This is a genomic window from Flavobacterium sp. N1736 (genome assembly GCF_025947065.1).
Taxonomy (GTDB): domain Bacteria; phylum Bacteroidota; class Bacteroidia; order Flavobacteriales; family Flavobacteriaceae; genus Flavobacterium.
The window spans coordinates 922,741-980,411 of record NZ_CP109994.1; the positions used below are offsets into that span (position 1 = coordinate 922,741).

A 57,671-nucleotide genomic window follows, 5' to 3' on the forward strand; every position below is an offset into this window, starting at 1 on the left:
TCAAAACCTTGTAGGTTTAAATTCTTAAACGAGTAAAATCATAACTCTTAAACGGGTAAAATATACCTACAAGGTTTTGAAAACCTTGCAGGAACATCAATAGGAAATAAAACTGACGAATTATGAGGGCAATATGGACAGGTTCAATAAGTTTTGGGTTAATCAATATTCCCATAAAAATGTTTTCTGCCGTGCAGGAAAGTAGTCTTGACATGGATATGCTGGACGAAAAAGATCATTCGAATATAAAATTCAAACGTGTAAACGAAAAAACAGGCAAAGAAGTAACATTTGCCGATATTGTAAAAGGCTACAAAATCGATGATAAATATGTAATTGTCGAAGATGAAGATTTTGAAGCAGCCGATGCCGTTAAAACCAAAACGATAGACATTCAGAGTTTTGCCTACGAAAAAGAAATCGAAAGTATATATTACGAACAGCCGTATTTTCTTGAACCTGATAAAGGTGCCATGAATGCGTATGGTTTGCTTCGTGATGCACTCGAATTTACGGGTAAAGTAGGAGTGACGAGTTTTGTTTTGAGAAACAAAGAAAGTCTTGCGATTTTAAAACCATATAAAAACCTAATTCTTTTAAACAGAATTCGCTTCGAACAGGAAATCAGAGATACGACTGAACTTAAACTTCCTGCTATTTCTAAAAAGACTTCTAAAGAAATGGATATGGCAAATAAACTGATCGAACAACTAACAGAAAAGTTTGATATTAGCGCCTATAAAGACGAATACACCGATAAGCTTTTAAAAATAATCAAACAAAAAGCCAAAGGCAAAAAACAAACCAAAGCACCAAAATTAGAAGTTGTCCATAAACAAAGCGACGATTTATTAAGCATGTTAAAAGCGAGCCTTGATAAGAAGAAATCTTCATAGTCGCAGTTTACAGTCTCAGTTTACAGTAATCGGTTTACAGTAATCAGTTTATGGACTATAGTTTACAGTTTACAGCGACTGCAAACTGATAACTGAGACTAATAATAACTGAGACTGTAAACTGATAACTGAGACTGTAAACTGTAAACTGTAAACTGAAAACCGTCACTTACTCTCCAGTTTATGCATAATCTTTTTAATATTAGCGCCTTTGCCTAAAATTGGGCTCCATAAATCGCCTTTTTTCTCAAATCGCTGTAATACGTTTTTGATGGTAAATTGCGACGGATGCAGTTTTGCATGTACTTCGCTCCATTCCAGCGGTGTCGAAACCTGCGCACCGGGAACGGGACGAACAGAGTAGGGCGCGGCCAGAGTTTGTCCGCGTCGGTTTTGGAGATAATCGACGTAAATTTTATTATTTCTTTTTTTGATGCTTCTTTCAAGAGAAGTTATTTCAGGCAAACGTTTTTGAATTTCTGTTGCGATTAATTCCGCTAAAATTTTTATCGAATCATAATCGTATTTAGCGCCAAGCGGAATATAAACATGTAATCCGGAAGCGCCGGATGTTTTACAATAACATTCCGTTTCAAGTTCGTCCATTACTTCTTTTACCGTTAAAGCAGTTTGCACGACTTCTTCAAAATTTTTATTTGACGGATCAATATCGATAACCAGCCAATCCGGATTTTCGATATGTTTTATAGTCGAATTCCACGGATTAATATCGATACAGCCCAAATTTGCCATATAAAGTAAAGTCGCTTTATCGTTGCAAATCAGGTAATTTAAATGTTCATCGTTTGATTCTGAATAGATTTTTTTTGTTTTTATCCATTTCGGAATTTTATCTTCATCTACATCTTTTTGGTAAAAACTTGGTCCGTCAATTCCATTAGGAAATCGGTTCATAGATTGCGGACGATCTTTTAAATACGGAAGAATCAAATCAGCAACTTCATTGTAATATTGCACAATTTCGCCTTTAGTAATATCGTCTGCAGGAAAATAAATCTTGTTTTGATTGGTAAGATGCAATGTTTTTGTCCCTACTTTTAAATCATAATCTTTTTGAGATTTTTCAGAATCTTCTTTTGTATCCATTTTTGTATCCATGACTTTTTCATTTAAAGTATTGTTACTTTTTGAAGTCAAAAAAACTTCTGTTGCTTTTTTATCCACTCTCAAACCCAGATAAACCGGATGTCTCAGTCGCATATCTTCCGTCCATTCCGTAAATTTTACCTGGCACACAAACTTTGGTTTTAACCATTGTATAGTGTCCCTGAGTTTTACTTTTGGCGTTACAGGCGATTCTTTTATAAAATACGGTTTAAATTTCGTGTACAAATCCTTCAATACATCTTCAGTAAAACCGGTGCCGCATTTGCCAATATATTCCAGTCTTTTTCCATAATACTGACCTAATAATATGGCGCCAAAATAGTTACGGGAATTTTTGGGTTCAGTAATTCCAATAATAACTGCTTCTTCCTGTTGTACTATTTTTATTTTAAGCCAGTTGGTACTTCTTTTTCCAACCAAATAAGTGCTGTCAGCTTTTTTGGCGATAATACCTTCGCTTTTATCTTTTGCGGCAATTTCAAGGCTTTTAATGCCATCGCCAACTGTATGTTCAGAATAATGAATGTTTGAAAAAGAGTATTTGTCCAACAGTATTTTTAAAAGTTCCTTACGTTCCAGTAAAGTCAAATTTGCAGTAGAAAAACCATCGAGGTTTAAAATATCAAAAACATAATATTTTAAAGTTCCTTCACCGGTTTTAAGATAATTTTGAAGCAATTGAAAATTAGCTTTTCCGGAGCTGTTTTCTACCACAACTTCGCCATCTAAAATTACTTCGTGATTTATTTTTTTAAGTTCATCGAGAACAGGCTTAAAATTGGTATCAAACGAAATCCTGTTTCGGCTATATAAATGAGCTTCATCTGCATTAATAGTGGCAACTGCACGGTAACCATCGTATTTATTTTCAAAAACCCAATCAGGATCATCAAATGGTTTATCGACAATAGTAGCAAGCATTGGCGCAATAAAATCTATATTTTCTTTTTTTTGAGAAGTAGTTGCAGTATTTTTTTGCTCACTATTTTCTTTGGAAACAGTGTTGGTTTTACTTTCCGATTTTTTCGCTGCTTCCGTTTTTTTTTCTAACGATTCTAAGGTTTTATTAGAAAGCACTGATTTGTCTTTTTTCAAAATATCATCGTCCGTAGCAAATTTGTCTTTTTTCTTAATCAGTAACCAGGCGTTTTCCTGTTTGCCGTGCAATTTTACCAACGAAAATTCACCTTTAAGTTTTTCTCCGTTCAGGATAAAACTCAAATGACCTTTATTTAAATCTGCTTTTAGAGTTTTTTTAGCCGATGTTGAAGTTTCATCGGCGGTTGTATACGTTCCGTTATCCCAAACAATAACATTTCCGGCGCCATAATTTCCTTCGGGAATTGAGCCTTCAAAATCTTTATAATCATAAGGATGATCCTCAACCATCATGGCGAGGCGTTTCACCTCAGGATCCATCGACGGACCTTTAGGAACCGCCCAGCTTTTAAGAACACCATCAAGTTCCAGCCTAAAATCGTAATGCAAATGCGAAGCCGCATGTTTTTGAACCACAAATATCAGATCTTTTTCAGATTTGCCAATCGTGCCTTTTGGTTCTTCGGTTTGCTTAAAATTACGTTTTTGGTTGTATTTGGAAAGTGACATATAAGAAAGTATTTATAGATTCATATAGGGAATTTTAGGATTTAAATTGTAAAAAAATAATGTACTTCCCAGTTGTCAATCTGCTATTTAGTTTAAATAACTAAAAACAGAAGTGATATCAGGAAGTACACCATTTTATATTATGCATGTTCTGTAACAGATTCATGTTCTGTATCAGAATTCGCTTTTTTATCTTTTGCTTTTTGTGAAACTTTTTTGTAAACCGCAGTCGCAAGAATAGGCAACGCCAAACCTGCAATCATAGCTCCGGTTTTTTGATGTCCGGCTTTTTTAAGTAAAGCTCCGGCAATTAATGTACCAACGCCTGCGCAAACCAATTGCTTAGAGGAGAAGTTTAATACTTTGTTTTCTATTTCTTCAGGAACAATCCCGTGTAATAATGGATTAATGAAATTTAAATTTTCCATGATTTTAATTTTTAATTTTAATTTGACATTTGTAAAGGTTCTGATGCTTTTCATCAGATTGTTATTATAATCTTCTAAATCTATTTGTCTTTTTTATCTTTTGAATTTTCAGTATCCTTCAAATCGTTTTTGTCTTTTGCAATGCGATTTGAACTATCGTTTATAAACTCTTCTACTGTTTGAGTATTTTTATTCTTGTCAGTATTCAGTTTGGATTTATGAAGATTTTCTACTGTTTCTTTTTCCGGGCAATTATCATTATCCGGATCATAATTCTTTTCAACCATGACCTATTGATTTAATATTTTAGTATTTCCAAAATTAAAACCAAGAGCCCGTTTTTTCTTTATAGAATTAAATTTTGTACTTATATAATTATCAGTGTATCAGCTTGAATTTAGTGGTATTTTCAAGCTTAAATCGTAACTGTTTTATTCAGAATTTATTCGTAATGTTAATAGTCAAAAATCTTTCGATGTAAATTATATAAGTTTTTGGAAGGATTTTATAAACGAATATTTCAAAAAAACCGAAATATTTGTTTTAGAATTTCTGTAGACGTGGTTTACAAACTTACAGAAAATTTATGATGTTTTCGATCTTGTTTATAACTAAAAAAGGAACTATTATGAATAAAAAGGGACCTATTGTACTTATAGAAAATAATCAGGGTGATCGTAAATTATTTACACAAATTTTCTCTGAATTAGGAATTTCTAATAGAATTTTATGCTTTAATTCCGGGAACGATGCTTATAATTATTTAACATCAAATGACGTTTCGGCATTTTTAATTTTTGCCGATATCGTATTGCTGCATATGGATGATAAAGAATTCGCCCATATTACCTATAAAAATTTGAGTGTAGAATTAAATTGTCCGTGTTTGTTTTTTACAACCGTTTTTAATCAGTGTTTTGTAATTGATTTATATTCAATTCCCACACAAAGTTATGTTGTAAGGCCGTATACGTACGAAAAATTTAAAGGCGTAATTCAAAACATAATCGAATACTGGAGTAAAATTCATTCGATAACGCAATACGGAAAAAGTAAGATTAGTAACGACGAGCTTAAAAACTAATAAAAAAGCGGTAAACAATTGTTTACCGCTTTTTTATGCTTAGACTTAGTTTAACGGAAGGTATATTGTCATCGTTGTACCTTCACCAATTTTGCTGCATGCTTTTATAATTCCATTATGATTCTCTACAATTTTCCTAACCAGCGTTAGGCCAAGTCCGGTGCCGGCATATTCATCTACACTATGCAATCTGTAGAAAGGTTCAAAAATTTTGTCTTCGTACCTGCTATCAAAACCAATACCGTTATCACTCACGCAAATTTTGATATAATTGATTTCAGGATTTCCGCCAATCTTAGTTATTTCTTCAGATGAAGGCAGTTGTGTTTCTATCTTTATTTCAGGAGCAACATCTTGCCTGGAATATTTTATAGCATTTGAAATTAAATTAGTAAACAATTGTTGTATTTGATACGATATAACCTCCATTTGCATAAAAGAATCGACTTTAATAATCGCTTTTTTCTCGGCAATAACATCCTTCATATCGCCAATAGTTTTCTTTAAAAGTAAATTTAAGTCGGTTTTTTTAAATTCTTTTTCAATAAAATTGATTCTCGAATAATTGATAAGATCTGTAACCAACTGACTCATATTGTTAACCAAAAACAAGACACGCTCCAGATCATGCTTACTGTTTTCTGACAAGCTTTTTTCGCCGCTAAAAACCTTTTTGCAAAACATATTAATTTTGCGCAATGGTTCTTGTAAATCGTGGCTTGCCGCCGATGTAAAAGTTTCCAGCTGGTCGTTGTATTTCTCTAATTCGGTATTTTTTATTTTTAATAAATCATTCGTAGTCACCAAATCTGTAATGTCTTCAAGTGCCAGCAGAATCATTCCTTCGGGTTTGGCATTCAGGATTTTGCGGGCATTTACCATCATGGTTTTTTTGCCAATACTGGTACATACAGTATCAACTTTATAATCTTCGATGGCTGTTTTTTCTCCCAGCATTTTAAAAATCAGATCTTTAAATTCAGGAATATCCCATTGACAGTCTCCAATTTCAAAAAATGAATGTCCTTCTGTTTCAGCTTCGGTAGTTTGAAAATATTTATAAAAAGCAGGATTGGCACTTTTTACACTAAAATCCTTATCAATAATAAGCAAAGGCTCTCGAATTGTTTTTACAATTGATTCTGAGTAATTACGTGTCGAAATAAGCTGTTCCTGACGGTCTAAAAGTTCATCATTTACACACACTAATTCTTCATTATTCGATTGCAGTTCCTCTGTCGACGTTTCTAATTCCTCATTCATTGCCTGAAGTTCTTCGCTGCTGCTCAACAATTCTTCGTTCGTAGTCTGCAGTTCTTCAAAAGCGGTTTGCTGTTCTTCGGTTACACGTTTAATATCTTCGCGCAACTGGCTCAGTTCTTTCTCTAATTCTTTTATTCGCTTTTGATCAGCACTTTTAGAACTTGATTTCGTTTCATTATCCGGCGCAGGCAAAAGGTGTTGATGAAAAAGAACCATCAAAAGATCTTCGTCATTAGGAAGCATAAGAATCTCAAATGAAGCCAGATAATTTTGATTCTTCACGGTAATATTCTCTTTGCTAACATTCTCTTTTTCATTCTTTATTGTCAAAAGAGCGTTGCGAAGTTCAAAGCTAATGCCTTCGCGTGCCATTTTTAAAATATTAAAATTTGGTTTTCCCGGAGAAGGCAATAAAAACGGCGTTGTATCGCCGTGAAAATGAACAATTTCTAAATGTTCATCTATGATCACACTTGCCGGCGTATATTTTGAGAATAAAATATCAGATGCTACTTTTCTAAAATCAGTTTCCGGAATTGTTTTTAAATTATAAGTACCAATTTTATCACGCGCTTTAATATTTGCCGGTTTAAAAGCTTCGGGTACATAACGGACCGGAGCAAATTTGCGCACATATATTTTTTCGTGTTTGCCAACAGTATCAAATAAATTTGCAGCATTGGTTATACTTTCTGATTTTCCAAGAAGCAAAAAGCCTTTCTCTTTTAATGAATAATGAAAAGAACTTAATACCTTCTTTTGTAAAAACGGATCAAAATAAATTAAAACATTTCGGCATGAAACCAAATCGATTCTCGCAAAAGGCGGATCTTTTATAAAATTGTGAACTGCAAAAATGCACATATCACGAATCACTTTATTGATATGATAATGTCCGTTTCTTTTTGTAAAATAATTATGAAGTCTCGTATCCGAAATTTGCTGCACATCCTGAGGAGAATATAAAGCGGCTCTTGCTTTTGTGATCGATTTCTCGGATATATCCGAAGCAAAAATCTGGACTCTTACTTCTTTAAGGTTTTTTTCAGATAAATATTCATGAAGACTTATCGCCAATGAATACGCTTCTTCACCGGAAGCACAGCCGGCAATCCAGATTCTTAAATTATTATTGACAATATTGTTTATTAATTGAGGAAAAACCAAAGTGGGCAAACTCTCAAAAAAATTCTCATCTCTAAAAAAATAAGTAACAGGAATCAGGAAATCATTAAAAAGTAAATCCTGCTCATTTTTATCATTTCGAAGTGTATTATAATAATCCTGCATGGTTTCTTTTTTCAGGATAACCATTCTTCGGGCAATACGTCTTCTTATTGTAGGTTGTTTATAATGACTAAAATCGTTGCTGGTTCTTAAATAAACAAGATTTATAATCTGATTCAGCACTTCTTCTTCATCTTGAGGAATATGTTCTTCTTCGCTGTAACCGTGATTGTTAATATAACTCTTTCGAATTTGAACTAATTTTGAAGCAATATCTTCGGGAGCCAGAATATAATCAATAACATCAGCATCGATTGCACTTTGCGGCATTCCTTTAAAAGCTGCCGTTTCAGGATCTTGTGCGATAGTGGCACCGCCAAATTCTTTTATTTTTTTTAATCCGATAGTACCATCAAAAGCAGTTCCGGAAAGTATAACGCCAATAGCAAAACTTTTATGCACCTCTGCAAGCGATTCAAAAAAAATATCGATGCTTTTGTTTTGCTTATCGCTTCGGGTTCTTTGGTGTAGTTTTAAAACGCCGTCTTCGGCTATTAAATTAGTACTTTCAGGAATGATATAAATATGATTTGGCGCAAGATTAATATCGTTCACAATTTCATGAACAGGAGTTGTGGTTTCCTGCGATAATATTTCGGTTAAATTGCTTGGATAATCCGGCGACAAATGCTGCACGATAACATACGCCATTCCTGAATTTTCAGGTATTGCTTTAAGTATTTTTTTGAAGGCATCTAATCCTCCTGCCGATGCCCCAATACCAACTACGGGAAAGTCCTGAAATGTTTTTGGGGGCTGTTTTGTATCAGGAATGCTCATGATTTCATATATATTACTTAATCAAAGATACAATAAAAACGATAGTTTGTTTTGCATATGGTAATCATATAAGATGTGACTAAACATCATATAAGCAGGAGTTATTTTTCTTTTTAAAATTTGTATATGCAGCTGAATGTTTTATGATGTATGTTGCTATAAATCAAATTATTAATTATTTTAAAACTTTATATTATGAAAAATTTATTTTTAACATGTGTATTGATGCTGTTTTTTGGAAGTGCAATGGCGCAGGATACTCCAAAAAAAGCAAAACAATCAAAAAGCACGACAGATACAATCGTGCATAAGAAAACACAAAAGACAACAACGACTTATAAAGACCCAACGCCTAAAAATAAGTCAAAATCAACAAGTACAACGACCAAAACTACCACAACTCGCAGAGATACCATAAAACCCGGATCTGGTGCCGGATCTGGCAGTGACGGAGGTGTAGGAACGGGTACAAATACAAATAAAAAACCGTAAGTAAACAAAAATAAAAAAGCCTGTAATTTACAGGCTTTTTTTAGTTTAATCATTGATAACCTGCAACGTATCGGTTTGTTGTACAACCAATGTTTGTTTTTGATCTCTTCTTAGATCTTCATCATCACAATGATCGCTGCATTTAATACTGATAAAAGTAATCAAGAGGATGAATGCTAAAGTTTTTAAGTTTAAATGTTTCATACTGTTTGATTTATGGGTTTTTATTTACTTCGATTAAAGCAAAAATAAAAGTGAGAATAATTCATTATTTATATAATTTTATCGATTTGTTATATAATTCCCATATTTTGTTTTTTAAAACAAGATTTTATGTTCCTCTTCTTCCGTTTCAATCTTTTTAATTTCTACCTTTTCTTTTTTAATGGCCTGTCTCAATAAACCAAAAAGACTCATATAAACATTGGCAACAAAAACCAAAGCAAATCCGGCGATAAGATAACCGCGCCAGTCGTTTATTAAAAGTTTATAATCGCAAAGTATAAGGAAAAAAATAGTGACGTAATGACTAAAACAATATTCGCAGGTAAAAAGATAAAATGCTTTTCTAATTAATAGTGTCCGTCCGTTTTGAGAGTTTTTAACGCACCATTCACGTGGTTCTTTAAAAATTTCTTCGTGAGTTACTGTCCAACTGATACAGGAAACAGGAATAGCTAAAATAAATAGCCAGACAATTTGAGTTGAAATATCCATATTGTTGTATTTGTATAAATTATTTTAAATCAATCTTTTAAAATTACAATAACACCATTTTTTACGCTTATATAGTTTTCTTATTTTATTATAGAATTTCAAACAACAAAAAGCCGTTACGTATTAAACATAACGGCTTTCGATTTACAATTTTTTTTTGAATTCTAATTATTCTCGCGAATGCTTTTCATGAAAATGTTCGTCGTTTTCTTCTAGTTTTTCATCATCATTATTGTCAAGATCTCCATCTTTTTCAACTTCTTCATCCAGCTTTTCTTCATGAAATTCATCATCGTCATTTGTCGATAATGCATCTTCATCAATGACACGTTCCTCGTTCGGGATATTTTCATTTCGGTTAAAATCGTTTGTTTCATGATTTACATCATGCAGCTCTTCATCTTTATATTGAAGATCGTCTTCTTTATATTCGTATTTATCATTATCAAATAAATCTTTTATCGAAGCATCATTATGTGAATCTGTAATGGTATCCTCGTCATGGTGAAAATTACGTTCAACCTGACCGTAATTTTTCGTTTTTTCATTTTTCATAGTAAGTAAAATTTGAAATTGTTTTAATTGATAAAGATCTTTCATATCAGTTTGCAGGAATATTTATTCATTATCTCTAAATGTTATAAACAAAGCTACTATAGAAATTGCAATTACTTTTTATATAAAAATAGATTCTACTTTCATAATTAACAGTTGAATTAAAAATTAACCCGCTAAATTACTATGATAGCATAATAATAAGTGTTGATAATCAAATATTTAAATGATGTAAGCTTTGCCTGCAATTTTGTAAGCCGTTGCTTTTATTGTAATCTAAATTTGTGTGACTTAAAAGCTATCATTAGCAATTCTCTACTTTTTTGACCAAAAATGGTTAGAACCTATTTACAAATTATAAAACTATCAAAATGGAAAATTCAAAGCCAAACCACGATCAGTTCAATGAGAAACAGAACGATCTGGAACTGAACAAATCAAACGCCGAAAACGAGTTTCTTACTACCAATCAAGGAGTTAAAATCAACGATAATAACAATTCATTAAAAGCCGGAGAAAGAGGACCATCATTATTGGAAGATTTTATACTAAGAGAAAAAATCACCAGTTTTGATCACGAACGAATTCCGGAACGAATTGTACATGCAAGAGGTTCTGCAGCACACGGTTATTTTGAACTTTATAATCCACAACAAAAATATACGAAGGCAGGTTTTTTAAACGATATGAGTATTAAAACACCTGTTTTTGTTCGTTTTTCGACCGTTGCGGGTTCAAGAGGTTCTACAGATTTAGCACGTGATGTTCGCGGATTTGCCGTAAAATTTTATACACAGGAAGGTATTTTTGATTTAGTGGGAAACAATATGCCGGTATTTTTTATACAAGATGCCATGAAGTTTCCTGATTTAATACACGCTGTAAAACCGGAACCGCACAACGAAATTCCTCAGGCCGCATCTGCGCATGATACTTTTTGGGATTTTATTTCGCTAATGCCGGAGTCTATGCATATGATTATGTGGGTTATGAGCGATCGCGCCATACCAAGAAGCCTGCGAATGATGGAAGGATTTGGAGTTCATACTTTTCGTTTTGTAAATGAACAGAATGAATCGCATTTTGTAAAATTTCACTGGAAACCTAAATTAGGCGTTCACAGTGTTTTATGGGATGAAGCGCAAAAAATCTCCGGTAAAAACTCTGATTTTCACAAACAGGATTTATGGGAAGCCATAGAATCAGGAAATTTCCCTGAATGGGAATTAGGCGTGCAGATTATTCCCGAAAGCGATGAACATAAGTATGATTTTGATTTGCTCGATCCAACCAAATTAGTGCCCGAAGAACTTGTTCCCGTAACCATAATTGGTAAAATGACATTGAACAAAAATCCGGATAATTTCTTTGCAGAAACAGAGCAGGTTGCTTTTCATCCCGGACATGTTGTTCCCGGCATCGATTTTACGAATGATCCTTTATTACAAGGCCGCTTATTTTCGTATACCGATACTCAATTATCAAGATTAGGAAGTCCGAATTTTCATGAAATTCCAATAAACAGAACTATTTCGCCTATTCATAATAACCAGCGCGACGGACACATGCGTCAGGAAATTGCGCAAGGCAGAGTAAGTTATCATCCAAACTCATTGGGAGGCGGCTGTCCGTTTCAGGCAAAAATTGACGAAGGCGGATTTGCCAGTTTTAATGAACGAATCGATGCGCATAAAGTACGCGATCGAAGCGCCAGTTTTTCGGACCATTTTAGTCAGGCAACACTTTTTTATCAAAGCCAGACCGATACAGAACAGGAACATATTATTAAAGCGCTGACTTTTGAATTAGGAAAAGTTGAAACGGTTGCCATTCGAGAAAGAATGCTTGGATTGTTATTGCGTGTAGATCCAATTTTGGTGAGTAAAGTAGCAAAAGGTTTAGGTTTGAAAACGCCTAAAGATTTTGAAAAACCAATAAATCACGGAGTAGGCGCAGATTCTGACCCAAACAAATACGAATCGACTTTTGTAAAAAGCCAAATCGATACATCGGATGCTTTAAGTATTTTAAAAAGCGAAACAGGAAAAGATACTATTATAACACGTCAGATCGCTTTTTTATGTGCAGAAGGCGTTAATGCGGCATCTGTAGAAAACATGAAACAAGCGCTAAAAGATGCAGGCGCTGTAGTAAAAATTGTTGCACCGCATTTGGGCGTAATACTTTCAGAAGAAGGTCTTGAAATTCCTGTCGATCAAAGTTATCTTACCGCAGCTTCGGTTCTTTTTGATGCCGTATTTGTGCCGGCGGGAAAAGGAATTTTAGACTTAAAAAACAACAGTGACGTAAAAGAATTTCTTACTGATTCATACAAACACTGCAAATTTATTGCTGCCGAACTTCAGGGAATCGAAATACTTCCGTTTGTAAATAATAACGATACAGAGCGAACAAATAATAGAGATGTTGGCGTTTTGGTAAGCGATCAAATTGGTGATAAAAACCTCGCAGCTTCGTTTATTGACGCTATAGCAAAACACCGTTTTTGGGAAAGAGAAGCAAACCTTTAATAGAACTAATACACAACAGCAATGAAAAAGTTTATATATCAAAACAGTCTTTCCATCGTTTTCTTTCTGCTTTTTGTGGGAGCCATGATAGGACAAATTGTTTTTGGTTTTCACGAATACAATAATGAACTTATTGATAAAGGGGCTCAGGCTGTGCAGTTATCGGAATATTTTGAATCAGGACATTTTCTGGAAGCGACTTTTGAAAACTGGGAAAGTGAATTTTTGCAAATGGGATTATTTGTCTGGCTCACCATTTTCCTGAAACAAAAAGGTTCGTCAGAATCGAAAGGTTTTGGTACAGATGAAGAAGTAGACAGAGAACCATCTGCAACCAGAAAAGCAGCTCCGTGGCCTGTTAAAAAAGGCGGATTTTGGCTGCTTTTATACCAAAACTCGCTTACTATTTCATTAATGCTGTTGTTTGTAGTATCTTTTTTTCTGCATTTATACGGAAGTTTCAAAGACGAGAATCTTTTTAATACCCTTTCGGGGAAACCAAAAGTGGACATTCTTGAATATTTAGGAGCATCAAAATTTTGGTTTGAATCTTTTCAGAATTGGCAAAGTGAATTCGTTTCGGTTTTTGCCATCGTAGTATTATCTATTTATTTACGTCAAAAAGGATCATCACAATCAAAACCCGTTGATGCGCCGCATGATGAAACAGGAGAATAATTTAAACTTATAATTCAATATATATATATGCCAAGCAAAAATGTTATAAAGTGCTGCCAGGCGCTAATAAAAAAGAACTGGACGATAAGTTTTGTCGAAAGTGCATCGGCAGGAAAATTATGCAATGAGTTTGCTGCAGTAATTAATTCAGGTCAGATATTAATTGGCGGTTTGGTTTGTTATCATGCCTCGATGAAAGAAGATTTGCTTTTAATACCAAAAGGAACGATCGAACAATACACGCCGGAATCTGCGATTGTAACCAAATTAATGGCGCAGAATTTCCATCGTTTTGTTAATTCGGATATTTGCGTTGCCTTAACAGGATTAGCAAGTCCGGGCGGAAGTGAAAGCCCTTCAAAACCTGTGGGAACTATTTTTTTACATATTATTTTTCCCGATAAGGAAATTGCAAAAAGAGTAAAGTTTGACGGAAATCCCGAAGAAATTATTCTGCAGGCAGTTGATGCAGTCGCTGATTTGGTTTATAAAGAAACAAACAAAAAAACAAAATAACGATAGTTTAAGATTTTAGGCAAGTTTGAAAACCTGAAACTTGAAACTTGAAACAAAAAAAACCGTTAGTATAAACTAACGGTTTTTTTATTCTTTTAATAATTTCAGTCGAAGTCGACTCTAAATTTACCGTTTCCTGATAAATCTGCATCGCGAAACAAGTCTTTTTCTTCATCTTCTTCATAGAGATCATTTTCTTCCTCATCATAATAATCAGTCAGTTTTTCATCTGCATTTTCCTGATCTTCATCATTCGTTACAGCGTCGTCCTGATTGATAATTTGTTCTTCATCTGGATTTTTTGCAAATCGTGGATGATGACTGTCCGTTTGACGGTATATATTTTTGCTGGTTTTGTGACTTAAAGTATTCATAATATTAAGGTTTAAATAATTAATATATACAAATGTAACAGCAAAGCCCGGCAAATATTTACAGAAAAATAGTTCTTAATTTCATAATTTACAGATTGTTATAAAAATAAAAGATATTTAGAATTGATAAGGGATAAAATTTAAAATCGGCTTTTGAGTTCGTCAAGCTGGCTTTTTAAGTTGATTCCTTTTACAGTAAATTTAGATTTACTGTCAATTGTTACTAGCGATGTTGGAATTTCGATATTAATCAAAGTTCCCGTTTTTAGTTTAGAATCAATAATTAACGAACCTCGCAATTTGTTAATTCGGGATTCCAGATTAAGCAGACTGATTCCCTGAATATAGTTTGCTGCATTAAAATTTAAACCATTATCCTTAAATAAAAACGTCAGGTCATTTTCGACAAGGTTAAGCTGAATTTCTATTTGAGAAGCTTTTGCGTGTTTGATCGTATTGTTTAAAAGATCATGAACTATTTTGAAAACTTCAACCTGAATCGATTCATCTATAGTATCAATTTCTTTTTTGGGATAAGCAAGAAACGAAATATTCAATTGACTGGCAGCGCTTAAATTAATAAGGTAAGAATCTAAAACTTCGGAAAACTTCGTTGGACTAAATTTCTTCGGAACCAAAGTATTGGATAAGTTTCGAACCTGTTTGTATGTTTCTTCTAATTGTTGGTTTATTTTGGTAATGTTTTTCAAATTGCTGTTGTTCAAATGATTAAGCTGTAATTTTATAGCAGCTAAATTTCGACCAATCGTATTGTATATTTCCTGCGAAATAAGTTCGCGTTCTTTTTCCTGACCATCAATCCAGGCTTTAATTAGATTTAATTCCTGCTCTTTTAAAATACTGTCTATTTTTTGCGAATTAACTTCTTCTTGTTTACTGTTCAATAAACGCTGCGCAGTTAAACTTTTATAGGTTTGAAATAAAAGTCCCGTAATCAAAAGTAAAAGTGATAAACATACGATCACAATATAAAATTGCATATCCTGTTTTTGATTAATAGCGATTATAGTGTTTTTTACAAAAGTGCTTACAACAGTATTAAATATTAATGAAGAATGTGAGTTGTAAACAGAAGCAGTAATTAAAGCTTTGTTATTTTCTGTTTGTGCCTGCAAACCAAATGACACTAATAAAAACAACAATAAATAAAACCTTTTAAGAAAAATTACCATAAGCGTAGTTTTTAGAATCAATAAATAAAATTATTAAAGTTAAAGTCTTGTAAATTTGGGATTTATAAGAATAATGCATTTTTTTTTGCGGCTTAAAAATAATACAAAACAATTAAAAAGAGCTTTTTAAAATTAATTTTTTGAATCGGGTTTGTGATTTTATTGCCATTAAAAATGCAGTATTTATTTCATTTTGAGTAAAGTAGAGATTCAAATCAATATTTTCGTAATGAAAAAGCTATTTTTTGCATTTTTAAGAATTTTTAAGGCATTTTTAAGTTTATGGTTATTTGGTTGAAAAACAATGAGTTTCATGAAATTGTGAGCATTTTATTATAAGATTGAAAAAATATAATTCTGCATAGCCAATATGTATTCGTAAATTAGTCGCCAAATAACATACCACATGACAGTACTTACATTTACCGTGATTATGCTTCTGGGGGCTTTTTTAGCCGGATTTATAGGTTCATTATCAGGATTAGGCGGCGGAATCATTATCATACCGCTTTTAACAGTCGTTCTTGGAGTCGATATTCATTATGCCATTGGAGCGGCTTTGGTTTCGGTAATTGCAACATCTTCAGGATCGGCGGCGGCTTATGTAAAAGAAGGAATTACGAATATGCGTTTGGGAATTTTTCTCGAAATTGCCACAACAATAGGAGCAGTAGGCGGCGCGTTACTTTCTGTCATTGCACCAACTTCTTTCATCGCTGTTTTATTTGGATTAACCTTAATTTTCTCGGCAATTAATTCCCTGCGAAAAAAAGAAGAACATATTGTTTTAGAATCAAGTCCTTTGGCAAAAAAACTGCATTTGCAGGGAACATATCCCACACACGACGGACAAATAGTACATTACGGAACCAAAAACGTAATTGGCGGTTTTAGTATGATGGGACTTGCCGGAATGATGTCTGGTTTATTAGGGATTGGTTCAGGAGCTTTTAAAGTAATCGCAATGGATAATATTATGCGAATTCCGTTTAAAGTTTCAACCACAACCAGTAATTTTATGATGGGCGTTACCGCAATGGCGAGTTCTGTTATTTACATTCAAAAAGGGTATATCGAACCCGGAATTTGTATGCCTGTTGTAATAGGTGTATTATTTGGGGCAATGGCGGGAGCCAAAATATTAGTAAAAACAAATCCTAAAAAACTTCGCGTCTTTTTTGCCTGCCTGATTTTTGTATTGGCATTAAACATGATTTATAACGGACTTAATGGAAAAATCTAAAAGTATGTCACAGGAAAAATTTGGAGAAAAAGATTTTCAAACCATTATAGGTAATTTATTGCGTTACGGAGTTTGGATTTCGTTATCAGTAGCGTTTATTGGTGGAATTGTTTATTTAATGCATCACGGTTACGACATCGAAGATTATTCGGTATTTAAAGAAAACGACAGAAATATTTTTGAAGTAATTGCGGCTGTATATAACGGCGTTATCAGCGGAAGCGGGGAGTCGATTATATTTTTTGGTGTAATACTTTTATTTCTTACGCCTGTATTTCGTGTTTTACTCTCGTTGTTTTCTTTCCTGCTGGAAAAAGATTATTTGTATGTTGCCATCACCGCGATTGTCATCGGAATAATAATCCTGAGTATTTCATTCGGATTTTCACATTAAGAGATTAATTTAAACACACAGAGATAAAAGGTTTTTTTTCACGCAGATTTTAAAAAGATTTCAGCCGATATACGCAGATGATTATTCAAATTTAAATCTGCTTAATCTGCGAGAAAAAAATTGACACAGATTAATCGATTTAAAAGGTTTATTTCACGCAGATTTTAAAAAGATTTTAGCAGATATACGCAGATGATTATTCAAATTTAAATCTGCTCAAATCTGCATTATCTGCGTGAAAAAAATGCCACAGATTAAATGATTAAAAAGATTTTTTGCGTTCCGGAGGAACAAACTATATTGTAGGGATGGATTTTAATCCATTCTACACAATCAATCTACACAATCAAAATTACCTGAAATAATTATTTCCCAATAATCTCTTTGCGATGTAATTCACCCCAGTCTTTCAATGCCATAATAACATCCGAAAGCGATTTACTATGTTCTGTTCGGGCATATTCAACCGTTGGCGGAAACGTGTCGTAAACCGTTCTTGTTACAAGTTTATTTACTTCCATATCTTTAAGTTCCTTAGAAAGCATTTTATCCGTAATTCCGTTAATATCTTTCGAAATCTCCTTAAATCGTTTTGGTCTGTTTGATAAAGCGATCAAAATAGGCAATTTCCATCTTCCGCTTAAAACTTCCAACGCATCTCTAACTGGTAATAATGCTGCCATGCACTCTTGTGGGCGATGCGCAAAATCTTTTGTTTCCTCGTTTTTTATCATATTTATGGTGTTACTATCCCCAAGGATAGCGCTATCCTTGGGGATAGTACTATAAAAGGGATAGTAAATGTATATAAGTTTGTATTGTAAAACAAATTAATATTTTAATCATGAGCAAAAAAGTTCTGAAGATAGTTGCCAGTATCAAAGGCGATACTTCATTTAGTAATAAATTATCAAATGCTGTTGTCGAAAAATTAGAGAAAGTATATGGTGCGGTTCAACTGCAGACACTTGATCTTTCAAAAGCACCATCACCATATTTAGATGAAGTAAATTTTGGTGCCTTTTATGCACCCGAAGATACCCATACAGCAGAGCAAAAAGAAGCTGTTAAATATTCTGATGATGCGATTAATGATTTATTAGCAGCAGAGATTATTGTAATTGGTGTTCCGGTTTACAATTTCGGAATCCCGGCAGTTTTAAAAGGCTGGATCGATCAGGTTGCCAGAGGAGGCAAAACGTTTAGTTATGCTGATGGTTCTCCAAAAGGATTACTAACCGATAAAAAAGTATATTTAGCGATCGCATCAGGCGCTATATTTTCTGATGGTCCGTACAAAGCTTATGATTTCTCAGAGCCTTATTTACGCGCTGTACTTGGTTTTTTAGGCATAACAGATATTACTGTTTTCCGTGTAGAAGGAACCGCAATTCCTGATTTTGCCGAAGCTGCTTTACCAAAAGCCTTAGCAAGCGTTGAAGAATATGCGTTTTAATTGTAAATTATAAATTGTTAATGGTTAATTATGAAAATCAATTTAATTAACCATTAACAATTACGCATTATCATGAAGCATTAAGCATTAAGTATTTACAATTTACTATTAACAAATAACAATTAACAATTACTTCTCAATAATCATTGTAATTCCCTGACCGCCTGCCGCGCAAATAGAGATAAAACCTTTTCCTGAACCTTTTTCGTTAAGCAGTTTTGCCATAACACCAATAATTCTTCCGCCTGTAGCCGCAAATGGATGCGCTGCCGCCAAACTGCTTCCTTTTACATTTAGCTTACTTCTGTCAATGGCGCCAAGATTTTTCTTTAAACCCAAACCCAAACTCAATTCCGGGCTTTCCCAAATTTTTAAAGTTGCCAAAACCTGAGCTGCAAAAGCCTCGTGAATTTCATAAAAATCAAAATCCTGCAAAGTCATGTTTGCTTTTTCCAACATTCTTGTAGCGGCAAATATCGGTGCAAGCAATAAATTCTGTTGATTTTTTACATATTCAATTGCTGCAACTTCCGCATGCGTGATATAAGCCAAAATTGGTAAGTTGTGTTCTTTTGCCCATTCTTCACTCGCTAAAAGTATACTCGAAGCGCCATCTGTAAGTGGAGTAGAGTTTCCTGCTGTAAGCGTTCCGTTTGTTTTATCAAAAGCCGGAGAAAGTTTTGCCAGTTTTTCTAACGTGCTGTCTTTTCTAAGATTATTATCTCTTTCAAGACCGTTAAAAGGCGTGATCATATCATCAAAAAAACCTTCGTCGTATGCTTTTGCCATATTCAAATGACTTTGAAGCGCAAGTTTATCCTGATCTTCTCTCGGAATCTGATAATATTTTGCCGTAATCTCAGTATGTCCGCCCATCGAAAGTCCGGTTTGTGCTTCTTCATTTCTGGGAACAAGCGGACTCAAATCTTTAGGTCTTAGTTTTAAAAACAGTTTTATTTTTTCGCCAAGCGATTTAGCTTTTCTCGCTCCAAGCAATATCTTTCTCAAATTTTCGCTCACTGCAATTGGCATATCACTAATAGAATCGACACCGCACGCAATTCCGGATTCAATTTGACCCAAAGCAATTTTATTCGCAATATAAATGGCACTTTCAATACCGGTATCGCACGCTTGTTGTAAATCGCAGGCAGGAGTAGCAGGATCAAGAGCTGTTTTCATCACAGATTCTCTAATCAAATTATTATCCATTGTATGTTTAATAACCGCGCCACCGGCAACTTCGCCAAGCAATTCGCCTTTCAGGTTGTATTTAGCCACAAGACCGTCGAGTGTTGCGGTCATCATTTGTAAATTACTAACGTCTGAATAAAAAGTATTTGCCCTTGCAAAAGGAATTCGGTTATAACCCACAATGGCTACTTTTCTAATTTTACCCTGATTTTCCATAATATTGATGTAGTTAAATTTATATTGGATCGTTAATTTGCTTTATTTCTTTTTAAAAACGCCGTCTTTTTCCTGAAATGCCCAAGTCGCCATGGCGTGAATAACGGGCAATAAACCGTTTCCGGCATTACTTAATCTATACGTTACAAATGGCGGAACAACCGGTTTTGCTTCTCTGATCACAAGACCATCAGCTTCTAATTGTTTTAAATGCTGAATCAGCATTTTTTCGGACACAGCCGGAATCGTTCTTTTTAATTCGCTGTAGCGCATAATACCAGTTGATAAATGATATAGAATAATAGGTTTCCAGTATCCGCCAATTTTTTCCATTACATAAGTAACAGGACAATTATCCAAGGCATATTGCTTGTTTTCCTGTATAGTCGATGATTCTTTAATTGCTGTCATGATACATACTTTAGGGTAAGTACTTGTGTAAAAGTAAGTACAAATATACCTTTGTTCTTGTAAATATAAAAACAATTAAGATGAAAATTATAATTTCAGGTTCTTTAGGAAACATAGGTAAACCATTGGCAAAAGAACTTATTGCCGCAGGACACGCCGTTACAATCATTAGCAGTAATGCCGACAGAAAAACAGCAATTGAGAATTTGGGTGCAAAAGCCGCAATTGGTTCTGTTAGTGATGCCGATTTTTTGGCAGAAACTTTCGCCGGCGCTGATTCCCTTTTTGCGATGACGCCACCAAATTTAGGAGGTTCGAATGTAATTTCGAATACTGTAAATGCAGGTAAAGCTTTTGCAGCAGCAATAAACAAAGCAGGAGTAAAGCGCGTTGTGATGTTAAGCAGTATTGGTGCCGATAAGCAAAATGGAACGGGACCAATCGCCGGACTTCACCAAATTGAAAAAATATACGATGGATTGGAAAATACAAATGTTACCTTTTTGCGTGCCGGTTTTTTCTTTACCAATTTGTATAATGATGTTGCAATGATAAAAGGGGCAGGTATTATGGGAGCCAATTATCCCGCAACTACAAAAATGCCTTTTGTACATCCGGAAGATATTGCAGCGGCAGCCGCGCAGGAATTACAAAAAGAAACAACAGGAAAAAACATTCGTTATATTGTTAGTGATGTTCGCACACCAAATGATGTAGCAAAAAATTTAGGAGCCGCAATCGCGAAAAAAGATTTACCGTGGATTGAATTTACAGACGAACAATCGCTGCAAGGAATGACGCAAGCAGGTTTACCCGAAGAAATTGCCGGTTTGTACACAGAAATGGGTTCTGGTTTAAGAAGTGGAAAAATTACAGAACATTTTTTAAGCAGTAATTTTGCGGTTGATGGGAAAATTAAATTGGAAGATTTTGCAAAAGAATTTGCTGAAAAATTTTAATGATAAAGGTGTAGTCCCTACGGGACAAATAATAATATGGGATAATTGTTTTTTACCAACATGTAATCTCTCCGAGATTTTTATTTATGATAATCATTGTGACATATTTTTAATTTACCAACTTATAATCTCCTAGATATTTTTATTACTCCGTTAGGAGTTACATGTTGGTAGAATCAATGAAAGACACAGTAAAAATATCCCGTAGGGATTACATCTAATTAAAGCTATTGTTTAACATGTGTTTGAAAACCAGTTTATTAATACGATATAAGCGATTTAACGCAACTATATTGCATATTATTTCTTATTGATTTTATCAAAAATAAAAAAGCCGTCAATAATTAATTTGACGGCTTTTTTGATAAAATGATAAATCGTTGTGTAAAAATTTTTCTCGCAGATTTGCTTCGCCTGTTCGCTATGGCTCGGGTTGCAGATTAAGCAGATTTTGTAAATCGGTTAGATCAGGCAGATTTTTTTAATCTTTTAATCTTTTAATCTTTTAATCTTTTAATCTTTTAATCTGTGGCATAAACTATTTTTAAGTTGAAAAAGTCAATCCTTTAGCTTTAAAATTGCTGTATAAAGTCTGACGCGCCCCACTCACTGTTTCTTCGGTTCGGTAAATACTGCACCAGAATTTGATCAGGATTTTATATTTTCCATCAGAAATCGAAGTATAATAAATTTGCGAAGGTTTTTCATTATTCACCAACGGAAGACTTTCCAGAGATTTGTTGATAATTTCATTGATCGCTTCTGGAGTAGTTTCTCCGGTAATCTCGATCGAAATATCTACCAATTTAAAATTATCGGTATAAGTCCAGTTGGTAATATTTTGAGATAATAAATTACCATTCGGAATAATAATTTCGGCACCATTTGGCGCATTTATTTTTGTAGTACGCAATCCCATCGATTTTACACGACCGGATTCAGAACTGATATCGATAACATCTCCAATTTGAATTGGTTTATCAAAAATCAAAATAATCCCCGAAACGAAGTTGTTTACTACATTTTGAAGTCCAAGTCCCACACCAACACCTAAAGCGCCTAAAAGAATGCTTAATTTATCCAGAGGCATTCCGGAAGCGGCAACAGCCAAAAGATATCCGATGATTAAAACAACAAGTCGCGTGATCAGTAATTTAGAATGTTGTCTTTTGTTGATGTTTTCTTCGTTTTCATCATCAATTTCACCAAAAAAGTAAGCCACGTATTTTTGCAGTAAATGCGCTACCCAGATAATTATAAAAAACAAAATAATATTTCCGAGGGTAAAAGTGATGCTTCCAATCGTGTTTGGATGGCTCAGTAAAGATCCCAAAGAAGTACGCAGCGACTCCCAAATATTTAAATTTGAAGCAATGACCACAAGCCACATGTAGCTAATTACAATGATAAACGGTTTTTTCAGTGTTTCAGATAAATGTTCGTGATCAAAAATCTTTTCGATTCCGCGTTTAATTCTTGTGGTGTAAATCTGCAAAATGATAATTTCCAGAATTATTTTCAAAAGAACGCTCAACGCTACAATCTGCGTAAGCGAAATAAAAGCAGTTAAGCTCAACATGTTTGAAATTGAAACCCTTCCAAAAATATTATGCAATATCGAAAGCACATTTAAGCCAATAAAAATAATTGTCGCCCATTTAAAAAATCCTTTGATGTATAATTGGTCTTTTAAGCTCTTAATTTGCACTAAACCATATCTGATAGCCAAAATATTAATTACGATAAAAGAACAGCGTTGAAATAAGCCTACGCTGATAAATAGATCTAAAAAGCAAAGAATAAAAAACAATCCTAAAAGTAAAAGCCAGTTTCGCATTGAAACTGCCGACCATTTATTTTTGAAAAGTATTGTGATTAATCCCAGTAAAATCAAGTGCAGAAATTCTATAAACAGCGCCGGAGCGTATAAATTGCCTACAACGGCAATGTTTAAACCAATTACGGCAACCGGAATAATAACGCCGCGGTTTAAATATTTAAAATTAAAAAGCGATAAACTTTCAGCATGACCGTTTTCTTTCAGGTATTTCAAATTACGCGAAATGTACCAGCCCAGGATTCCCATAAAAAAAGCAAGAGCAATCAATCCGCCGGCGCGATAGCTTAAATAATAAGCCGCAACACTTTCTTCAATAATTACTTTTGCGCCGATATTTTGCGCAACTTTTTCTTTTGGCACAGAATCATTTACGCTCCACAAAAAAGGATATTCTTTTTTACGCATGCTAATTCCGGACTGTTCAAGTTTATTGTCGACCATGATTAAAGCATTCGATACGGCAATTTTTCTTTCAACAGTCAATCGTTTATTGTTGTTTAAAATGCCCTGATTTTTAGTCATCAGGCTGTCCGTAGCTTTATATCTTTTTCTAAGATTTGCAAATTCCTGTTTAAACTGTTTACGACGAACGGTATCTTTTACAAGCGCCATCAGGGTTTTGTCCTTGCGCAATTCGATAAAGCGGTTCTTGATTTTTTCAAGATTCTGATTTCTTAAATTGATCGCCGTGTTTTGTTCTTCAAGTTCCTGTTGAATCTCTTTTAGAACGATGCGATACATTTGCTGATTACGCGCATTTGGGTTTGCACCTTTCAGACTGTTTAAAATTAAATCGAGTTTGCTTTGCGTTCTTTTAATTTCGCCAAACAAGTGATGACTTGCGCCGTCAAAATCAGCATCGTTAAAAGCAGTTTCCATAACGGCACTTGCTTTTTCAATTGCCATTAAATAATCGCTGTCTGTTGCACTTTCCTCAAATAATTTTGAACGTGTTTCTTTTTTCGGATTTTCCTTTTTTAGTGTGTCCGTTTGCGAATACGAAAGCGGTGCAAAAAATAATCCGACAAACAACGTCAGTAAACCAATAAAACTTCTTTTTAAAATCATAATGTTTTGTATGAATTAGGGGTGCCCAAATTTAGATTTTTTTACCAAACATTCGGTACAAAACACAAAGATTTAAAGTGAAGTTTATTTTAAGATTCTGATCTGTTTTTAAGTAAAAAAATCAGACTCAAAATGTAGCGGAATTTACAGGTATTTAGTCAAAACAATTAATGTAACTTTTGTGTAACTTTTTTATAAATATATTGTAAACCAGTTTTTTACTGTTTGTTATCTCAATAAATAATATAGTATTAAATAAAAAAAATCCAATTGTCTAAAATTGGATTTTTTTATCATTTTTAAAGGAAAAATTTTGGAGAGAATCTATGTTTTTGTTTTAATTTTTATTCTCCAAAAGTAATAAACCGTCACCAAATTTATACTTATTAAAATACAGAGAACAGGATTGCAGAAAAAGCTGGAATACGTTCTTCCATTCGGAATTTCGATAAAAGGAACCGTTATTAAAGCATCTAAAATCAATGCTGTCATTGACATTATGATTCCAAGCAGCAAACCGTGAATTTTAATTCCGTTTTTATAATAAACTAATGCCATTTCATTTGCATATAAAACCATCATAATCATTACTATTACAGCTTCTGATTTAAATGAATTGTTTATTAATGGAACAAAGCTTAAAATATAGAAAGAAAGACTCACACAAACCCATATAAAAACGCCCGGCAATAGTATTTGAAGATATTTCATGGCGATAATTTCAGGCGTTAACCCCATTCCAAATTCCGGTTTTTGCGGCTTCTTTTGCGTAAGTAGAAAAGTCAGTTGGTTTTCTTCCCAAAACCTTTTCAATGTCGTTTGTAACCGAAGAATTTCTTCCGTCTAAAACCTGCTCAAACAAATACTTTATAAGCCAGATATGATCGTCAGGAACCTGATATTCCTGTAGCATTTGCGTATATTCTTCTACAGATAATGCCTGAAATTGAATTTCTTTATTGCTGTTTTTTGCAATTATGGCGACCGCTTCGGGAAAAGTTAGTAATTCCGGACCCGTAAGTTCATACGTCTGACCGTTGTGAATAGCATTCAAAAGACATGCTGTAACAACATCAGCAATATCATTAGCATCTGTAAAAGGTTCCAGTGCTTCTGCTCTTGGCAAGGCAACAAAACCGGCTAAAATTGGTTCTAAAAAGAAGCTTTCGCTAAAATTCTGATTGAACCAGCTTGCTCTAACAATCGTCCAGTTTTTGGCTGTAGCTTTCACTATTTCTTCGCAAACCTGCGCTTCTTTTTCGCCTCGTCCGGATAATAAAACCATCTTTTCCACGCCAAGTTTTGTCGCTAAAAAGGTAAATTTCTGAATGATTTCTGGTGCCGAAGGAACTGCTAAATCGGGTTGAAAAGTAATGTAAACAGTATTTATTCCATCTAAAACAGCGTTCCATGTTTCGGAATTTTCCCAGTCAAAAGGTATTTCTGCAGTGCGGGAACCCGTTCTAATTTCGACTTTGTTATTGTTTTGCAAACGTTCAACAACACGTTTTCCGGTTTTTCCGTTAGCTCCAAGAACTAAAATTTTAGTTGTTTTCATATCAATATTTTTTAAAGTTTATATTGATACAAAGGTGTTTACTAACAGATCAAATCATTTGTTGCAAAAGAATTATGATTTGTTTGAAAAGCATTTTTGTCTGACGTCATTTGGGCGTGTTCCAAACTTTTTAAAGAACGCATTCGAAAAAGAACTCAGACTTTCATAACCCACATCCCAAGCTGTTTCCTGCACGGTTTTATCGCTATTTTGCAGCAATTCATAAGCCTTGTTTAGCCGTTCTTCCTGAATATATTTAAAAACCGGAATACCAAATAATTCCTTAAAGTTCTTTTTCAGCTTGTTACTGTTAAGCCCAACCATTTTAGAGAGTTGCGTTATAGACGGCGGTTGCGAATAGTTGTGCGTTACGATTTCTTTTGCCTGATAAAGTTTGTCTTTCTCTTTCGCCGAAAAATCACTTTTTTGATCACTTGAAAGCAGTCCGTAAAAATGAGAAAGAAGCTCGTTTATCTGGCTTTTTAAAAACAATAATCTCGTGTTTCCGGTATACGTTGTATTGAATATTTTTTGAACGGCTAACTGCATATCGAGCGTCATATAAAAAGACGGACCTTTTACAAAATGCTCTTTTGGATGTAATAAATCAGGGAGATGTTTCTCGAAAATCTCCTTTTCTGCGTGAGATAATAAGTGCATATTTTTTAGTTTAGAAAATATACTAATCGATTGCAAAGGTTTGTCAGGTTCTATTTTATGAGCGAATTCTACCTTCTGATTTCCGAAAAAACAAATCGCCAAACCGGTTGTATTGGTTAAATATTTGGTTTGGTGGTTGTGTTTTATTTCCAATTCGACATTTCCCGAACCATAAAAAGCAAATCCCACGGCATCGCCATCAATCTCGCATTTTTGAACAAAGGTTTTCGATGCGTTTGATTGTTCAATTAAAACAATAAAATCATTCAATTCGATAATATCTGTTATCATTGTACGGCTATTTGGGTTTTTTATGTCTTTTGGAACTGCTAATATAAATATATTTTAATGACACTGTGGTCTTTAAAAAGGCCTTTTCACCTTTTTTGATGTTTCAAAATAGCATAGTTGATGTTTCATTTTATAGAATGAAACCTCTTTGTAGGATTTTGTGTAAGAGTTATTGATAATTTAGTGGTTATCAAAATAATAGCGTTTTTGATAGACTGATTTAAACTCTGTTTGTATTTGTTTTGAGGATTAAACTTTAACCTAAATTATTTAATACACAATTATATATGTCACTTCCCAACGAATTGTACAATGCAAAATTTGCCGAATATATAGAATCTGTTAAGATTTTATATCTGGTAGATGATAAATTCAAAACGATGTGTGATGATTACTGCAATAGTAAAATGAATACTGAAAAATACAGGAAAAAATTCGAAAAAGATTTTCGGCATAAGTTAGAGTATGAGAATTTATCTAAAGAATTAGAAGAAGAAATACTGATTTATCTAATCAGGAAAGAATAATAATGCACCCATACATTCGATTAAAAACAACGTAAAATCGTATAATAATCAATTAAATTATGAAAAAGAGACTTTCTATACTAGTAGTATTTAGTATTGTTTTTATTGTGTTTTCCTGCAAAAAAGATCAAAAAGACGATAAACTTGCAGCCGTAGTTAAGCCATCAACAGCAGATTCTATTGCTGCAACTGATATTGGCTGGCTGCGTGAGGTTACAAATAACGGGTCAAAATTGGTTTATTATCAGCCTCAAATTGATGAATGGAAGGACTTTAATGAAATATCTGCAGATATAGCATTTTCTCTAACGCCCAAAGACGGTAAGGAAGTATTGGGCGTAGCTTCTATGAAAGCAGCAACTTTAGTCGATAAAGATTCCCGAAATGTCTTTTTAAAAAATGTAGAAGTTACCGATGTGAGATTTCCAGCACTTGATAAAAAAACAGAGCCGCAGATGGAGAAATTGTTCAAAGAATTGATTCCAAAAGGAGGCAACCCAATTGCGTTAGACCGTATTATGGCAGGTTTACGCCATACCAATAATCCACCAAAAGGAGTAGCGGTTAAAAATGATCCGCCGCAAATTTTTTATAGTGCCAATCCGTCAATCTTACTGATTGTTGAAGGAGAACCTGTTTTGGCGCCTATTGAAAAAACAAGTCTGAGCTATGTTGTAAATACAAATTGGGATTTATTTTTTGATAAAACCTCCAAAAAATACTATTTATTGGTCGAAAATATATGGCTTACCGCTACAGATTTAAAAGGAAAATGGACTAAAACACAAAGTCTGCCAAAGGAAATGAGCGATTTGCCATCAGGACAAAATTTTGATGAAGTCAAAAAAATGGTGCCGCCGCCAACAGAAAATGTCAATTTAGAGGTTTTCTTTAGCAATAAACCCGCAGAACTTATAGCAGTAAATGGTGCTCCAAAATTTGTAAAAATTACCGGAACCCAATTAATGTATATTGATAATACAGATAATGATGTTTTTGCCGATGAAAAAGACGGACAATATTATGTATTACTGTCAGGCAGATGGTTTAAAGCTAAAGAGTTAACCGGACCGTGGAGTTTTGCGACAACGAGTTTACCTGCAGATTTCGCAAAAATCCCTAAAAATTCTCCTCGCGCAAGTGTCTTAGCGTCAGTACCCGGAACTCAGGAAGCTTCAGATGCTGTATTGCTTGCTCAGGTTCCTACAACGGCCATCATAAAAAAAGCAGATGCCGAAGCAAAAGCAAAGGTAAATTATGACGGAGCGCCTCAGTTTAAGCCAATTGAAGGAACGTCGCTTCAATATGCGAGTAATACGCAGGAAAAAGTAATCAAGGTGGGCGATATGTATTATTTGTGCTTTCAGGCAGTTTGGTTTATGTCGACAACTCCAAACGGACCCTGGAAAGTAACAAATTCAGTTCCCAAAGAAATTTATAATATTCCGCCAAGTTCACCGGTTTATAATGTTACGTATGTTACTCAAAATGTAACAGATACAACAGTAGAAAGCAGTACAACGGCAGGTTATTTTGGTGCTTTTATAGTTGGAGCAATGTTTGGCGCGGTGCTTACATACGGAACCGGGTTTTATTATCCGCCGTATTTTTACTACGGACCAATGTATCCTATTTATCGTCCGTGGCCTTGTACGTATGGTGTTGGAGCGGTTTATAACCCGTGGACGGGAGGCTGGGCAGCCGGAAGAGCCGTTTATGGACCGTATGGATCAGCCGGATCTGCAGCATGGTATAATCCTGCAACAGGACGATATGGTCGCGCAGCAAGTGTTCAGGGCTGGTACGGAGGGCGTACTGTAGCGCATGCCTATAATCCGTGGACAGGAAATTACGGTGCCACAGCGCAAGGGCATAACGCGTATGCACAATGGGGACATTCGGCAGCATCAAATGGTCGTGACTGGTTGCAAACAGGACATGTTACAACAAGACAGGGAAGTGTGGTTGGCTATAAAACTTCCGGTGGAAACGAAGGCGTTATCACACATCACAGAGGCGGAGGAACGACTATTCACACCAACAATAATTTATATGCCGGACATGATGGTCATATTTATAAAAAAGATGCCAACGGAAACTGGAGTCATTACAACAACGGAAACGGGGGCTGGACTCAGGCAGGAACTTTAGGTTCTACAAAGGGTACAGGAGATAAAATTCAAAATGCCGGAGACAGAATTCAAAACAATAATCTTAATCAAAAACAGGACAGGGTTTTAGGTTCGCCGGATAAACCACTTGGTGAGGCCGGTCGTGCCAATACGATTGACGGTCTTAACCATTCTGATTTTGCAAGAGATCGAGGCGAAACGCAAACACGAAATTTCCAAAATTTTCAGCGAAGCGGCGGTCTTAGCGGTGGAGGATTTAGAGGCGGCGGCGGTTTTAGAGGACGCCGATAAGATATTATTACTTTATTTTGGTTAGTTTTATACAGAGTTTAGAATTCATTTTCTAAACTCTGTATTTATTTTAATTTTTCCTTGAAAAAATCAATAGTTCTTGTCCACGACAGTGTGATTTTGTTATACGCATAATCATCATACAAATCAAATACTTCCTGACTAATATCTTCTTTGGTTAGTTTTTCCATCACTTTAATTTTGAAACTAATTTAAGAAATTCGTGGCAAACTTTAACCTACAAGCTTTTTAATTTCTTCATAAAAACAGGAAACACATCGTTTAGTTCTTCAAAAAGAGGATTATTGCGGTGTTTCAGTTTGATTTCGCTGAATAATTTCAAACCAAGTGCAAATTGTGTTGCTTCTGATTCATTTTCGAAAATATTTTTGTCTTTTATTTTTTCGATAATATTAAATATTTCGTCATGATTATCAAATTCAATTCCCAGTTCTTTTGCGGGATGCGTTTCGCCGTTTGAGTATTGTTTCAGGCTTAATGTAAGATAATATTTGTTTGATCTTTTTTCCATAACAGGTACTTTTTAATCTATTTAATCCATTTGTCAACAATTGCCTTAAAGGTCTCTTTGTATTGTTCGCCCACTGTTATCTCGGCTTTATCAATAAAAATGGAATTTTTGCTGATAGCACTTATTTTTTCCAGACAAACAATATAAGAACGATGTACTCTCATAAATTTTGATGAAGGCAATTTTTCTTCGAGTGCTTTTAAAGATATGAGCGAAAGAATGGCTTTTTGAGAATCGTTGAAATGTACTTTTACATAATCTTTCAAACTTTCGATGTATGAAATATCTTTAAGAGAAATCCGAACCCATTGATATTCAACTTTCAAAAAGATAAATTCATCATCTGCAGTAATTGGCTGGTAATGATTGGAAGATTCTTCGGTAATTTGCAATACTTTGTTTGCAGCACGCAAAAATTCTTCATAACTAAAAGGTTTTAAGAGATAATCTATGGCATTTACGCGATAACCTTCAATAGCATAATGATTATAGGCTGTTGTAAAAACAATTTTAGGCAATTGTCCGGGTTGTTCCTGCAAAAGCCTTGCAAGCTCCATTCCCGTTAAATTGGGCATATTAATGTCTAAAAAAACAAGATCAGGCTGTTTTTCCCTGATTAAAGTCAGGGCTTCAACAGCATTATCGCAGCTCGCAGTCAGTTCTAAAAAAGGCGTTTGCTCGATAAAAGTCTGCACTAATTTTAGTGCGAGAGGTTCATCATCAACTGCTATACATTTCAATATTGTCATTATTCTAAAGTTATTTGCAGTTTTACATTATACATACCGTTTTTAGCAACTCCGGCAATTAGTGAATGTTTATGCGGATAAATTAAATGAAGCCTGCGTTTTGTATTTGTTAACCCAATGCCGCCTTCATTTGATGTCAGGGCTTTTTCGAAATACGTATTTTCTACTTCAAATTCAAGTAAACTTCCGTTTTGTCTGAGCGAAATATGTATTTCACTTTTATCAGTTGCATGAACGCCGTGTTTAAAAGCATTCTCTACTAAAGGTAATAATAACATTGGAACAATTGGATAATCGTGTATTTTTTCCGGAATATCCGTCGTAATCGTTAGTTTGCTGTTGGCACGAAGCTTCATCAAAGCAATAAAATCCCGCATGAATTCGGCTTCTTTAAGCAAAGTTGTTGTTTCTTCCGTGCTATAAAGTAAATAGCGCATCATTCGGCTCAGCGTGTGCAATGCATTTCTTGAATCTTCAATATCAGTATACGTTAAAGAGTAAATGCTATTTAAGGAGTTGAAGAAAAAATGCGGATTAATCTGCGCTTTCAGCATCGCCAATTCTGCCATTGTTTTGTCCTGTTCCAGTTTTTGTTTATGCTGAGCGGCTTTCTGCCAATGCTGTAACATTGCCCAGCTCGTACTGATGCCTAAAACCAATAAAGTCAGCATAAAAGCATAATTGTCAAAATAAGGATTCCTGTTTTTTTTGAAACCCAAAACAAGACTAATTTTAGTATGAAGATCTGTCTGCGAAGTATAAAAGTAAGCGATAAGCTGCATGGCAACAATTGCGAGGAATGCCCAAACTAAAAAAGGAGAAATATTGTCTTTTATAATGGTTTTTGGAACGATGATTTTGGCATTCGAATAGAAAATAATTATCAGTAAAACCAGTACAATAATCTGCCAAAGCCAAAAAACAGCAGGCAGAATTACATTCCAGGTTAAAGGAATGTAAAACAGCATTAGAAATCCCAACAATAACCAGCCAAGAATGTGTAATCCTGCAAATATATAGGGTCTAAAGATGTTTGTCCACATTATAATTTATATTTTTTTTGACAATATTACATTTTATTTGAATGCAATTTAGAAGCAATCGCCAAATATAGATTTACAGTCTTTAAAAACCATATTAGAGCCGATGAGTTTTTAAATTAAACGCTTGTTTAACCCGGAAAAAAAACCATCGGTTCTCAGCTTATCTCTATCGATTGTGTCTTGCTTTTCGTCTATTCCAAAAATTTTACGTACCTTAATTTAGTTATTTTGTTATCGTAATTTAGAAATCACACATTTATCCAATGAATAAGCAATCATTTTTAAGCCTTTTAGCAGCATCTATTATCATCGTCTCGTGTGGTAAAAAAGATGACAAAGCAGCTCAGGCGGCAGCTGCAGCACAAGTTAAAGAATATAAAACGCTGACATTACAGCCAGAATCAGCCACCTTATTTACTGATTATCCGGCAAGTATTCAAGGACAGCAAAATATAGAAATCCGTCCGCGTGTAGAAGGTTACATCGATAAGATTTTTGTAGACGAAGGAGCGGTAGTAAAAGCCGGACAGCCTTTGTTTAAAATCAATGCTCCGGAATATGAACAACAGGTTCGTACTGCAACGGCAAGCATAAAAAGTGCTCAGGCAGCGGTAAGTACAGCAAAATTGGCTGTAAACAAAGTAAAGCCGCTTGTAGAGAAAGAAATCATCAGTAAATACGAATTAGAATCTGCTCAATATAATTATGAGTCGGCTTTGGCAACTTTGGCTCAGGCCAATGCGAGTTTGGTCAATGCCAAAACTAATTTAGGATATACAACCGTTACAAGTCCAGTTGATGGCGTTGTAGGTTCGATTCCGTTTCGTTTAGGAAGTTTGGTAAGTTCTAATACAGCAGATCCTTTAACAACAGTTTCAAGTATTGGAAACGTTTATGCTTATTTTGCCATGAACGAAAAAGTGCTTTTAAACTTTACGCAGGGTTCCGGTACACTGGCACAAAAAATCAAACAATTTCCTGCAGTTTCATTACTACTTTCTGATGGATCTACTTATGATGAAAAAGGACGTATCGAAACCGTAAACGGATTGATTAATACCGAAACAGGTTCTGTAAACATCAGAGCGCGTTTTTCAAATCCAAGAGGCGTTATCAGAAGCGGAAGCAGTACAACAGTTCGAATTCCGAATGAAGTGAAGGACGGATTAATAATTCCGCAAAGCGCAACATTTGAGATGCAGGACAAAATTTTTGCTGTTACAGTTGGAAAAGACGGGAAAACAAAAAATACCAACATTACAGTTTTAGACAATAAAGCCGGAAATTATTATGTGGTAACAAGCGGTTTAAAAGCCGGAGACGAAATTGTTTTGGAAGGAGTTGCTTCACTGAAAGACGGATCTCAAATCAAGGCTCAAAATCAGAATGCTGAAACGGTTTACGCAGACTTAAAATAAAAATACATGTTTAAAATATTTATACAACGACCAGTACTGTCGACTGTAATATCAGTTATTATCGTCATTTTAGGTGTTTTAGGTCTTGTTGCGCTTCCTATTGCGCAATATCCCGATATCGCTCCGCCAACAGTAAATGTATCAGCGAGTTATACCGGTGCCAATGCCGATGTGGTATTGAAAAGTATCGTAATTCCTCTCGAAGAACAAATTAATGGTGTAGAAAACATGACTTACATGACTTCTACAGCAACAAACGACGGAAACGCATCTATAAAAATCTTCTTTAAAGTAGGAACAAATCCTGATTTAGCAGCGGTAAACGTTCAAAACAGGGTTTCGAGAGCCACCAGTTTATTGCCCGTAGAGGTAACACAGGCCGGTGTAACAGTTACGAAAAGCCAGAGTAGTAACTTATTGATCTTCTCCTTATATAGTGATGATAAAGCTTACGATCAGACTTTCCTTCAAAATTATGCGAAGATCAATCTTGTTCCTCAAATTCAGCGTGTAGTTGGAGTAGGAGATGTAACGGTTTTTGGTGCAAAGGATTATTCGATGAGAATCTGGCTAAAGCCGGATATTATGCAGCAATATAAACTGATTCCGAGTGATATTTCGGCTGCTTTGGCAGAACAAAATATCGAAGCCGCACCGGGAAAATTTGGTGAAAACGGAAATCAGGCGTTTCAATACGTTATTAAATATAAAGGACGTTTAACGAGTGCTCAGGAATTTGGAGATATTGTCATCAAATCTGTTGGTAACGGACAAGTGCTGCGATTGAAAGATGTAGCAAAAGTGGAATTGGGATCTCTAAGTTATTCCTCAACCATTAAAACAAACGGTGTAGAATCTGCAGCGATGGCAATTAGCCAGACGCCGGGATCTAATGCGCGTGATGTAATCAACAATTCTAAAAAACTGATTGAAGAAGCGGCAAAAAACTTTCCAAAAGGAGTAAAATACACACTTCTTGTTGACGTTAACGAGAATCTTGATGCTTCTATCGAAAAAGTAATTCACACGTTGGTCGAAGCTTTTATATTGGTTTTTATTGTGGTTTTTATCTTCCTGCAGGATTTCAGATCAACATTAATTCCGGCAATTGCGGTTCCGGTTGCGATTGTGGGAACGTTTTTCTTTCTGAATTTATTTGGGTTTACGATTAACTTATTAACGCTATTTGCAATGGTTCTTGCCATTGGTATTGTCGTCGATGATGCCATTGTCGTCGTCGAGGCGGTACATGCCAAGCTCGACAACGGTTATAAATCATCCAAAAAAGCAACAATCGACGCGATGGATGAAATCTCCGGAGCGATTATTTCGATTACGCTTGTAATGGCTGCGGTATTTATTCCTGTTACCTTTATTACAGGATCTACAGGGGTTTTCTACAAACAATTTGGTATTACGTTAGCCGTTGCGATTATTCTTTCGGCAATTAACGCCTTGACTTTAAGTCCGGCATTGTGTGCTTTACTTTTAAAACCGCATGCAGACGATCATAAACATAAAAGTTTTATTCAGCGTTTTTATACCTCATTTAATGTCGCTTTTGATAATGTAACCGAGCGTTACAAACGTTCTGTTAGTTTCCTTTCGGTTAAAAAATGGATTGTGCTTGCTGCTATTTTAATTGCAGGACTGGCATTATTTTATATGATGAAAACCACGCCGTCAGCTTTCGTTCCTGCGGAAGATCAGGGAACTGTTTTTGCCAATATTAGTTTACCGCCATCGGCATCGATGGAACGTTCTGATATCATAGCCAAAAAAGTCGACAGTATTGCCAAAACGATTCCGGGAGTTAAAAACACATTGCGTATTGTGGGACAAAACTTTACTGCGGGAGCGGGAAGTGCGTACAGTATGGTTATTGTAAAACTGGAAACGTGGGACAAACGTGATCTAAGTGTTAATGATGTAATTGGTCAGCTTTTTGCCAAAACAAGCGGAATTCGCGAAGCTAATATTTTCTTCATTTCTCCACCAACAATTCAGGGATTTGGACAAAGTGGCGGATTCGAATTTCAATTACAGGATAAAGGAGGTCATACAACGGCTGAATTCTATAAGGTAAATACTGACTTTTTGGAGAAACTTTCAAAACGTCCTGAAATACAATATGCTACAACGCCATTTAATCCTGGTTTTCCTCAATATATGATGGACATCAATTTGGCAAAAGCAAAAGATGCAGGCGTTTCTATCAACTCGATTTTGTCTACGATGCAGGGATATTACGGAGGTTTATATGCTTCTAATTTCAATAAATTCGGAAAACAATATCGTGTAATGATTCAGGCTTCTCCGGAATTTAGAACCAATACCGAAGGACTGAACAAAATTTTCGTAAGAAACAGTTCAGGAAACATGGCGCCCATTACGGAATTTGTAAAAATGACGAGGGTTTTTGGACCGGAATCTATTTCAAGATTTAACTTGTTTACTTCTATTTCGATTACAGGAGCACCAAATCCGGGCTTTAGTTCAGGAGATGCGATTAAAGCAATTCAGGAAGTTGCCGCAGAAAATTTACCTGCAGGTTACGGATATGAATTTTCAGGTTTAACGCGTGAGGAATTAGCATCAGGAAGTGAAACTATTTTCATATTTATATTATGTCTTGTGTTTGTTTACTTTTTATTAAGTGCACAATACGAAAGTTATATTTTGCCTTTTGCCGTATTATTCTCGATTCCGTTTGGATTAGCCGGAGCTTATTTGTTCTCGATTATATTCAAATTAAACAGTAATATTTACCTGCAGATTTCGCTAATCATGCTTATTGGATTACTGGCGAAAAATGGTATTTTGATTGTTGAATTTGCTTTAGACAGAAGACGAAAAGGTTTGCCAATTGTGCAAGCTGCAATTGAAGGAGCGGTAGCCCGTTTACGACCAATTTTAATGACGTCTTTCGCCTTTATTTTAGGACTTGTTCCTTTAATGTTCGCTACTGGTGCCGGAGCCGTTGGTAATAAATCGATTGGTACGGGAGCTGTTGGAGGAATGTTAATTGGAACCGTTTTAGGAGTATTCGTAATTCCGGTATTATTTATCATTTTCCAGACCTTACAAGAAAAAATAAGTGGTCCGGCAAAAGATGGTTATGACGATGACGACGATGAAGAAGAAGAAGTTCAATTATTAGAAGCTCATAAAGAGTAGTAATTTAATTAAGAAGACAAAAATGACTCATAGTTCAAATAAATATATTTTAATGGTAATGGCAGCCACACTTTTGAGTGCCTGCGTTACCAAAAAATACGAACGCCCCACGACGCTTTCTACAGATAAGCTGTTTCGTGATCAGGCTTCTGCCGATTCTGCAACCGTTGCCAATATGCCGTGGCAAAGTGTTTTTAAAGATCCAAAATTAAGTGCATTAATTCAGAAAGGTTTAGAACAGAATCTGAACCTGAAAAATGCAATTGAAAATATTGTTCAGGCACGTGCGACTTTGCGTCAAAGCAAATTGGCTTATTATCCAAATTTAAATCTGGATGCCAGTGTAACACGCACCAAACAATCAGAAGCAGGATTGAATTTTCCGGCAGGAATTAACATTAATACGTTAACAACAACGTATAAACTGGGTTTAAGCACTTCGTGGGAAGCTGATATCTGGGGAAAACTGAGCAGTACAAAAAGAGCTGCTTTAGCCACTTATCTTGCTACAGATGCTGCCAAACAAGCCGTACAAACACAGTTAATTGCTGATATTGCCAACAATTATTTTTTATTGTTATCGTATGATAAATCACTTCAAATTACAAAGGAAACTTTAGAAAGCCGTGTTAAAAACGTAGAAACAATAAAAGCCTTAAAAGAAGGTGCCATTGTTACCGGTGCTGCTGTTGTACAAAGTGAAGCCAATCGTTATGCTGCCGAAGTATTGATTCCGGATATTAAACAAGACATTCGCGAAACCGAAAACGCCTTGAATATATTATTAGGACAAGCTCCGGGACCAATAGAAAGAGGTGTTTTGGGCGAACAGCAAACTCCCGAAAGTCTGGCAATAGGTTTACCGTCTCAATTATTACAAAACCGTCCAGACGTTCGTCAGGCTGAGTTTAATTTTAGAACGGCTTTTGAGGATACAAACCTTGCAAGAACGTATTTCTATCCAAGTTTAACACTTACGGCAAGCGGCGGATTTTCGAATCTGGAACTGAAAAATTTCTTTGATCATTCTATTTTTTATTCGATAATAGGAGGATTAACGCAGCCGCTTTTTAATCAGGGCGTGAACAAAGCAAGATTAACAATTGCACAATCCAGACAATTACAAGCGTTGAATAACTTTCAACAAAGTTTGTTAGTTGCCGGACAAGAAGTTTCGAATGCAATGTATTCATATCAAATGGCGGTTGAAAAACAAGATTCAAGAACAAAACAAATTGAATCATTGCAAAAAGCAGTTGATTATACACAACAGCTTTTAGAATATAGTTCAGCAACCAATTATACCGATGTTTTAACATCAGAACAAAACCTTCTTGCAGCGCAATTAAGCGGTATTAATGATAATTTACAAAGATTGCAGGCAATGGTTAATTTATACCGTGCTCTTGGCGGCGGATGGAAATAAAAGAATAGTTAGAAAATAATTAGTTAGAGGTTAAAAATTGGAGAAATACGGTCGATTAAAAAGTAGTGCTCGTCGATTGTTTTGCGGTTTCGGTATATTGAATGCTTTAAACTTAAAAATTGGCACTACTTTCGATCTGTTTCAAATCGAATAATACTTAATACCACAAAAATGAAAAAATTAGGACTAGCCTTAATACTCTTGATGAGTGTTTTTGCACATGCACAAGTATCAATTAATGTAAATATCGGTACACCGCCAAGCTGGGGTCCGGAAGGATATGATGATAGTAGATATTATTACCTGCCTGATATCGATACCTATTATGACGTTAATCAAAGCCAGTATATTTATGAAAATAATGGTAAATGGATTCGTGACAGAAGATTGCCTTCAAGATACAGACAATATGATCTTTATGGCGGTTACAAAGTAGTTTTAAATGATTACAGAGGAGACGCTCCTTATACTTATCATCAAAAACATGTTACCAGTTATCCAAAAGGATATAAAGGAAAACCTCAGAAAAACAGAGGAAACAAACCTGAAAAAGGAAATAAGTCCGATAAAGGAAAACATAATTCGAAAGGTTCAAAAGGAAATAATTCGAATAAAAAAGACAATCATTCCCACGATGATCACCACTAATTAAACATGACTTAAAAAACGCCTCAATATTGAGGCGTTTTTTTTTGATCTGTATTTATTATCATAAAATATTATATTCGTACACTTGTAAAATCAGACGAAAGCAAATTTAGAAAATGGAAAATATTACAGTAATCATCATGTTATTATTCGGGGTTGCATTCCTGAGCCTTTTAAGTAAAAAATATAATTTTCCTGTTCCTATTGTACTTGTTCTTTGCGGTGTTACGATTAGTATTATTCCAGGACTTCCGGTTGTTGCATTAAGCCCCGAAGTCGTTTTTGTTATATTTTTACCGCCGCTTTTGTATCACGCGGCATGGCACACAAGCTGGTCTGACTTTAAGCAAACCATTCGTCCTATAACACTTGCTGCTGTTGGTTTGGTTCTTTTTACCACAGTTTCTGTTGCTGTAGCAGCGCATTATCTTATTGCCGATATTTCCTGGCCTTTGGCTTTTTTGCTTGGCGCCATTGTTTCGCCTCCCGATGCCGTTTCGGCGACAGCCATAACAAAAGGATTGGGGCTGCACCCGCGCTTAATTGCGATTCTTGAAGGTGAAAGTTTACTGAACGATGCCAGCGGACTTGTAGCTTACAAATATGCACTTGCAGCCATTACAGCAGGTAATTTTGTGCTTTGGCAGGCAGGATTGAACTTCTTTATCATGTCTACATTAGGTATTGCAATTGGTTTAGTGGTTGGTTATATCATGAATTTTATTCATAAAAAGTTTGTCTATGATGATGCGATTGAAGCCACATTGACACTTCTTACACCTTTTGCATCGTATTTAATCGCCGAGCATTTTGAATGTTCGGGTGTTTTAGCGGTTGTAACAACGGGGTTATTTCTTTCGGCAAGATCAGGAACAATTTTTACGCACGAAAGCAGAATGGTGACGAATACGATCTGGAGGGTTCTTGCCAATATTTTAAACGGATTGATATTCATTTTAATCGGACTTCAGTTGCGTCAGATTGTTTCGGGAATAGGGGATTATTCAGGAATATCATTGTTTATTTGGGGCGCTTCGGTAAGTGTGGTCGTTGTTGTGGTTCGGTTTTTATGGATTGTTCCCGCAACATTGCTTCCCAGATTTCTTTCCAAAAAAATACGGTTGAAAGAAGAGTTTGATTATCGCAACATGATTATTTTCGGATGGTCGGGAATGCGAGGCGTAGTATCAATGGCGGCCGCACTGGCACTTCCGTTAACGATAAATGGCGATGAAGCATTTCCGCTAAGAAATCTAATTATTTATCTGGTTTTTTGCGTGATATTATCGACTTTGGTCATTCAGGGATTAACGCTTCCGTGGGTTATTAAGAAACTAAAAATCGAACGTTATTCGATACTAGCCCAGGAATATCAAATTCGAAATGCCATCGTTTCAGAAACCATTTCGCATATCGAAGATAATTTTTCATTGTTAAATGATGATTTGCTTCATAATATTAAAAGTAAATATGAGGTAAAATTTAATCGTTTGCAAAAAACTGAACTTCCGGCGAATTTCTTCGGAAAAGGAAAAATAATGGGAGGAGAAATCTTCAATGATTTCACTAAATTACAAATCGATTTGCTGAATGTTGAACGCACAAAACTAGAAACAATGCATAAATCGGGTTCCGTAAATGAGGAAATTTTCAGAAAAATAGAAAAAGAGCTCGATCTTGAAGAAACCCGTTTATGGATGGAAATGTATGAGGAATAAGATTAACCCTTACGAATTAAAGGAATTACTTTTGTTCCGATGAATTCTATGGCGCTCATCAATTGTTTATGTGTAAGTCCGGCATTATCCATTTGAAACGTAAACCTCGAAATTCCGCCAAGCGATTCACTATGATTCAGGATTTTCTCGGCAACACGCTCCGGACTTCCCACAACTAAAACGCCTTTATCATCGATAAGTCCGTCGAATTTGTCTTTTGTTACCGGCGGCCAGCCGCGTTCTCTGCCTAATTTTGTCCAAAGCTCCGCATAACCCGGATAATATTCTTCGATAGCTTTTTCAGTTGTTCCTGAAACATAACCAGGAGAATGCAAACCAACTTTTAATTCTTCGGGTTTAAAACCTGCAGCTTTTCCGGCTTCACGATATAAATCAATTAACGGACGAAAACGGTAAGTTTGTCCGCCAATTACGGCAACCATTAAAGGCAAACCAAGCGATCCCGCACGAATAAAAGATTCCGGAGTTCCGCCAACGCCCAGCCAAACAGGTAATTTTTCCTGTATTGCTCTCGGGTAAACGGGCAGATTATTGATTGCCGGACGAAATTTTCCTGACCATGTTACAAATTCATTATCTCGAATTTGCAATAACAGCTCTAATTTTTCCTTAAAAAGTTCGTCATAATCATTCAGGTTAAATCCGAAAAGGGGATAAGCTTCAATCGAAGAACCACGTCCAACAACAATCTCGGCTCTTCCTTTTGAAACTAAATCTAAAGTGGCAAAACTCTGATAAACCCTAACCGGATCTGCAGCGCTTAAAACACTTACCGCGCTCACTAATCGTATATTTTTTGTTCGTGAAGCAGCCGCACTCAATATTACCGCTGTAGCCGAATCTAAAAATTCTTTTTTATGATGTTCTCCAATTCCAAAAACATCAAGGCCAACCTGATCGGCAAGCTCAATTCTTTGAAGCAATTGCTCCATAGCGTCAACACTACTTAGCGCATTATTGTCGCCATACATTGCCGAGGCAAAACTGTCTATTCCTATTTCTATCATATAGTAAAGATATTAAATTCTCTTTTTTGTAGTTAAAAAAAACGGAGCAAAAAAGATATTTTCTTTGCTCCGTAATTGTTTTTTATTGAAAAATATTTACTGTTTTATAATTTGAATCGCTTTACTGTTCTCGTTATTTTTGATGAAATATATTCCCGAAGCATGTTCCGATATATTAATCAGATTTCCTGTTCCTTCTTTAATTTTAGTTCCTAAAGGAGAATAAATTTTCCAGTTCATTTCTTTTGAAAGATGATAAACTCCCGAAGATGGATTTGGATACACGATTACTTTGTTCGAATCCTGATTCGGAATTTCAACTCCAAGATTACAGTTATGAACCATATAAACAACTTCTTTTTTATTATTTCCAGCTGTATTGGTTACCGTTAGCGAAACTATTTTATCACCTTCAGTACCATAAAGTACAGAATGAGGTCCGACTCCTGTTGCAGTTGCAGGCGTTGCGCCATCGCCAAAATTCCAAACGTATGTATCGATTGTTCCTATAGAAACAGAGGTAAAAGTAACCGCAGCATTGATACAACCCATTTGTGGATTTACCTCAAAATCTGCAACCGGTGTTGTTGCATTTCCGGATAACGAAAACTCCAATTTATTGACGTTAACATCTGCTTCGTCAAACCAAAGTGTAATAACATGAACACCTTGCGTTAACGGAATATTTGGTATTGTAGCCGTTTGCCACGCCTGAAAACCGGTTGTATTCGGGATTGCAAATCTGCCAGAAACATTTACGCCGTCAACTTCAATATGTACGGCTTTATTATTATAAGGTGTTGCAACGCGCAGTTTAATATCATAATTGCCTGTTGTATTAACTTTTGCAGTGTATTTAAGCCATTCGTTTTTTGCAACGTACGAAATATTAAATCCGCCTTCGTTGCAGGCTTCAGTTCCTACGCCATCTCCGGCTCTGTAAGCAGTGTCTCCGCCGCCGTTTGAGTCAAGATAAGCACTTGGTCCAATATCATAGTTTTCGGCTTCAATAGTTCCGGGAATCTGGGCAATTAATCCCTGATAAGGCGCTGACGGAAGTGTAGTTGCCGTATAAAATGCCGTATAAGTTACAGTTCCCGTTACCGGCGCCTGAAAAGTCTGGTTTACAGTTCCGCCCTGACTCCAATGATCAAAATCATATCTAATGTTGCCGGCATATTGTGTTGTTGGCGCATTAAGCGTTTGCAGTTTTGCATTTGCCACAACTTGTTTGGTTGATGGCGCGACAACAGGTTTTTGATTGAATTCTAAATTAAGCAAAGCAGGTGAACTTGTAACAGTTACGTCTACTAAATTAGGTTTTATATCAACAAATTTTGTAGCCGTTAAGCCATTGCTGTCCGTTACTTTTACAGTAAATCGGTACCATACATTTGGTGTTTTTTCACCTTGATTTGATGCTACAAAAGTACCTGATTTTACGCCTTGCGGACTTGCACCGGGATGCGAATGTCCGGCTCCGGGAATATCTTCATGAAAAAGATCCATACTCCATGAAAATGCACTTGCAGGCAAAACACCATCTTCAATATCTGTTGCCGTTGCTTCAAAATTTACAACATCATCAGCATTCCATTTTAAGGTTGCCAGCGGAAATTTAAGATCAACCGTTGGCGCATTACTAAACGGAGTTACGGTAAGTGTTGCAGGATTACTGGTTACATTTCCTGCCGTATTGGTTACAATTACTTTGTATTGTCCTGCATTTGCAGCTGTTACATTTGCAATCGTATAACTTGCTGCCGTTGCTCCGGCAATATTTACGTTATTAAATTGCCATTGATAGGTTTGTCCCACGCCGCTTGCCGTAACATTAAAAGTTACCGGATATGTTTCCATAATGGTTTGCGATTGCGGATGATTTACAATTGTTGGCGCAGCCGTTTCGATATAATCAAGTTTGATTAATGAACCGTTATTTCCGTAAGCACAATAATAAATATAACCGTCGTTTCCTAACATCATACCAAGTGCCTGCTGTTGTGGTGCTTCATAAAACTCAACAGAAACAGGATCAGCAACATTTGGATCGAAAGAGCGAATGGCATTTCGAACAAAATCTTTGATAATAAATTTTCCCAAAAGATTAGGATAACGCGGTGTTGCCGGATTATATAGTAAACCGTTTGTCAGCGCATTTCCGATACTTCCGGTAGCATACGTAAATATTGGATTGGTAAATAAATTGGTTTCGGTTTGTTTTCCGTCGCCGCCTTGAGGATGGCCCCAGGCATAATTGCGTATCGCAGGATTGCTGATTTCATTGATTTCTTCCCATGAAGTTCCAACATCCAAAACAAATAATTTATTGGCTACAGGATTTGCCACCAATCGCCACGGATTTCTAAAACCATAAACCCAGATGCTTTGTCTTTGTACAGAACCACTTCCGTAAAAAGGATTTCCGGGTGCGGGAAGTCCGTTTTCTGTTAAACGTAAAATCTTTCCTTTATAAGTATCTAAATCCTGCGAATTTGTGTTTTGCTGACTGTCTCCAACGGTTACATAAAGATATCCGTTAAAGAATTTTAAATCGCCGCCGTTGTGAAATCCTCCGCCAATAGGTTCAAGCAATAAAATTTCCTGTCTGCCAAGAACCTGATTAGCTGCATTAATTTGTATTCTCTCAATTCGGTGTCTGATTACAGCCCCGTCATTAATCGAATAAAAAACATAAACATACCCGTTTGTGGCAAAATCAGGATGCAGCGTAAGTCCAAGCAAGCCCTGTTCGTTGTCTGTAACTGTGGTAACCGTAAAAACGGTTGAAACTGTACCGTTTTGAAAAACCTTTACAATTCCGGCTCTTTCGGCAATAAAAATTCTACCGTCTGAAGATTGTTCTAAGGATAAACCTTCTTTAATAACCGCTGTAGGAGCGAGGTTTTGTGTAATGTACTGGCAATTGCCCTGCCATGAAATCAGTAAAAAGAAAGCATACAATAAAAGTGATTTGCACCTCATCTGATTTGATTTTAAAAGTGATCTTTTTCTCATAAGTATTTAGTAGATTGTGATTTGGGTAATCAAATTTAACATTTTTTTCCTACTAAACTTATTTTCTGTGTTATTAAATTTAACAATTTAAAAAGCCCTTTAAATATTAAGTTTCTATAATATTAAACCAATATTCTATAAATATTTCGGGACGTATTTTTCTAATTTTAAGTTCTTAACTTTAGAATATGGACAATTTTTTTCAAGACGTTTACAAGCATTTAGAAGGATATTATTATAGTATTGTTGATTTAACGCCAAAGTTTCTTCTGGCAGTTGCCGTGATTTTGGTTTCGTGGTTTATTGCCACAAGGGTTGGAATTCTGGCTGATAAAAAGCTAAAACTAAGAATGCACGATCATTTATTAGCCACGTTTATTGCCCGATTAATCAAGTCGGTTTTGATAATTATTGGCATATTAATTATGTTTAAAATCATTGGTTTAAACGGAATTGCACAAAGTATGCTGGCGGGAGCTGGAATTTCGGCTTTTGTAATTGGTTTTGCACTAAAAGATATTGGTGAAAATTTTCTGGCGGGAATTCTGCTGGCATTCAAAAGACCATTTTCTATTGGAGATATTATCGAAAGCAACGGCGTAAAAGGCGAGGTGCTGACTTTAAATCTTCGGGACACCGAAATTAAAAGTGACAGCAAAATTATTTATATCCCAAACGCTTTACTTATTAAAAACACCTTAATCAATTATAACAGCAGCGGCTTTTTACTGCAGACTTTTACGATTGGTCTTGAATATGGTTCTGATTTAAATCGTGCCATCGAATTGGTAAAACAAGTGCTTAAAAATCATGATGAAGTAAGTGATAAAGAACATAACGATTCGGCATTTATTGCAGATATTGCCGGAGGAATTGCACAATTAAATATCCGATATTGGGTTTCGTCAGAAAACAATTCCGATAGTGCAAAAAATCGTTCTGTAATCATTACCGAAGTTTTAAATGCCTTAAAAGAAAACGAATTTGTAGTAAAATAGAATTTGTAAAGCAAGTCTAAAAATCTAATATTTAGTGTTTTATAAATGATATTTAGCGTTAAAACTTACTGAATTTCGTATTTGGTTTTAAGATTTTTTTTTAAATTTGATGTCAGAATTTCTAGCCAAAACCATTATGGAAAAATTAAAACGCCCGGTTTATCTTAAACCCGGTACCGATGATTTTTTTAAAATGTTACAACGAGAAGTGAGAGAAACGGTTTTAAAAAATTCATCTTTGTACCAATTGAATATTGTGAAGTCTATTGGACTTTTAGTGCTCTTTTTTTTATTTTATACCTGTATTTTGCTATTTGGTAATCGTACGCCTTTACTTTATGGCTTTTATATTTTGTGCGGCATCACGATGATCGTACTTTTTATAAATGCATTTCATGATGCGGCTCACGGCGCATTGTTTAAAAAACCAAAGCATAACGAATGGTTTACCTATGCATTAGAACTTTTTGGCAGCAATCATTGGCTCTGGATTCGCCGCCATATTGGTCTTCATCACGCTTATCCCAACGTTCCTGATTGGGATATTGATATCAAACAAAGCGATATTATCAGAATTTTTCCCACCAGTCCGGTGTTTAATTATCACAAATACCAGCATATTTATATGTGGTTTATTTATCCGTTTTATAGTTTGAACTGGATTTATATTCGTGATTTTAAAGATTTTTTTGGGAAGAAAGACAACTACGTAAAAAAAGTAGTAGATGAAATTCCGAAAGAAGAAATCTATAAACTATTTGCAGCCAAAGTCCTTAATCTAATCTATTTGCTTTTTATCCCGATGTTGGTTTTAAATCAGCGCTGGTATGTCATTTTAGGAGCCTGGTTTGCCATGCATTTATGCGGAAGCATGCTTGGTGTAGTTGCACTCGTTTCTACACATGTTGACGAAGATGCACATTTTCCGGTAACAGACGATGAGGGAAATCTTTCGGCAACCTGGGCTTTGCATCAAATGATTGTGACCAAAGATTTTAGTACGAATAGTAAATTGGCTAATTTTTTATATGGAGGTTTTACGCATCATGTCGCGCATCATCTTTTTCCGGGCGTTGGTCATACCTATTATCCTTATATTACGCCAATTATAAGGCGTTATGCGCAGGAATATGATCTTCCTTATACATCATATCCTTTTTATCATGCAGTTCGTTCTCACTTTAGAATGCTAAAAAATAAAGGTGTAAAAGAAAATATTCTGATGACGGGAGAAATATAACTTTTGCTAATTAAAGAGAAGAAAATGACTAAAACTATACTATTTCAGTTTCTACAGATTCAATATTGGTATTGAGAATGGCTAATGTTGCAGCATCTTTCTTTCCGGAGAAAAAGGCTTCTAATATATCATGAAATACAGGATTGGCGTTTTCTACTTGTGCAAAAAGTGTCATGGACGAACGCAATTTTCGGGCATCTAAATCTCCCAAAATTGCTTCTGCCGATTTTCTTTTAAAAGTTAACAATAACTCAGAAATTTCGATAAGATGTTTACCTAATATCGGATGATTTAAAAATTCAGCAGCTTCATTAAGATTGTCAATACCATAGAGTATAGCAGTATCGCTCGCGCCTAATCCTTTTATTTGCGGAAAAATAAACCACATCCAGTGCGTTTCTTTCTTTCCTTTTTCAATTTCAGAAAAAGCAGTAAGATAAAGTTTGTTTTGCGCATCTAAAAAACGCGTTAAATCATTGTTTGAATATGCCATTGCTATATTATAATTTTGAAAAAAGGGTTGCAAAAGTACTAAAAAAGTCAGGCGCGACCTAATAAAAAATTCATGAGAGGAATAATTTAACTTTTGATGCAAGTATTTTCTACCAAATCCGGATTTTAGCAATGTATTTGATTTTCTGAATGATAGAAACAAAATGAAGCTGTTTTTTGTTTTATAAAACGCTCTCTCTGAGATATAAAATTATAAATTTTTACAAAAATATTTTTATTTATGTATTTAACTACGTAGTTTTGTATTGTAAAAATAATAAAATATGAAACCGTTAATTATTCCAATCGAAAATGAATACTCAAATGCTGTTATAGATTTAGTTTTGAATATTCAGCAAAATGAATTTAATATTGCCATTACTTTAGAAGATCAGCCGGATTTATTAGATATAAAGAGCTTTTATAAAGCCGGCGGCGGTCAGTTTTTTGGTGCTTTTATGAATGATGAATTGGTGGGCACAATTGCCTTAATAAAGTTTGATGACAAAGCCGCGGCGATTAGAAAGATGTTTGTAAAAAAAGAATATCGCGGAAAAGAACATTCTATTGCCCAAAAATTATTAGATACTTTAATCACTTATTGTTCAGAAAATGAAATCGATGATTTATATTTGGGAACAGTATCGGTATTAGAAGCCGCATTGCGATTTTACGAACGTAATCATTTTGAGAAAATTGCAAAGGAACTGCTTCCGAAGAAATTTCCGTTAATGAGTGCCGACAATGTATTTTGTCATTTAACGCTAAAAAAATAAGAATGAATATAATAGATGAATCAGGAATTTTGGCCCTTTCAACGCGATTACAGCGCTTGAGTGAGCAATTGCGCAAAGATGGCGCCTTGCTTTATAAAGAGTACGGAATTGACTTTGAGCCCAAATGGTTTCCGGTAATCTATACATTATATCATAAAGATGTTTTGAGCGTTGTCGAAATTGCAAACGAAATTGGATACACGCATCCTTCGACTATTAGTTTATTAAAAGAATTAGAAAAACAGAAACTAATCAAGTCTAAAAAAGATAAAGTCGACGAACGCAAAAGATTGCTTCAATTAACACCAAAAGGGAAGGAACTTATTGAAGAAATGAAACCTGTTTGGGCAGTTATGACAAAAGTTTTGAGTGATATTGCCGATAATAAGAATAATTTACTCCAGGCAATTAATGAAGCCGAAAACAAAATATTGCATCAAAGCTTTTTGCAAAGGTCTTTGCAGTTGAAAAGTGAGAAGAAGACATGACTATTGTTTATAGTGTTTTTTTGTAACTATTATATTACATTTTTACTATTTAATTTATAAAAATATGCTATCATTGCATTAAAAAAGCTTTGATAAATATTGAAAATTATGATACTTCCTTTTCAACAAATAATTCTACTGTTCAATATCTTTTTGAAAGTTCTGGGCAAAAGAAACTTATTAAAGGGGTTCAATATTCTAAATTTGAAACCCAAAGTGGAGAAACGGTATATAATTTAGGCTTTGGAGATTATGATTCTGAAACTAAAGACATTTCAGATAAAAAAAGCAGTAATAATGGTGATGCACGGAAAGTGTTTAATACAGTTTTAAATACAATTCCTAAATTTTTAAAAGAGTTTCCGGATTTTCCCATTTTTATTCAAGGGAGTGATAGTCGAGATTCATTTGAAGAAGAATGCAGGAGTTCCTGCTCTAAAAATTGTGATTTAATTTGTAAAAATAAACACAGAAGAATTAGAACTTATATTCATTTTTTAGATAAAAAAATTAAAGTGTTTTCAAAAGATTATATATTTTTTGGATTTGATGGAGAAAAAAAGACATTTGTTCCGTATGAACCTAAAAATAAATATATTGCAATACTGGTTTATAAGAAAAAATAGATAATTTTGTATAGTAGAAAGTATTGTTATGAGAAAAGGAGAAAAAATAGAGACAAAAACAAACGTAATTCCTATGTCTAAAGCTACTGAGAAAAGACTCTCAAAAGTTTTGGATGAAATTAATGGGAAAAAACTATTTTCGGAAAAAATTGAGTTTGCAAAAAAAACATTGCAAAACGTAAAGTTGCCAATGTGATTTCTTAGTCAAAATATAAAAAAAAGCGATCTATTTAAGATCGCTTTTTTATTGAAAATATTTATACTCAGCCATTTTTGGCAGAAGGGAAATTGGACTTTAATCTATAATTAAAATCTTTTGTCTTTTTATCTGTTATAATATTGAAGAATTAATATATTTTTAATATTATTGTAAGAAAATAGTTTGAAGGATAGTGATATTTATGAGACAAGTTTGTCAATAGAAAATGCTATTGTGCAATATCTTTTTGAAAGTAACGGCGAAAAAAAGCTTATTAAAGCAGTTCAGTATTCGGGTTTTGAAATGAAAAACGGTCAAACCATTTACAATCTGGGTTTTGGCGATTATGATTTTGAAACTAAAAATATTCGCGATACAGAAAACAGTAATAATGGCGATATGCGAACGGTTTTTAATACCGTATTAAATACAGTGCCAAAGTTTTTTGAAGATAATCCGGGATTTCCAATCTATATTCAGGGAAGTGACGGAACAGATTCGTTTGAAGAGGAATGTCGAAATTTATGCGCTAAAAACTGTTCTGATGTTTGCAGAAACAAAAACAGAAGGATAAGAGCTTATACGTATTTTTTAAATAAAAACTTTATCGAACTAACAAAAGAGTACATTTTTTTTGGACTTGATGAAGAAAAGAGGGGTTTTGTTCAATATGTGCCGGAAAATAAATACATTGGTGTATTGGTTTATAAAAAAAAATAGATAATTTTGTATAATAATTGACTTTTGTATTAATAATCAATTAAATAGGATGGTTATGGAAAAAGATAAAGGGATAGAAAAAACAACAAAAATTATTTCGATGTCAAAAGCAACCAAGAAAAAGATTTCGAAAGTAGCTGATGAGATAAATGGAAAAAATCTATTTACTGAAAAAATCGAACTTGCTAAAAAGACTTTACAGAATTTAAAATCATTACCGATTTAAAATCAACATTATAAAACATAAATTGAAAGCGATCTTTACGGGTCGCTTTTTTTATTGATAAATTTTTCAGTTTGAGATTTTACCAAAGTACACTAAGATTTTAATTTAGAGCGCTTTGTGAACGCTGTGTTTCTGAATATACCATTATATAAATCCTTAGTGTACTTTGTGTTATAATGACTAGCCACATAAAATTATATATTTTTATTTAAAAAAAAATTGCGTAACTCAAAAGTTACTTATATATTTGCGTAACTTAAAAGTTACTTATTATGGAAAGAAGCATTAAACATCAGTATTTCTTTGCCCATACTCCTGAAAAGGTTTGGCAATACTTAACCAACTCCGATTTGATGGAGCTTTGGCTTATGAAAAACAATTTTCAACCTGTTGTGGGAACTGACTTTCAGTTTAGAATAAACCCGATTGAAAGTTTAAATTTCGACGGTATTTTTTATTGTACCGTATTAGAAATTGAACCTTTTAAAAAACTCTCCTATTCGTGGAAAGCAGGTCCGGGCGAAGGCAAGATTACACTTGATTCTGTTGTAATCTGGAAATTAGAACCAACCGCCGAAGGCACCAATGTTTTTCTCGAACATAATGGTTTTGCCAAAGAAGAAAATCTTGGTTTTTTCGATGGTTTCAATCATGGATGGGTGGAGAAATTCGAAAAAATCGCCAACTTAATAAACGCATAAAATGGCTATACCAACTCTAGATGTGTTTCAGGTTATTGGAGATCCAAGCAGAAGAAAAATGCTGCTGCTGCTTTGTGAAGATCGCCTGACAATCAATTCGCTTGCGGATCATTTTGATATGAGTCGGCCTGCGGTTTCAAAACACGTTAAAATCCTGAATAATGCAGGTTTTATTGCGATAGAAGACAGCGGACGCGAGCGTTATTGCAGTCTGAAAAAAGACGGTTTTGAAGAACTAAAAACATGGATTTCGTATTTTGACCAATTCTGGGGCGCTAAACTGAAAAAGCTAGAATCTTTAATGGATGATACTAAATTGCCGAATTAAAATTAGAAGTTTTAACACAAAGAACACAAAGGTTTACGCAAAGTTCACAAAGTGATATTCACAAAGCTTTGCGAACTTTGTGTTTTTACAAAGCTCTGCAAATTAAAAACTCTTTGTGTTCTTAGCGGTTAAATTTTTATCGGAATTATTGGTGAATTTATAAAAAATTAACGTTTACTTTTTAATAATTCAGATGTGGCAATAATTGGCAAAATAACAGAACTCAAATAGGTGTCTTTCCACATTGTAAAAAGCATTCCGCGCAAAGTGGAATATGAGATGCCTAAAAGAGTAGAAACAAAGATTCCGCTGAATAAAGGTTTTTCATTACTAATTTGATATTGATCTTGTAAATCTTCAATTTTAAAAATGAAATCTACTTCATAATTGCCGCCCTGATTGATATTTTTGTCTTCAGTAACAGCAATTACATCCAGAAAAAGCCTGATTTTAACAACTTCCTTTTCTAAATTATGCATTATATTATGAGAAACTATAATATCGTAAAAAGGATTTTTATTCAGCTTATCAGCAGATAATATAGTATTTTGTTTTTCCCATTTTATACTCGTTAAATGAATTTTTGATGGTACTATTTTATTATCATCCATAGCTTATGAAACTTTTTTATCTAAGCTGTTTTCAGTAGAAAATACCTCTGAATTTTCAAAAAGAGTATCTTCCGGTTCTTCCTGACCTATGTGTACTTTTAAGTAAACATATTCTTTTTGAGTTTCAATATGAATGATATCGATTCCAAGAACAGTTTCAATTTTAGTAATTGTTTTTGTCGTAAAAGTATGTGTACCAGTTAGCCATTTACTTATTTCAGATGGTTTTTTATCCAGTAATCGGGCTAAATCAGCAGGTTTTAGACCTCGTTCTTTAAGTAATTCCTGAATTTTATTAGCGATAGCAAGATTTTTTTCTACCAGTTTGGCTATTTCAGGGCTTCCATTTTCGTCAAGCCAGTTGTCTATAATATTATTTTTTGGGAATTTCATAGTTTTTAGAATTGTAGTTTTAAATCATCATCACAACTGATTTCTGTAAAATCATTATTCCAGGTGATGTCTTGATTGGCAAAAGCTTTATCGATAGCTTTTGTGAGCTGGTTTGCTGCTTTAAAAGGTTTCCTAACATTGGGACAATCTTGTGGATAATGACAAGTTTTAATATCACCGTTAAATAAAAATACTACATTTTCATTAGCTCTTAAACAATATAAACGAATGTTATTCGCTTTATTTTCACCATCTTCTGTATAATTTGGTTCTCTATCCTTGCCCTTTGGAGGTAAAGCCGAAGCATCTGCAATTTCTCCCTCAGGTCTGAATAAATGCGATTGAGCACCGTATTTATTTCCTATTTGTTTTAGCCATGCCAAAATATGATCTAATTTCTTCTTATTATGTAGTGTATGATATGCTACAAACTCTTCAAAAAGTGAACTTTCAGATTCGTCTATACAAACAGAATAATAAGAAACCTTATTATATTGTGCAATTGGTTTTATCTTCGCAAAAGTATTCACTTATAAGTTATTTTCCAAATTATTATTCATCTTTAAGTTAACTTTGTATTATTTACCTTATAAATATATTGATTAATTTACATTTTTTAGGATTTAAGAAATAAAACTTTGCGAACTTGTGTAAAACCTTCATGCTATTAGCAGTTAAATCTTTACAGTTTTATAAATTAAATTGATATTTACTTATCTTTATAAAATAAAATTATAATCATGACGATTCAGCAATTAAAATATATTGTAGCCTTAGACGAAGAACGCCATTTTGCAAGGGCAGCCGAAGTTTGTATGGTTACACAACCCGGACTTACGATTCAGCTAAAAAATCTGGAAGAAGAAATTGGAATCAAAATTTTTGATCGCAATAAAGTGCCGCTCACACCAACCTTATTAGGAACAGAGATTATCAATAAAGCCAAAAAAATTCTACGTGAAGCCGATGAGATTCGGGATTTTGTGGTTAACGAAAAAAATCTGTTGGAAGGAGAGTTAAAGCTTGGAATCATTTCGACTTTATCGCCTTATCTTATTCCGTTGTTTATAAAAGCAATGAAAGAAGCGGCTCCGAAAGTGCATTTTATTATCAGAGAATCGAACACGGGACAATTAATGAAGGATTTAGAAACCGGCGCGCTCGATGTTGTGATTATGGCGACACCAACAGGAAATCCGAATTTAATTGAACATCCTATTTTTAAAGAGCCTTTTGTAGCCTATTTGAATGAATTGCATCCAATGGCAGATCATGATTTTTATGAATTGCAACCTGGGGACAAAACCGAATTATTACTGCTTCATCATGAATTTTGCTACAATGCACAGCTTTTGGACATCTGCGGTTTAAAAAATTCAGATAAAATAAAAGAGCAGTTTACGTATGACATCAGTTCGATTGAAACCTTAAAAAATCTGGTTCGCGCACAATTGGGTTTTGCAATTATTCCGCAGCTTTCTATTTTAAACGAAGCAACATCAAAGCTCTTTAAGCCTTTTAAAGAACCAATTCCGGTACGAGAAATTAGTCTGGTGGTTTCAGATTCTTTTTCTAAGAAATTATTACTGGAAAAAATGAACGAAGCCATTTGGAATTGCCTTCCGGATTCGCTTAAAAAAGATTTTGCGTATCGAAAAATCCGTTGGAATGATTCGCCTTATTTTGTGAAAGCGGTTAGTAAATATATGTAATAGAAAAGCCTGACCGTAAAGTCAGGCTTTATAATTTTTTAAACACATAGAAACATAGTTTTTCTTTGACGATAAAGACGTTTCACTTGTTTTAACAAACATAGTTAGCTATGTGACTTGAGAGAAGTGAAACGCTTTTTTTAAAGTACTAAAAGCTATGTTTCTATGTGTTGAATATAAATTATTGTTTTTTAGACGCAGCAATTATAACTTTTGCAACAGCTTCAGGCTGTGACATGAAAACCACGTGACTTCCTTTTATTTCAGTAATTTTTGTGTTAGAACGTTTGTACATCGCACGCTCAATATCAGGATTGATACTTTTGTCTTCTGTCGCTACAATTCCGTAAGACGGTTTGTCTCTCCAGGCTGCTTTTGTAACTGGTGTAAGGAAACCTTTTGCGTGAAAAGCACCTTGCGAAGCATACATAAAATCGGCTTGTTCTTTGCTGATATCGGCTGCAAAACCAGCATGATATTTTGCTTTATCATAATACACAATTCCTTTATCATCTACTGGTAATACACCATTTTCAGGAGCAGGAGGCGCAGTTTGAAGCCATTGTACAGTTGTTTCTCCGTTATCTGGCTGTAAAGCTGCTACATAAACCAAAGCTGCTACTTTTGGATGATTTCCGGCTTCTGTAATTACAGTTCCGCCCCATGAATGTCCAACTAAAACAGTTGGTCCGTCTTGTTTGTCAAGAGCTAAATTTGTTGCAGCAACATCATCTTCAAGAGAGCTTAACGGGTTTTGAACGATAGTTACATTATACCCTTTTTTGGTTAAAACTTCGTAAAGTGCTTTCCATCCTGAACCGTCAGCGAAAGCGCCGTGAACCAATACCACATTTTTAATTTGCGGTGCAGCAGTTTTAGCTTGTGCACTGGCATTTACAGCAGTAAATAATAGACTTAAAATTAAAGCGGCAAACAAGAAATAACGATTCAATTGTTCTTTTACATATAGTGTTTTCATAATTTAAGATTTTAGAATTAAGATTTTAGAATTAAGATTTTAGATTTTAAAATTGAAATTGATTTTTGAAATTGTTATTGTAATTGTAATTGTAATTGTTATTGTAATTAATTCAAGGTAACAGCTAAAGTAATTTCAGTGTTTAATAATTTTGAGATTGGACAAATTTCTTTTGCTTTTTGTGCCGCTTGTTGAAAATCTTCTGCAGAAATTCCAGGTACTTTTCCGGTCAATTCCAATTGAATTAAAGTGATAGTTCCGTCTTCGAAAGTAACTTTTGCTACTGTATCTAAATCTTCGGGAACAAAACCTGCTTCAGATAATAAAAAGCTCAATTGCATGGTGAAACAGCCAGAATGTGCCGCTGCGATTAATTCTTCAGGATTTGTTCCTACACCTTGATCAAAACGGGTTTTGAATGATAATTGTGCTTCGTTTAATGTTGTGCTTTGTGTACTAATAGTTCCTTTTCCTTCCATTCCTGTACCTTTCCAATTTGCGTTTGCTCTTCTTGTAAATTTCATGATTTCTATTTTTTAAAGTTGTTTTTAAATTACTCAAATCAATTGTTTGATTTTGATGAGACAAATTTATGGCGAACATGTTTATTAATCAAATTAATAATTTTTAAGTGTCATTAAAAATATTTATAATCATGTGCTATCAATAGAAATTGTAAAACTAAATTTTAATATATATTCTATTTTATATCAGCATATAGCATCCATAATGCTGTAATTAAACTTTAGTTTATTTTTTAAAAGCAAATAAATAAACTATTATTTACATTTTTTAAACTTTTGTTTGTTAAATATTAGTTATTGTAAGAAATTATTACCAAGTTTACCTCATTAATATTAAAATGAATTTAACATGAGGGTAAAATTTAAATGGATCTTGACATCAATATTGATGCTGATCATGCAGGTTTCTTATTCACAAGAAAAAAGAATTTCCGGGACTGTCTCAGATAACACAGGACCAATACCGGGAGCAAATGTTGTTGTAAAAGGTACAAAAAATGGTATTCAGACAGGTTTGAATGGCGATTATCTTGTAAAGGCTAAAACGGGCGATGTTCTTGTGTTTTCTTTTATGGGAATGCGCGATGTAATGGTTACTGTTGGCACTTCATCCGTCGTTAACGTGACATTGCAGGAAGATGGAAAGGTGTTGGACGATGTTGTAGTTGTTGCGTATGGCAAGGCAAAAAAGTCTTCATACACAGGATCTGCCACTCAAATTAAGTCGGAACAACTAGAAAATCGACCCTTAACGAATGCACTTTCTGTTTTAGAAGGAAGCACTTCGGGAGTTCAGATTCAAAGTTCGTCAGGACAGCCGGGCGCAGCACCAGAAATTAGAATACGCGGATTTAGCTCCATTAATGGCTCAAATGATCCGTTGTATATTGTAGATGGAGTTCCGTTTGCGGGCGATCTCAGCAACTTAAATTCCAATGACATTGAGAGTCTTACGGTTTTAAAAGATGCTTCTTCGACATCACTTTATGGGTCAAAAGCGGCAAACGGCGTCATCATTATAACCACCAAAACAGGAAAATCATCTAAAGATAAATTTTCACTGAATATGAGTACGGGCATGACTTCGAGAGCTATTAAAGAATATAGCAGGGTAAATGCGTATGATTATTATCCGTTAGAATGGGAAGCGATTCGCAACAGCAGACCAATGGCAACTGATGCACAACTTGCTGCGGCAAATACCTATGCATCGGCAAGAGTTCCGGTTGTATTGGTAACAAATCCGTTTAATGTTCCAAGCGCCAGTATTGTTGGTACAGATGGTAAATTAAATCCAAACGCACAATTGTTATATCCTGAGGATTTAAATTGGGAAAAACAGATTGAAAGAGCAGGGTTTCGTCAAAACGTAGATTTCTCCTACCAGGGAAAATCTGAAAAATCGAATTATTTTGCTTCTTTAGGCTATTTAAATGAAGAAGGATATATACAAAAATCGGGTTTTGAAAGAACTACGGGACGACTGAATTTAAATACAAGTTTAAACAATTGGTTTAAAACGGGAATAAATATTTCGGGAACTTTAACGAATACTAATTTGGCGGTTGACGGTGTAAATGATTCATCGGCTTTTAGTAATGTTTTTAGAACCATACGTTATATGGGACCCATATTTCCGGTTTTTGATCATGCTCAAAATGGCGATTATGTATTAGATGCAAATGGTGACAAAGTATATTCGACTACAAGAGCATCGGGCGCATCGAGTGGGCGAAATATTGTTTACGAAACATTAAATAATACTGATAATGAAAAGGGATTGGCTTTATCTGCAAGGACTTATTTTGAAATTAGTTTTTTAAGAGATTTTAAATTCACTACAAATGTTGCTATCGATAAGACTTATTTTAACAGAACATATTCATACAATACTTTAATTGGAGACGGTGCTCCTGTAGGTTTAATGAGTAAAGAAGATGAAATTTTAACCGGTTTTACTTCTAATCAATTATTGAATTATTCTAAGAAAATAGGAGACCATACTGTTACGGCAATGTTAGGTCATGAGAGTTTTAATTATGATGAAAATTGGACAAGCGGCGTTAAAACAGGTCAGGTTGTTCCCGGCATTATAGAGTTTATAAACTATGCAACTACTACAAATTTAGAG

Annotated in this window: 57 protein-coding genes (1 of these 57 running past the window's edge); 29 read left to right on the top strand and 28 right to left on the bottom strand. The window is 34.7% G+C overall.

Annotated elements, in window-relative coordinates; all coding sequences use genetic code 11:
• Positions 1-122 precede the first annotated feature (122 nt).
• Positions 123-896, top strand: coding sequence for a Ku protein (locus OLM54_RS03960; RefSeq protein ID WP_264537304.1), 774 nt, complete (start codon positions 123-125; stop codon positions 894-896).
• A 165-nt stretch (positions 897-1,061) separates the two neighbouring features.
• Here OLM54_RS03960 and ligD read toward each other — a convergent pair whose 3' ends face one another.
• The 3 genes from ligD to OLM54_RS03975 form a co-directional block, all read right to left on the bottom strand.
• Positions 1,062-3,632: a DNA ligase D gene (gene ligD, locus OLM54_RS03965; protein ID WP_264537305.1), complete on the bottom strand. Its 2,571-nt coding sequence runs from the start codon at positions 3,630-3,632 to the stop codon at positions 1,062-1,064.
• A 140-nt stretch (positions 3,633-3,772) separates the two neighbouring features.
• On the bottom strand, positions 3,773-4,060 hold the full coding sequence (locus OLM54_RS03970) for a PrgI family protein (RefSeq protein ID WP_264537306.1): 288 nt from the start codon (positions 4,058-4,060) through the stop codon (positions 3,773-3,775).
• 80 nt (positions 4,061-4,140) lie between these two features.
• Complete coding sequence (locus OLM54_RS03975; RefSeq protein WP_264537307.1) at positions 4,141-4,347, bottom strand: hypothetical protein; 207 nt, start codon at positions 4,345-4,347, stop codon at positions 4,141-4,143.
• A 341-nt stretch (positions 4,348-4,688) separates the two neighbouring features.
• Here OLM54_RS03975 and OLM54_RS03980 point away from each other — a divergent pair, with 341 nt between their 5' ends.
• Positions 4,689-5,144 (top strand): hypothetical protein, encoded by a 456-nt coding sequence (locus OLM54_RS03980; protein ID WP_264537308.1) that lies wholly within the window; start codon positions 4,689-4,691, stop codon positions 5,142-5,144.
• Between the two features lie 45 nt (positions 5,145-5,189).
• On the opposite strand, the gene OLM54_RS03985 is transcribed toward OLM54_RS03980, so the two are convergent.
• The gene (locus OLM54_RS03985) at positions 5,190-8,474 is read right to left on the bottom strand and encodes a CheR family methyltransferase (RefSeq protein ID WP_264537309.1); all 3,285 of its coding nucleotides are present in this window, start codon (positions 8,472-8,474) and stop codon (positions 5,190-5,192) included.
• A gap of 195 nt (positions 8,475-8,669) precedes the next feature.
• Between OLM54_RS03985 and OLM54_RS03990 the strand changes: the two genes are divergently transcribed.
• A complete protein-coding gene (locus tag OLM54_RS03990) occupies positions 8,670-8,966 on the top strand; it encodes a hypothetical protein (protein ID WP_264537310.1) in 297 nt (98 codons plus the stop codon).
• Between the two features lie 45 nt (positions 8,967-9,011).
• On the opposite strand, the gene OLM54_RS03995 is transcribed toward OLM54_RS03990, so the two are convergent.
• The 3 genes from OLM54_RS03995 to OLM54_RS04005 all read right to left on the bottom strand — a co-directional run bounded on the left by OLM54_RS03995 (position 9,012) and on the right by OLM54_RS04005 (position 10,238).
• A complete protein-coding gene (locus OLM54_RS03995) occupies positions 9,012-9,170 on the bottom strand; it encodes a hypothetical protein (protein WP_264537311.1) in 159 nt (52 codons plus the stop codon).
• Between the two features lie 114 nt (positions 9,171-9,284).
• Positions 9,285-9,683 (bottom strand): hypothetical protein, encoded by a 399-nt coding sequence (locus OLM54_RS04000; protein ID WP_264537312.1) that lies wholly within the window; start codon positions 9,681-9,683, stop codon positions 9,285-9,287.
• Between the two features lie 168 nt (positions 9,684-9,851).
• Positions 9,852-10,238, bottom strand: a complete 387-nt coding sequence (locus OLM54_RS04005; RefSeq protein WP_264537313.1) for a hypothetical protein — start codon at positions 10,236-10,238, stop codon at positions 9,852-9,854.
• Positions 10,239-10,609: 371 nt separating this feature from the next.
• Here OLM54_RS04005 and OLM54_RS04010 point away from each other — a divergent pair, with 371 nt between their 5' ends.
• Genes OLM54_RS04010 through OLM54_RS04020 form a run of 3 tightly spaced genes read left to right on the top strand, consistent with a single transcriptional unit; the run spans position 10,610 to position 13,963 of the window.
• A complete protein-coding gene (locus tag OLM54_RS04010) occupies positions 10,610-12,769 on the top strand; it encodes a catalase (RefSeq protein WP_264537314.1) in 2,160 nt (719 codons plus the stop codon).
• 21 nt (positions 12,770-12,790) lie between these two features.
• Complete coding sequence (locus OLM54_RS04015) at positions 12,791-13,447, top strand: DUF6766 family protein (RefSeq protein WP_264537315.1); 657 nt, start codon at positions 12,791-12,793, stop codon at positions 13,445-13,447.
• 27 nt (positions 13,448-13,474) lie between these two features.
• Positions 13,475-13,963, top strand: a complete 489-nt coding sequence (locus OLM54_RS04020; RefSeq protein ID WP_264537316.1) for a CinA family protein — start codon at positions 13,475-13,477, stop codon at positions 13,961-13,963.
• Positions 13,964-14,067: 104 nt separating this feature from the next.
• Here OLM54_RS04020 and OLM54_RS04025 read toward each other — a convergent pair whose 3' ends face one another.
• Entirely contained in the window at positions 14,068-14,337 is a 270-nt protein-coding gene (locus OLM54_RS04025) for a hypothetical protein (RefSeq protein WP_264537317.1), read from the bottom strand.
• 140 nt (positions 14,338-14,477) lie between these two features.
• Positions 14,478-15,530 carry a sensor histidine kinase gene (locus tag OLM54_RS04030; protein ID WP_264537318.1) on the bottom strand — a complete coding sequence of 351 codons (1,053 nt, stop codon included), beginning with the start codon at positions 15,528-15,530 and terminating at the stop codon, positions 14,478-14,480.
• A gap of 406 nt (positions 15,531-15,936) precedes the next feature.
• Between OLM54_RS04030 and OLM54_RS04035 the strand changes: the two genes are divergently transcribed.
• Positions 15,937-16,773: a sulfite exporter TauE/SafE family protein gene (locus OLM54_RS04035; RefSeq protein ID WP_264537319.1), complete on the top strand. Its 837-nt coding sequence runs from the start codon at positions 15,937-15,939 to the stop codon at positions 16,771-16,773.
• Positions 16,760-17,167 carry a DUF1634 domain-containing protein gene (locus tag OLM54_RS04040; protein WP_264537320.1) on the top strand — a complete coding sequence of 136 codons (408 nt, stop codon included), beginning with the start codon at positions 16,760-16,762 and terminating at the stop codon, positions 17,165-17,167. The genes OLM54_RS04035 and OLM54_RS04040 overlap by 14 nt, the downstream gene beginning before the upstream one ends.
• Positions 17,168-17,532: 365 nt before the next feature.
• Here the strand turns inward: OLM54_RS04040 and OLM54_RS04045 are convergent, their stop codons facing one another.
• A complete protein-coding gene (locus tag OLM54_RS04045; protein WP_264537321.1) occupies positions 17,533-17,901 on the bottom strand; it encodes a winged helix-turn-helix transcriptional regulator in 369 nt (122 codons plus the stop codon).
• Positions 17,902-18,011: 110 nt separating this feature from the next.
• On the opposite strand from OLM54_RS04045, the gene OLM54_RS04050 reads away from it, so the two are divergent.
• Positions 18,012-18,623: an FMN-dependent NADH-azoreductase gene (locus OLM54_RS04050; RefSeq protein ID WP_264537322.1), complete on the top strand. Its 612-nt coding sequence runs from the start codon at positions 18,012-18,014 to the stop codon at positions 18,621-18,623.
• Positions 18,624-18,752: 129 nt separating this feature from the next.
• Here the strand turns inward: OLM54_RS04050 and OLM54_RS04055 are convergent, their stop codons facing one another.
• Together OLM54_RS04055 and OLM54_RS04060 are read right to left on the bottom strand one after the other, a co-directional pair.
• A complete protein-coding gene (locus OLM54_RS04055) occupies positions 18,753-20,033 on the bottom strand; it encodes an acetyl-CoA C-acetyltransferase (protein ID WP_264537323.1) in 1,281 nt (426 codons plus the stop codon).
• Positions 20,034-20,075: 42 nt separating this feature from the next.
• On the bottom strand, positions 20,076-20,444 hold the full coding sequence (locus OLM54_RS04060) for a winged helix-turn-helix transcriptional regulator (RefSeq protein WP_264537324.1): 369 nt from the start codon (positions 20,442-20,444) through the stop codon (positions 20,076-20,078).
• A gap of 80 nt (positions 20,445-20,524) precedes the next feature.
• Here OLM54_RS04060 and OLM54_RS04065 point away from each other — a divergent pair, with 80 nt between their 5' ends.
• Positions 20,525-21,403 carry an NAD(P)H-binding protein gene (locus OLM54_RS04065; RefSeq protein WP_264537325.1) on the top strand — a complete coding sequence of 293 codons (879 nt, stop codon included), beginning with the start codon at positions 20,525-20,527 and terminating at the stop codon, positions 21,401-21,403.
• Between the two features lie 544 nt (positions 21,404-21,947).
• On the opposite strand, the gene OLM54_RS04070 is transcribed toward OLM54_RS04065, so the two are convergent.
• The 4 genes from OLM54_RS04070 to OLM54_RS04085 all read right to left on the bottom strand — a co-directional run bounded on the left by OLM54_RS04070 (position 21,948) and on the right by OLM54_RS04085 (position 26,820).
• Entirely contained in the window at positions 21,948-24,311 is a 2,364-nt protein-coding gene (locus OLM54_RS04070; protein ID WP_264537326.1) for a mechanosensitive ion channel family protein, read from the bottom strand.
• 324 nt (positions 24,312-24,635) lie between these two features.
• Positions 24,636-25,049 carry a DUF5367 domain-containing protein gene (locus OLM54_RS04075; protein ID WP_264537327.1) on the bottom strand — a complete coding sequence of 138 codons (414 nt, stop codon included), beginning with the start codon at positions 25,047-25,049 and terminating at the stop codon, positions 24,636-24,638.
• Positions 25,033-25,869 carry an NmrA family transcriptional regulator gene (locus OLM54_RS04080; RefSeq protein ID WP_264537328.1) on the bottom strand — a complete coding sequence of 279 codons (837 nt, stop codon included), beginning with the start codon at positions 25,867-25,869 and terminating at the stop codon, positions 25,033-25,035. The genes OLM54_RS04075 and OLM54_RS04080 overlap by 17 nt, the downstream gene beginning before the upstream one ends.
• A 72-nt stretch (positions 25,870-25,941) precedes the next feature.
• Positions 25,942-26,820, bottom strand: coding sequence for a helix-turn-helix domain-containing protein (locus OLM54_RS04085; protein ID WP_264537329.1), 879 nt, complete (start codon positions 26,818-26,820; stop codon positions 25,942-25,944).
• 287 nt (positions 26,821-27,107) lie between these two features.
• Between OLM54_RS04085 and OLM54_RS04090 the strand changes: the two genes are divergently transcribed.
• Together OLM54_RS04090 and OLM54_RS04095 are read left to right on the top strand one after the other, a co-directional pair.
• The gene (locus OLM54_RS04090) at positions 27,108-27,347 is read left to right on the top strand and encodes a hypothetical protein (protein ID WP_264537330.1); all 240 of its coding nucleotides are present in this window, start codon (positions 27,108-27,110) and stop codon (positions 27,345-27,347) included.
• A gap of 59 nt (positions 27,348-27,406) precedes the next feature.
• A complete protein-coding gene (locus OLM54_RS04095) occupies positions 27,407-29,770 on the top strand; it encodes a hypothetical protein (RefSeq protein WP_264537331.1) in 2,364 nt (787 codons plus the stop codon).
• 65 nt (positions 29,771-29,835) lie between these two features.
• Here the strand turns inward: OLM54_RS04095 and OLM54_RS04100 are convergent, their stop codons facing one another.
• From OLM54_RS04100 to OLM54_RS04115, 4 genes are read right to left on the bottom strand one after another with little or no spacing between them, the layout of a single operon-like run.
• Entirely contained in the window at positions 29,836-29,961 is a 126-nt protein-coding gene (locus tag OLM54_RS04100) for a hypothetical protein (RefSeq protein WP_264537332.1), read from the bottom strand.
• A gap of 47 nt (positions 29,962-30,008) precedes the next feature.
• Complete coding sequence (locus OLM54_RS04105; protein WP_264537333.1) at positions 30,009-30,302, bottom strand: DUF3861 domain-containing protein; 294 nt, start codon at positions 30,300-30,302, stop codon at positions 30,009-30,011.
• A gap of 17 nt (positions 30,303-30,319) precedes the next feature.
• Positions 30,320-31,051 (bottom strand): LytR/AlgR family response regulator transcription factor, encoded by a 732-nt coding sequence (locus tag OLM54_RS04110; RefSeq protein WP_264537334.1) that lies wholly within the window; start codon positions 31,049-31,051, stop codon positions 30,320-30,322.
• Positions 31,051-32,094, bottom strand: coding sequence for a sensor histidine kinase (locus OLM54_RS04115; protein WP_264537335.1), 1,044 nt, complete (start codon positions 32,092-32,094; stop codon positions 31,051-31,053). The genes OLM54_RS04110 and OLM54_RS04115 overlap by 1 nt, the downstream gene beginning before the upstream one ends.
• Positions 32,095-32,357: 263 nt before the next feature.
• On the opposite strand from OLM54_RS04115, the gene OLM54_RS04120 reads away from it, so the two are divergent.
• The 5 genes from OLM54_RS04120 to OLM54_RS04140 all read left to right on the top strand — a co-directional run bounded on the left by OLM54_RS04120 (position 32,358) and on the right by OLM54_RS04140 (position 40,481).
• The gene (locus OLM54_RS04120; protein WP_264537336.1) at positions 32,358-33,512 is read left to right on the top strand and encodes an efflux RND transporter periplasmic adaptor subunit; all 1,155 of its coding nucleotides are present in this window, start codon (positions 32,358-32,360) and stop codon (positions 33,510-33,512) included.
• 6 nt (positions 33,513-33,518) lie between these two features.
• Complete coding sequence (locus OLM54_RS04125) at positions 33,519-36,689, top strand: efflux RND transporter permease subunit (protein ID WP_264537337.1); 3,171 nt, start codon at positions 33,519-33,521, stop codon at positions 36,687-36,689.
• A gap of 22 nt (positions 36,690-36,711) precedes the next feature.
• Positions 36,712-38,115 (top strand): efflux transporter outer membrane subunit, encoded by a 1,404-nt coding sequence (locus tag OLM54_RS04130; RefSeq protein WP_264537338.1) that lies wholly within the window; start codon positions 36,712-36,714, stop codon positions 38,113-38,115.
• 171 nt (positions 38,116-38,286) lie between these two features.
• Positions 38,287-38,763 carry a hypothetical protein gene (locus tag OLM54_RS04135; RefSeq protein WP_264537339.1) on the top strand — a complete coding sequence of 159 codons (477 nt, stop codon included), beginning with the start codon at positions 38,287-38,289 and terminating at the stop codon, positions 38,761-38,763.
• 116 nt (positions 38,764-38,879) lie between these two features.
• Positions 38,880-40,481: a Na+/H+ antiporter gene (locus OLM54_RS04140; RefSeq protein WP_264537340.1), complete on the top strand. Its 1,602-nt coding sequence runs from the start codon at positions 38,880-38,882 to the stop codon at positions 40,479-40,481.
• A gap of 2 nt (positions 40,482-40,483) precedes the next feature.
• Here OLM54_RS04140 and OLM54_RS04145 read toward each other — a convergent pair whose 3' ends face one another.
• A complete protein-coding gene (locus OLM54_RS04145) occupies positions 40,484-41,506 on the bottom strand; it encodes an LLM class flavin-dependent oxidoreductase (RefSeq protein ID WP_264538608.1) in 1,023 nt (340 codons plus the stop codon).
• Positions 41,507-41,605: 99 nt separating this feature from the next.
• Complete coding sequence (locus tag OLM54_RS04150; protein ID WP_264537341.1) at positions 41,606-44,494, bottom strand: PQQ-dependent sugar dehydrogenase; 2,889 nt, start codon at positions 44,492-44,494, stop codon at positions 41,606-41,608.
• A gap of 221 nt (positions 44,495-44,715) precedes the next feature.
• On the opposite strand from OLM54_RS04150, the gene OLM54_RS04155 reads away from it, so the two are divergent.
• Positions 44,716-45,525, top strand: coding sequence for a mechanosensitive ion channel family protein (locus OLM54_RS04155; protein WP_264537342.1), 810 nt, complete (start codon positions 44,716-44,718; stop codon positions 45,523-45,525).
• 109 nt (positions 45,526-45,634) lie between these two features.
• The gene (locus tag OLM54_RS04160) at positions 45,635-46,765 is read left to right on the top strand and encodes a fatty acid desaturase family protein (protein ID WP_264537343.1); all 1,131 of its coding nucleotides are present in this window, start codon (positions 45,635-45,637) and stop codon (positions 46,763-46,765) included.
• Between the two features lie 34 nt (positions 46,766-46,799).
• Here the strand turns inward: OLM54_RS04160 and OLM54_RS04165 are convergent, their stop codons facing one another.
• Positions 46,800-47,258, bottom strand: a complete 459-nt coding sequence (locus OLM54_RS04165) for a DUF1810 domain-containing protein (protein WP_264537344.1) — start codon at positions 47,256-47,258, stop codon at positions 46,800-46,802.
• Positions 47,259-47,541: 283 nt separating this feature from the next.
• On the opposite strand from OLM54_RS04165, the gene OLM54_RS04170 reads away from it, so the two are divergent.
• The 8 genes from OLM54_RS04170 (at position 47,542) to OLM54_RS04205 (ending at position 51,321) form a co-directional block, all read left to right on the top strand.
• Complete coding sequence (locus OLM54_RS04170) at positions 47,542-48,033, top strand: GNAT family N-acetyltransferase (RefSeq protein WP_264537345.1); 492 nt, start codon at positions 47,542-47,544, stop codon at positions 48,031-48,033.
• A gap of 2 nt (positions 48,034-48,035) precedes the next feature.
• Positions 48,036-48,521: a MarR family winged helix-turn-helix transcriptional regulator gene (locus OLM54_RS04175; RefSeq protein ID WP_264537346.1), complete on the top strand. Its 486-nt coding sequence runs from the start codon at positions 48,036-48,038 to the stop codon at positions 48,519-48,521.
• Positions 48,522-48,610: 89 nt separating this feature from the next.
• Positions 48,611-49,147 carry a DUF6934 family protein gene (locus OLM54_RS04180; protein ID WP_264537347.1) on the top strand — a complete coding sequence of 179 codons (537 nt, stop codon included), beginning with the start codon at positions 48,611-48,613 and terminating at the stop codon, positions 49,145-49,147.
• 28 nt (positions 49,148-49,175) lie between these two features.
• Entirely contained in the window at positions 49,176-49,343 is a 168-nt protein-coding gene (locus OLM54_RS04185) for a hypothetical protein (RefSeq protein ID WP_264537348.1), read from the top strand.
• Between the two features lie 186 nt (positions 49,344-49,529).
• Positions 49,530-50,066: a DUF6934 family protein gene (locus tag OLM54_RS04190; protein WP_264537349.1), complete on the top strand. Its 537-nt coding sequence runs from the start codon at positions 49,530-49,532 to the stop codon at positions 50,064-50,066.
• Between the two features lie 55 nt (positions 50,067-50,121).
• Positions 50,122-50,292 carry a hypothetical protein gene (locus OLM54_RS04195; RefSeq protein WP_264537350.1) on the top strand — a complete coding sequence of 57 codons (171 nt, stop codon included), beginning with the start codon at positions 50,122-50,124 and terminating at the stop codon, positions 50,290-50,292.
• A gap of 272 nt (positions 50,293-50,564) precedes the next feature.
• Positions 50,565-50,993: an SRPBCC family protein gene (locus OLM54_RS04200; protein ID WP_264537351.1), complete on the top strand. Its 429-nt coding sequence runs from the start codon at positions 50,565-50,567 to the stop codon at positions 50,991-50,993.
• Position 50,994: 1 nt separating this feature from the next.
• A complete protein-coding gene (locus OLM54_RS04205; RefSeq protein WP_264537352.1) occupies positions 50,995-51,321 on the top strand; it encodes an ArsR/SmtB family transcription factor in 327 nt (108 codons plus the stop codon).
• Between the two features lie 167 nt (positions 51,322-51,488).
• Here the strand turns inward: OLM54_RS04205 and OLM54_RS04210 are convergent, their stop codons facing one another.
• The 3 genes from OLM54_RS04210 to OLM54_RS04220 are packed head-to-tail and all read right to left on the bottom strand — an operon-like array spanning position 51,489 to position 52,855.
• Complete coding sequence (locus tag OLM54_RS04210) at positions 51,489-51,932, bottom strand: hypothetical protein (RefSeq protein ID WP_264537353.1); 444 nt, start codon at positions 51,930-51,932, stop codon at positions 51,489-51,491.
• Between the two features lie 3 nt (positions 51,933-51,935).
• On the bottom strand, positions 51,936-52,325 hold the full coding sequence (locus OLM54_RS04215) for a helix-turn-helix domain-containing protein (protein ID WP_264537354.1): 390 nt from the start codon (positions 52,323-52,325) through the stop codon (positions 51,936-51,938).
• Between the two features lie 5 nt (positions 52,326-52,330).
• Entirely contained in the window at positions 52,331-52,855 is a 525-nt protein-coding gene (locus OLM54_RS04220; RefSeq protein WP_264537355.1) for a hypothetical protein, read from the bottom strand.
• A 210-nt stretch (positions 52,856-53,065) separates the two neighbouring features.
• Between OLM54_RS04220 and OLM54_RS04225 the strand changes: the two genes are divergently transcribed.
• Entirely contained in the window at positions 53,066-54,037 is a 972-nt protein-coding gene (locus OLM54_RS04225) for a hydrogen peroxide-inducible genes activator (protein WP_264537356.1), read from the top strand.
• Between the two features lie 181 nt (positions 54,038-54,218).
• Here OLM54_RS04225 and OLM54_RS04230 read toward each other — a convergent pair whose 3' ends face one another.
• Together OLM54_RS04230 and OLM54_RS04235 are read right to left on the bottom strand one after the other, a co-directional pair.
• Entirely contained in the window at positions 54,219-55,016 is a 798-nt protein-coding gene (locus tag OLM54_RS04230; protein ID WP_264537357.1) for an alpha/beta hydrolase, read from the bottom strand.
• Between the two features lie 107 nt (positions 55,017-55,123).
• On the bottom strand, positions 55,124-55,540 hold the full coding sequence (locus OLM54_RS04235; RefSeq protein WP_160374032.1) for an OsmC family protein: 417 nt from the start codon (positions 55,538-55,540) through the stop codon (positions 55,124-55,126).
• Between the two features lie 349 nt (positions 55,541-55,889).
• Here OLM54_RS04235 and OLM54_RS04240 point away from each other — a divergent pair, with 349 nt between their 5' ends.
• Positions 55,890-57,671, top strand: the 5' portion of a protein-coding gene (locus OLM54_RS04240; protein WP_264537358.1) for a SusC/RagA family TonB-linked outer membrane protein. Its footprint extends 1,359 nt past the window's final position; the window shows 1,782 of its 3,141 coding nt (coding positions 1-1,782); the start codon lies at positions 55,890-55,892; the stop codon falls past the right edge of the window.

Bases quoted from the DNA above. Each gene is read 5' to 3' on its own strand.
- OLM54_RS04140 (WP_264537340.1), top strand. From the start codon at position 38,880: ATGGAAAATATTACAGTAATCATCATGTTATTATTCGGGGTTGCATTC.
- OLM54_RS04155 (WP_264537342.1), top strand. From the start codon at position 44,716: ATGGACAATTTTTTTCAAGACGTTTACAAGCATTTAGAAGGATATTAT.
- OLM54_RS04045 (WP_264537321.1), bottom strand. From the start codon at position 17,901: ATGATAAAAAACGAGGAAACAAAAGATTTTGCGCATCGCCCACAAGAG.
- OLM54_RS04100 (WP_264537332.1), bottom strand. From the start codon at position 29,961: ATGGAAAAACTAACCAAAGAAGATATTAGTCAGGAAGTATTTGATTTG.
- OLM54_RS04150 (WP_264537341.1), bottom strand. From the start codon at position 44,494: ATGAGGTGCAAATCACTTTTATTGTATGCTTTCTTTTTACTGATTTCA.
- OLM54_RS04050 (WP_264537322.1), top strand. From the start codon at position 18,012: ATGAGCAAAAAAGTTCTGAAGATAGTTGCCAGTATCAAAGGCGATACT.
- OLM54_RS03985 (WP_264537309.1), bottom strand. From the start codon at position 8,474: ATGAGCATTCCTGATACAAAACAGCCCCCAAAAACATTTCAGGACTTT.
- OLM54_RS04165 (WP_264537344.1), bottom strand. From the start codon at position 47,258: ATGGCATATTCAAACAATGATTTAACGCGTTTTTTAGATGCGCAAAAC.
- OLM54_RS03980 (WP_264537308.1), top strand. From the start codon at position 4,689: ATGAATAAAAAGGGACCTATTGTACTTATAGAAAATAATCAGGGTGAT.
- OLM54_RS04090 (WP_264537330.1), top strand. From the start codon at position 27,108: ATGTCACTTCCCAACGAATTGTACAATGCAAAATTTGCCGAATATATA.
- OLM54_RS04200 (WP_264537351.1), top strand. From the start codon at position 50,565: ATGGAAAGAAGCATTAAACATCAGTATTTCTTTGCCCATACTCCTGAA.
- OLM54_RS04110 (WP_264537334.1), bottom strand. From the start codon at position 31,051: ATGACAATATTGAAATGTATAGCAGTTGATGATGAACCTCTCGCACTA.
- OLM54_RS03960 (WP_264537304.1), top strand. From the start codon at position 123: ATGAGGGCAATATGGACAGGTTCAATAAGTTTTGGGTTAATCAATATT.
- OLM54_RS04175 (WP_264537346.1), top strand. From the start codon at position 48,036: ATGAATATAATAGATGAATCAGGAATTTTGGCCCTTTCAACGCGATTA.
- OLM54_RS04230 (WP_264537357.1), bottom strand. From the start codon at position 55,016: ATGAAAACACTATATGTAAAAGAACAATTGAATCGTTATTTCTTGTTT.
- OLM54_RS03995 (WP_264537311.1), bottom strand. From the start codon at position 9,170: ATGAAACATTTAAACTTAAAAACTTTAGCATTCATCCTCTTGATTACT.
- OLM54_RS04170 (WP_264537345.1), top strand. From the start codon at position 47,542: ATGAAACCGTTAATTATTCCAATCGAAAATGAATACTCAAATGCTGTT.
- OLM54_RS04115 (WP_264537335.1), bottom strand. From the start codon at position 32,094: ATGTGGACAAACATCTTTAGACCCTATATATTTGCAGGATTACACATT.
- OLM54_RS04160 (WP_264537343.1), top strand. From the start codon at position 45,635: ATGTCAGAATTTCTAGCCAAAACCATTATGGAAAAATTAAAACGCCCG.
- OLM54_RS04040 (WP_264537320.1), top strand. From the start codon at position 16,760: ATGGAAAAATCTAAAAGTATGTCACAGGAAAAATTTGGAGAAAAAGAT.
- OLM54_RS04000 (WP_264537312.1), bottom strand. From the start codon at position 9,683: ATGGATATTTCAACTCAAATTGTCTGGCTATTTATTTTAGCTATTCCT.
- OLM54_RS04125 (WP_264537337.1), top strand. From the start codon at position 33,519: ATGTTTAAAATATTTATACAACGACCAGTACTGTCGACTGTAATATCA.
- ligD (WP_264537305.1), bottom strand. From the start codon at position 3,632: ATGTCACTTTCCAAATACAACCAAAAACGTAATTTTAAGCAAACCGAA.
- OLM54_RS04005 (WP_264537313.1), bottom strand. From the start codon at position 10,238: ATGAAAAATGAAAAAACGAAAAATTACGGTCAGGTTGAACGTAATTTT.
- OLM54_RS04080 (WP_264537328.1), bottom strand. From the start codon at position 25,869: ATGAAAACAACTAAAATTTTAGTTCTTGGAGCTAACGGAAAAACCGGA.
- OLM54_RS04075 (WP_264537327.1), bottom strand. From the start codon at position 25,049: ATGGGGTTAACGCCTGAAATTATCGCCATGAAATATCTTCAAATACTA.
- OLM54_RS03975 (WP_264537307.1), bottom strand. From the start codon at position 4,347: ATGGTTGAAAAGAATTATGATCCGGATAATGATAATTGCCCGGAAAAA.
- OLM54_RS04065 (WP_264537325.1), top strand. From the start codon at position 20,525: ATGAAAATTATAATTTCAGGTTCTTTAGGAAACATAGGTAAACCATTG.
- OLM54_RS04015 (WP_264537315.1), top strand. From the start codon at position 12,791: ATGAAAAAGTTTATATATCAAAACAGTCTTTCCATCGTTTTCTTTCTG.
- OLM54_RS04120 (WP_264537336.1), top strand. From the start codon at position 32,358: ATGAATAAGCAATCATTTTTAAGCCTTTTAGCAGCATCTATTATCATC.
- OLM54_RS04135 (WP_264537339.1), top strand. From the start codon at position 38,287: ATGAAAAAATTAGGACTAGCCTTAATACTCTTGATGAGTGTTTTTGCA.
- OLM54_RS04020 (WP_264537316.1), top strand. From the start codon at position 13,475: ATGCCAAGCAAAAATGTTATAAAGTGCTGCCAGGCGCTAATAAAAAAG.
- OLM54_RS04205 (WP_264537352.1), top strand. From the start codon at position 50,995: ATGGCTATACCAACTCTAGATGTGTTTCAGGTTATTGGAGATCCAAGC.
- OLM54_RS04105 (WP_264537333.1), bottom strand. From the start codon at position 30,302: ATGGAAAAAAGATCAAACAAATATTATCTTACATTAAGCCTGAAACAA.
- OLM54_RS04070 (WP_264537326.1), bottom strand. From the start codon at position 24,311: ATGATTTTAAAAAGAAGTTTTATTGGTTTACTGACGTTGTTTGTCGGA.
- OLM54_RS04055 (WP_264537323.1), bottom strand. From the start codon at position 20,033: ATGGAAAATCAGGGTAAAATTAGAAAAGTAGCCATTGTGGGTTATAAC.
- OLM54_RS04130 (WP_264537338.1), top strand. From the start codon at position 36,712: ATGACTCATAGTTCAAATAAATATATTTTAATGGTAATGGCAGCCACA.
- OLM54_RS04060 (WP_264537324.1), bottom strand. From the start codon at position 20,444: ATGACAGCAATTAAAGAATCATCGACTATACAGGAAAACAAGCAATAT.
- OLM54_RS04195 (WP_264537350.1), top strand. From the start codon at position 50,122: ATGGAAAAAGATAAAGGGATAGAAAAAACAACAAAAATTATTTCGATG.
- OLM54_RS04215 (WP_264537354.1), bottom strand. From the start codon at position 52,325: ATGAAATTCCCAAAAAATAATATTATAGACAACTGGCTTGACGAAAAT.
- OLM54_RS04085 (WP_264537329.1), bottom strand. From the start codon at position 26,820: ATGATAACAGATATTATCGAATTGAATGATTTTATTGTTTTAATTGAA.
- OLM54_RS04010 (WP_264537314.1), top strand. From the start codon at position 10,610: ATGGAAAATTCAAAGCCAAACCACGATCAGTTCAATGAGAAACAGAAC.
- OLM54_RS03990 (WP_264537310.1), top strand. From the start codon at position 8,670: ATGAAAAATTTATTTTTAACATGTGTATTGATGCTGTTTTTTGGAAGT.
- OLM54_RS04025 (WP_264537317.1), bottom strand. From the start codon at position 14,337: ATGAATACTTTAAGTCACAAAACCAGCAAAAATATATACCGTCAAACG.
- OLM54_RS04225 (WP_264537356.1), top strand. From the start codon at position 53,066: ATGACGATTCAGCAATTAAAATATATTGTAGCCTTAGACGAAGAACGC.
- OLM54_RS03970 (WP_264537306.1), bottom strand. From the start codon at position 4,060: ATGGAAAATTTAAATTTCATTAATCCATTATTACACGGGATTGTTCCT.
- OLM54_RS04235 (WP_160374032.1), bottom strand. From the start codon at position 55,540: ATGAAATTTACAAGAAGAGCAAACGCAAATTGGAAAGGTACAGGAATG.
- OLM54_RS04210 (WP_264537353.1), bottom strand. From the start codon at position 51,932: ATGGATGATAATAAAATAGTACCATCAAAAATTCATTTAACGAGTATA.
- OLM54_RS04185 (WP_264537348.1), top strand. From the start codon at position 49,176: ATGAGAAAAGGAGAAAAAATAGAGACAAAAACAAACGTAATTCCTATG.
- OLM54_RS04030 (WP_264537318.1), bottom strand. From the start codon at position 15,530: ATGGTAATTTTTCTTAAAAGGTTTTATTTATTGTTGTTTTTATTAGTG.
- OLM54_RS04095 (WP_264537331.1), top strand. From the start codon at position 27,407: ATGAAAAAGAGACTTTCTATACTAGTAGTATTTAGTATTGTTTTTATT.
- OLM54_RS04035 (WP_264537319.1), top strand. From the start codon at position 15,937: ATGACAGTACTTACATTTACCGTGATTATGCTTCTGGGGGCTTTTTTA.